The 55,592-nt window shown below is 64.8% G+C and carries 57 protein-coding genes (2 of these 57 only partly in view); 20 read left to right on the forward strand and 37 right to left on the reverse strand.

The features are described from left to right. From BI327_RS18760 to BI327_RS18770, 3 genes are all read right to left on the reverse strand, one after another. A protein-coding gene (locus tag BI327_RS18760; RefSeq protein ID WP_076862297.1) for a heparinase II/III domain-containing protein crosses the window boundary here: on the reverse strand, positions 1 to 105 show its 5' portion. Its footprint begins 1,887 nt before the window's first position; the window shows 105 of its 1,992 coding nt (coding positions 1-105); its start codon is at positions 103 to 105; its stop codon lies beyond the left edge, outside the window. Beyond that, positions 102 to 2,288 (reverse strand): bi-domain-containing oxidoreductase, encoded by a 2,187-nt coding sequence (locus BI327_RS18765; protein ID WP_076862298.1) that lies wholly within the window; start codon positions 2,286 to 2,288, stop codon positions 102 to 104. The genes BI327_RS18760 and BI327_RS18765 overlap by 4 nt, the downstream gene beginning before the upstream one ends. 112 nt (positions 2,289 to 2,400) lie before the next feature. Beyond that, on the reverse strand, positions 2,401 to 3,639 hold the full coding sequence (locus tag BI327_RS18770; RefSeq protein ID WP_245334870.1) for a glycosyl hydrolase: 1,239 nt from the start codon (positions 3,637 to 3,639) through the stop codon (positions 2,401 to 2,403). Between the two features lie 117 nt (positions 3,640 to 3,756). Here BI327_RS18770 and BI327_RS18775 point away from each other — a divergent pair, with 117 nt between their 5' ends. From BI327_RS18775 to BI327_RS18785, 3 genes are all read left to right on the forward strand, one after another. Continuing rightward, positions 3,757 to 5,058 carry a glycosyltransferase family 4 protein gene (locus BI327_RS18775; RefSeq protein WP_076862300.1) on the forward strand — a complete coding sequence of 434 codons (1,302 nt, stop codon included), beginning with the start codon at positions 3,757 to 3,759 and terminating at the stop codon, positions 5,056 to 5,058. A gap of 79 nt (positions 5,059 to 5,137) precedes the next feature. After that, the gene (locus BI327_RS18780) at positions 5,138 to 6,448 is read left to right on the forward strand and encodes a nucleotide sugar dehydrogenase (protein WP_076862301.1); all 1,311 of its coding nucleotides are present in this window, start codon (positions 5,138 to 5,140) and stop codon (positions 6,446 to 6,448) included. 8 nt (positions 6,449 to 6,456) lie between these two features. Then, positions 6,457 to 7,176, forward strand: coding sequence for a class I SAM-dependent methyltransferase (locus tag BI327_RS18785; RefSeq protein WP_076863041.1), 720 nt, complete (start codon positions 6,457 to 6,459; stop codon positions 7,174 to 7,176). A gap of 21 nt (positions 7,177 to 7,197) precedes the next feature. On the opposite strand, the gene BI327_RS18790 is transcribed toward BI327_RS18785, so the two are convergent. From BI327_RS18790 to BI327_RS18840, 11 genes are all read right to left on the reverse strand, one after another. Next, on the reverse strand, positions 7,198 to 7,869 hold the full coding sequence (locus tag BI327_RS18790) for a class I SAM-dependent methyltransferase (protein WP_076862302.1): 672 nt from the start codon (positions 7,867 to 7,869) through the stop codon (positions 7,198 to 7,200). 76 nt (positions 7,870 to 7,945) lie between these two features. After that, on the reverse strand, positions 7,946 to 8,569 hold the full coding sequence (locus BI327_RS18795) for a class I SAM-dependent methyltransferase (protein ID WP_076862303.1): 624 nt from the start codon (positions 8,567 to 8,569) through the stop codon (positions 7,946 to 7,948). After that, complete coding sequence (locus BI327_RS18800; protein ID WP_076862304.1) at positions 8,566 to 9,885, reverse strand: polysaccharide transporter; 1,320 nt, start codon at positions 9,883 to 9,885, stop codon at positions 8,566 to 8,568. The genes BI327_RS18795 and BI327_RS18800 overlap by 4 nt, the downstream gene beginning before the upstream one ends. Beyond that, positions 9,882 to 11,174 (reverse strand): O-antigen ligase family protein, encoded by a 1,293-nt coding sequence (locus BI327_RS18805; protein ID WP_076862305.1) that lies wholly within the window; start codon positions 11,172 to 11,174, stop codon positions 9,882 to 9,884. The genes BI327_RS18800 and BI327_RS18805 overlap by 4 nt, the downstream gene beginning before the upstream one ends. Further along, a complete protein-coding gene (locus BI327_RS18810; protein ID WP_076862306.1) occupies positions 11,171 to 12,286 on the reverse strand; it encodes a glycosyltransferase family 4 protein in 1,116 nt (371 codons plus the stop codon). Before BI327_RS18810 ends, BI327_RS18805 begins: the two co-directional genes overlap by 4 nt. 3 nt (positions 12,287 to 12,289) lie before the next feature. Continuing rightward, positions 12,290 to 13,045 (reverse strand): class I SAM-dependent methyltransferase, encoded by a 756-nt coding sequence (locus BI327_RS18815; protein ID WP_076862307.1) that lies wholly within the window; start codon positions 13,043 to 13,045, stop codon positions 12,290 to 12,292. Then, entirely contained in the window at positions 13,042 to 13,854 is an 813-nt protein-coding gene (locus tag BI327_RS18820) for a hypothetical protein (protein ID WP_076863043.1), read from the reverse strand. Before BI327_RS18820 ends, BI327_RS18815 begins: the two co-directional genes overlap by 4 nt. A gap of 13 nt (positions 13,855 to 13,867) precedes the next feature. Further along, complete coding sequence (locus tag BI327_RS18825) at positions 13,868 to 16,141, reverse strand: polysaccharide biosynthesis tyrosine autokinase (protein ID WP_076862308.1); 2,274 nt, start codon at positions 16,139 to 16,141, stop codon at positions 13,868 to 13,870. A 129-nt stretch (positions 16,142 to 16,270) separates the two neighbouring features. Further along, positions 16,271 to 16,909, reverse strand: coding sequence for a hypothetical protein (locus BI327_RS18830; RefSeq protein ID WP_245334871.1), 639 nt, complete (start codon positions 16,907 to 16,909; stop codon positions 16,271 to 16,273). Positions 16,910 to 17,016: 107 nt separating this feature from the next. Then, complete coding sequence (locus BI327_RS18835) at positions 17,017 to 18,474, reverse strand: O-antigen ligase family protein (protein WP_083742154.1); 1,458 nt, start codon at positions 18,472 to 18,474, stop codon at positions 17,017 to 17,019. 31 nt (positions 18,475 to 18,505) lie between these two features. Then, entirely contained in the window at positions 18,506 to 19,618 is a 1,113-nt protein-coding gene (locus tag BI327_RS18840) for a polysaccharide biosynthesis/export family protein (protein ID WP_083742155.1), read from the reverse strand. A gap of 298 nt (positions 19,619 to 19,916) precedes the next feature. Between BI327_RS18840 and BI327_RS18845 the strand changes: the two genes are divergently transcribed. The 5 genes from BI327_RS18845 (at position 19,917) to BI327_RS18865 (ending at position 23,403) form a co-directional block, all read left to right on the forward strand. Beyond that, on the forward strand, positions 19,917 to 20,225 hold the full coding sequence (locus BI327_RS18845) for a hypothetical protein (RefSeq protein WP_076862311.1): 309 nt from the start codon (positions 19,917 to 19,919) through the stop codon (positions 20,223 to 20,225). A 117-nt stretch (positions 20,226 to 20,342) separates the two neighbouring features. Further along, positions 20,343 to 20,606: a hypothetical protein gene (locus BI327_RS18850; RefSeq protein WP_076862312.1), complete on the forward strand. Its 264-nt coding sequence runs from the start codon at positions 20,343 to 20,345 to the stop codon at positions 20,604 to 20,606. Between the two features lie 140 nt (positions 20,607 to 20,746). Beyond that, positions 20,747 to 22,030, forward strand: a complete 1,284-nt coding sequence (locus BI327_RS18855; RefSeq protein ID WP_076862313.1) for a hypothetical protein — start codon at positions 20,747 to 20,749, stop codon at positions 22,028 to 22,030. 7 nt (positions 22,031 to 22,037) lie between these two features. Beyond that, entirely contained in the window at positions 22,038 to 22,814 is a 777-nt protein-coding gene (locus BI327_RS18860; RefSeq protein WP_083742156.1) for a metallophosphoesterase family protein, read from the forward strand. Next, on the forward strand, positions 22,807 to 23,403 hold the full coding sequence (locus BI327_RS18865) for a hypothetical protein (RefSeq protein ID WP_143271660.1): 597 nt from the start codon (positions 22,807 to 22,809) through the stop codon (positions 23,401 to 23,403). The genes BI327_RS18860 and BI327_RS18865 overlap by 8 nt, the downstream gene beginning before the upstream one ends. Before the next feature lie 39 nt (positions 23,404 to 23,442). On the opposite strand, the gene BI327_RS18870 is transcribed toward BI327_RS18865, so the two are convergent. Then, positions 23,443 to 24,885: an undecaprenyl-phosphate glucose phosphotransferase gene (locus BI327_RS18870; protein WP_076862315.1), complete on the reverse strand. Its 1,443-nt coding sequence runs from the start codon at positions 24,883 to 24,885 to the stop codon at positions 23,443 to 23,445. Between the two features lie 32 nt (positions 24,886 to 24,917). Between BI327_RS18870 and BI327_RS18875 the strand changes: the two genes are divergently transcribed. After that, positions 24,918 to 25,286 carry a hypothetical protein gene (locus BI327_RS18875; protein WP_245334872.1) on the forward strand — a complete coding sequence of 123 codons (369 nt, stop codon included), beginning with the start codon at positions 24,918 to 24,920 and terminating at the stop codon, positions 25,284 to 25,286. A 15-nt stretch (positions 25,287 to 25,301) separates the two neighbouring features. On the opposite strand, the gene BI327_RS18880 is transcribed toward BI327_RS18875, so the two are convergent. Further along, positions 25,302 to 25,676, reverse strand: coding sequence for a helix-turn-helix domain-containing protein (locus tag BI327_RS18880; RefSeq protein ID WP_076862317.1), 375 nt, complete (start codon positions 25,674 to 25,676; stop codon positions 25,302 to 25,304). 667 nt (positions 25,677 to 26,343) lie between these two features. On the opposite strand from BI327_RS18880, the gene BI327_RS18885 reads away from it, so the two are divergent. Next, complete coding sequence (locus tag BI327_RS18885; protein ID WP_076862318.1) at positions 26,344 to 26,532, forward strand: hypothetical protein; 189 nt, start codon at positions 26,344 to 26,346, stop codon at positions 26,530 to 26,532. A 246-nt stretch (positions 26,533 to 26,778) separates the two neighbouring features. Here the strand turns inward: BI327_RS18885 and BI327_RS18890 are convergent, their stop codons facing one another. The 8 genes from BI327_RS18890 to BI327_RS42775 form a co-directional block, all read right to left on the reverse strand. Continuing rightward, positions 26,779 to 26,988: a hypothetical protein gene (locus BI327_RS18890; protein ID WP_076862319.1), complete on the reverse strand. Its 210-nt coding sequence runs from the start codon at positions 26,986 to 26,988 to the stop codon at positions 26,779 to 26,781. An 839-nt stretch (positions 26,989 to 27,827) separates the two neighbouring features. Beyond that, the gene (locus tag BI327_RS18895) at positions 27,828 to 28,085 is read right to left on the reverse strand and encodes a hypothetical protein (protein WP_245334873.1); all 258 of its coding nucleotides are present in this window, start codon (positions 28,083 to 28,085) and stop codon (positions 27,828 to 27,830) included. Between the two features lie 94 nt (positions 28,086 to 28,179). Beyond that, positions 28,180 to 29,205: an NAD-dependent epimerase gene (locus tag BI327_RS18900; protein WP_076862320.1), complete on the reverse strand. Its 1,026-nt coding sequence runs from the start codon at positions 29,203 to 29,205 to the stop codon at positions 28,180 to 28,182. 101 nt (positions 29,206 to 29,306) lie between these two features. After that, positions 29,307 to 29,723: a hypothetical protein gene (locus BI327_RS18905; protein ID WP_076862321.1), complete on the reverse strand. Its 417-nt coding sequence runs from the start codon at positions 29,721 to 29,723 to the stop codon at positions 29,307 to 29,309. Positions 29,724 to 29,779: 56 nt separating this feature from the next. Further along, positions 29,780 to 30,049: a hypothetical protein gene (locus BI327_RS18910; RefSeq protein WP_076862322.1), complete on the reverse strand. Its 270-nt coding sequence runs from the start codon at positions 30,047 to 30,049 to the stop codon at positions 29,780 to 29,782. Positions 30,050 to 30,215: 166 nt separating this feature from the next. Further along, entirely contained in the window at positions 30,216 to 30,413 is a 198-nt protein-coding gene (locus BI327_RS18915) for a hypothetical protein (protein WP_076862323.1), read from the reverse strand. A gap of 160 nt (positions 30,414 to 30,573) precedes the next feature. Further along, complete coding sequence (locus BI327_RS42770; protein ID WP_167386897.1) at positions 30,574 to 30,732, reverse strand: hypothetical protein; 159 nt, start codon at positions 30,730 to 30,732, stop codon at positions 30,574 to 30,576. A gap of 545 nt (positions 30,733 to 31,277) precedes the next feature. Beyond that, on the reverse strand, positions 31,278 to 31,430 hold the full coding sequence (locus tag BI327_RS42775; protein ID WP_167386898.1) for a hypothetical protein: 153 nt from the start codon (positions 31,428 to 31,430) through the stop codon (positions 31,278 to 31,280). Between the two features lie 246 nt (positions 31,431 to 31,676). Here BI327_RS42775 and ku point away from each other — a divergent pair, with 246 nt between their 5' ends. Then, a complete protein-coding gene (gene ku / locus BI327_RS18920; RefSeq protein ID WP_076862324.1) occupies positions 31,677 to 32,654 on the forward strand; it encodes a non-homologous end joining protein Ku in 978 nt (325 codons plus the stop codon). A gap of 39 nt (positions 32,655 to 32,693) precedes the next feature. Next, complete coding sequence (locus BI327_RS18925) at positions 32,694 to 32,921, forward strand: hypothetical protein (RefSeq protein WP_076862325.1); 228 nt, start codon at positions 32,694 to 32,696, stop codon at positions 32,919 to 32,921. A 37-nt stretch (positions 32,922 to 32,958) separates the two neighbouring features. On the opposite strand, the gene BI327_RS18930 is transcribed toward BI327_RS18925, so the two are convergent. Next, the gene (locus tag BI327_RS18930; protein ID WP_076863050.1) at positions 32,959 to 33,123 is read right to left on the reverse strand and encodes a Flp family type IVb pilin; all 165 of its coding nucleotides are present in this window, start codon (positions 33,121 to 33,123) and stop codon (positions 32,959 to 32,961) included. A gap of 323 nt (positions 33,124 to 33,446) precedes the next feature. Here BI327_RS18930 and BI327_RS18935 point away from each other — a divergent pair, with 323 nt between their 5' ends. Both BI327_RS18935 and BI327_RS18940 read left to right on the forward strand, forming a co-directional pair. Next, positions 33,447 to 35,081, forward strand: coding sequence for a thiamine pyrophosphate-requiring protein (locus BI327_RS18935; RefSeq protein WP_076862326.1), 1,635 nt, complete (start codon positions 33,447 to 33,449; stop codon positions 35,079 to 35,081). 82 nt (positions 35,082 to 35,163) lie between these two features. After that, positions 35,164 to 36,378, forward strand: coding sequence for an NAD(P)/FAD-dependent oxidoreductase (locus BI327_RS18940; protein WP_076862327.1), 1,215 nt, complete (start codon positions 35,164 to 35,166; stop codon positions 36,376 to 36,378). 126 nt (positions 36,379 to 36,504) lie between these two features. On the opposite strand, the gene BI327_RS18945 is transcribed toward BI327_RS18940, so the two are convergent. The 7 genes from BI327_RS18945 to BI327_RS18975 all read right to left on the reverse strand — a co-directional run bounded on the left by BI327_RS18945 (position 36,505) and on the right by BI327_RS18975 (position 45,202). Further along, positions 36,505 to 37,746, reverse strand: coding sequence for an ABC transporter substrate-binding protein (locus tag BI327_RS18945; RefSeq protein ID WP_076862328.1), 1,242 nt, complete (start codon positions 37,744 to 37,746; stop codon positions 36,505 to 36,507). 38 nt (positions 37,747 to 37,784) lie between these two features. After that, positions 37,785 to 39,263: an ATP-binding cassette domain-containing protein gene (locus BI327_RS18950; protein ID WP_076862329.1), complete on the reverse strand. Its 1,479-nt coding sequence runs from the start codon at positions 39,261 to 39,263 to the stop codon at positions 37,785 to 37,787. After that, a complete protein-coding gene (locus tag BI327_RS18955; RefSeq protein WP_076862330.1) occupies positions 39,264 to 40,190 on the reverse strand; it encodes a branched-chain amino acid ABC transporter permease in 927 nt (308 codons plus the stop codon). A 1-nt stretch (position 40,191) separates the two neighbouring features. Continuing rightward, positions 40,192 to 41,067, reverse strand: coding sequence for a branched-chain amino acid ABC transporter permease (locus BI327_RS18960; protein WP_076862331.1), 876 nt, complete (start codon positions 41,065 to 41,067; stop codon positions 40,192 to 40,194). 94 nt (positions 41,068 to 41,161) lie between these two features. After that, complete coding sequence (locus tag BI327_RS18965) at positions 41,162 to 42,385, reverse strand: ABC transporter substrate-binding protein (RefSeq protein WP_076862332.1); 1,224 nt, start codon at positions 42,383 to 42,385, stop codon at positions 41,162 to 41,164. Positions 42,386 to 42,869: 484 nt separating this feature from the next. Then, positions 42,870 to 44,465, reverse strand: a complete 1,596-nt coding sequence (locus tag BI327_RS18970; RefSeq protein ID WP_076862333.1) for an MDR family MFS transporter — start codon at positions 44,463 to 44,465, stop codon at positions 42,870 to 42,872. A 212-nt stretch (positions 44,466 to 44,677) separates the two neighbouring features. Then, entirely contained in the window at positions 44,678 to 45,202 is a 525-nt protein-coding gene (locus BI327_RS18975) for a YcgN family cysteine cluster protein (RefSeq protein WP_076862334.1), read from the reverse strand. Positions 45,203 to 45,489: 287 nt separating this feature from the next. On the opposite strand from BI327_RS18975, the gene BI327_RS18980 reads away from it, so the two are divergent. From BI327_RS18980 to BI327_RS18990, 3 genes are read left to right on the forward strand one after another with little or no spacing between them, the layout of a single operon-like run. After that, positions 45,490 to 47,763 (forward strand): transglycosylase domain-containing protein, encoded by a 2,274-nt coding sequence (locus tag BI327_RS18980; protein ID WP_076863052.1) that lies wholly within the window; start codon positions 45,490 to 45,492, stop codon positions 47,761 to 47,763. Between the two features lies 1 nt (position 47,764). Further along, the gene (locus BI327_RS18985; protein ID WP_076862335.1) at positions 47,765 to 48,343 is read left to right on the forward strand and encodes a DUF1214 domain-containing protein; all 579 of its coding nucleotides are present in this window, start codon (positions 47,765 to 47,767) and stop codon (positions 48,341 to 48,343) included. Continuing rightward, the gene (locus BI327_RS18990; protein WP_076862336.1) at positions 48,340 to 48,963 is read left to right on the forward strand and encodes a DUF1254 domain-containing protein; all 624 of its coding nucleotides are present in this window, start codon (positions 48,340 to 48,342) and stop codon (positions 48,961 to 48,963) included. The genes BI327_RS18985 and BI327_RS18990 overlap by 4 nt, the downstream gene beginning before the upstream one ends. On the opposite strand, the gene BI327_RS18995 is transcribed toward BI327_RS18990, so the two are convergent. After that, positions 48,960 to 49,802 (reverse strand): MBL fold metallo-hydrolase, encoded by an 843-nt coding sequence (locus BI327_RS18995; protein WP_076862337.1) that lies wholly within the window; start codon positions 49,800 to 49,802, stop codon positions 48,960 to 48,962. The two genes, BI327_RS18990 and BI327_RS18995, sit on opposite strands and share 4 nt — an antisense overlap. A gap of 91 nt (positions 49,803 to 49,893) precedes the next feature. Between BI327_RS18995 and BI327_RS19000 the strand changes: the two genes are divergently transcribed. Then, the gene (locus tag BI327_RS19000) at positions 49,894 to 50,754 is read left to right on the forward strand and encodes a LysR family transcriptional regulator (RefSeq protein WP_076862338.1); all 861 of its coding nucleotides are present in this window, start codon (positions 49,894 to 49,896) and stop codon (positions 50,752 to 50,754) included. Here the strand turns inward: BI327_RS19000 and BI327_RS19005 are convergent. Beyond that, positions 50,751 to 51,518, reverse strand: coding sequence for a hypothetical protein (locus tag BI327_RS19005; protein ID WP_076862339.1), 768 nt, complete (start codon positions 51,516 to 51,518; stop codon positions 50,751 to 50,753). The two genes, BI327_RS19000 and BI327_RS19005, sit on opposite strands and share 4 nt — an antisense overlap. A gap of 16 nt (positions 51,519 to 51,534) precedes the next feature. Next, complete coding sequence (locus BI327_RS43245; protein WP_076863054.1) at positions 51,535 to 51,732, reverse strand: hypothetical protein; 198 nt, start codon at positions 51,730 to 51,732, stop codon at positions 51,535 to 51,537. 295 nt (positions 51,733 to 52,027) lie between these two features. Here BI327_RS43245 and BI327_RS19015 point away from each other — a divergent pair, with 295 nt between their 5' ends. Beyond that, positions 52,028 to 52,960 (forward strand): DUF2336 domain-containing protein, encoded by a 933-nt coding sequence (locus BI327_RS19015; protein ID WP_089025532.1) that lies wholly within the window; start codon positions 52,028 to 52,030, stop codon positions 52,958 to 52,960. Positions 52,961 to 52,976: 16 nt separating this feature from the next. Here the strand turns inward: BI327_RS19015 and BI327_RS19020 are convergent, their stop codons facing one another. Next, positions 52,977 to 54,083 carry an NADH:flavin oxidoreductase gene (locus tag BI327_RS19020; RefSeq protein WP_076862341.1) on the reverse strand — a complete coding sequence of 369 codons (1,107 nt, stop codon included), beginning with the start codon at positions 54,081 to 54,083 and terminating at the stop codon, positions 52,977 to 52,979. A gap of 375 nt (positions 54,084 to 54,458) precedes the next feature. Then, positions 54,459 to 54,803, reverse strand: coding sequence for a DUF1491 family protein (locus tag BI327_RS19025; RefSeq protein WP_076862342.1), 345 nt, complete (start codon positions 54,801 to 54,803; stop codon positions 54,459 to 54,461). Positions 54,804 to 55,028: 225 nt separating this feature from the next. Here BI327_RS19025 and BI327_RS19030 point away from each other — a divergent pair, with 225 nt between their 5' ends. Continuing rightward, positions 55,029 to 55,592: the beginning of an ankyrin repeat domain-containing protein gene (locus BI327_RS19030; RefSeq protein ID WP_076862343.1), read on the forward strand. Its footprint extends 1,080 nt past the window's final position; only the first 564 of its 1,644 coding nucleotides appear in the window; it begins with the start codon at positions 55,029 to 55,031; its stop codon lies beyond the right edge, outside the window.

Genomic DNA, 55,592 nt, shown 5'->3' on the forward strand with positions numbered 1-55,592 from the left:
CGGAGTGGCGCGCCAAAGCAGGCGCAGCAGCTGGTCGTTCACCCGTCCGGCAAGCTCGGACGGCTCCATGCGCTGCAGCCGGCGCAGATACCAGGCCGGATTCATCTCAAGGCAGTCGAGGCGCGCGCGACGCCCTGCTCTGCTGCACCCGGCGTCAGATCGACCGGCATACCGGCGGCCGCACTCTCCTGCACGGCGAGCGTTGCGCGGGTGGTCGCAAGCAGCGAATCCAGCGCGATCGGCATCGCGCCCCCCGCTGCGACCGCCGCAACGAAGACATCCAGCATCGGCCGCTGGCCCTTGTCGAGCCGCCCTGCCTTCGCCGTGCGCCGTCCGGCGTGCCAGACCTCGAAGCCGGAAAAATTGTCGAACGCGGCAAAGCCTGTGCTTGCGGATATTTCGAGCGCTTCCTTCGGCACCCGCGGATCGCCGCCGGTGAGATAGCTGAGGCTCGCGACCGAACCGTCGGCGAAGTCGAAGGTGGCGAGGAGATTGTCGACATCCTTGCCTGCGGTGCTCGCGGAGACGCGCACCGGCGCGGCGCCGAGCCACCAGGCCAACACGTCGATGAAATGGCCGCCTTCACCGGCGAAGCGGCTGCCTTCGCTCTCGGCCTGCAGATACCAGGACGACTTCTCCAGCGGGCCGGCGATGACGCGATATTGCAGCGTCTGCGGCCCTGCCGGTGCGAACGCCGCGCGCATGCCCTGCAGTAGCGGCGAGAAGCGGCGGTTGAAGCCGACCATCAGCCGGTTGTTGCCGGTGTCCCGGATCACCTGCGCCACTTGATCGAGCGAGCCTGTATCGATCGCCAGCGGCTTTTCGACAAACACCGCCTTGCCGGCACGCAGCGCTCGCGCCGCGAGGTCGGCATGGGAGGCGTGGCGCGTCGCGATCAGCACGGCATCGATGTCGTCGGCCTCGATCACCGAGGCCGCATCCGTCGAGGCGCGCGCGAAGCCGAACTTGCGCACCGCGGTGGCGCCGCTCAGGCCGGTATTGGTGGCGACCTCGACGAGATCGACGCGTTCGTGATTTGCAAGCTGCGGCAGCAACATGCTGGAGGCATAATTGCCGGCGCCGATGACGCCGAGCCGCACCCGGCCGCTGCGCATGGCTACGGCCGGACGGTAGGTCATCTGCATCGTGCGAGGCGCCGCCTCAGGGTAGGCGAACACCATGCCGAGGCCGACCTCGCCCCGGCTCATGCGCTCGAATGCCGACGTTGCCTGCTCCAGCGGCACCGTCTCGGAAATCAGCGAGGAGAAATCGAGCCGCCCGTCGGCGAGCAGCGCGACGATGGCTTCCATGTTGCGCTTCTCGGTCCAGCGCACATGGCCTATCGGATAGTCGATGCCGCCCTCCTCGTAGAGCGGGTCGTAGCGGCCGGGGCCGTAGGAGCGTGAGAAGCGGACGTCGAGCTCCTTGTCGTAGAACTCGTTCCACGGCAGGTTCAGCGTGCATTTGCCGATATCGACAATGCGGCCGCGGTCGCGCAGCAACGCGGCCGAACGCGATGCCAGATCAGGATCGTCGCTGCCCGCCGTGATGAACACGCAATCGACACCGTTTCCTGCCGTCAACTGATCGATCCGCGCGCGAAACCCGGCCGCGGCATCATCAGATGCGACGGCGCAGACCGCGGCGCCCGCGGCCTCCGCTTGACGACAGCGCGTCTCCAGCCTGTCGAGCCCCACAACCACGACACCGGCGCTGCGCAGCAGGCGCACCATGATCTGCCCGATCAGGCCGAGGCCGATCACACAAGCCGTCTCACCGAAACGGATCTCCGACTGACGCATCGCCTGCAAAGCGATCGAGGCGATCGTGGTGAATGCGGCCTGGTCGAGCGCCGCGCTGTCCGGCAGCGGCACGCAGAGGTTCACCGGCACCCAATTGTATTCAGCGTGGGTTGCATATTGATTGCCGCCGCAGCAGACCCGCTGTCCGACCGAGAAGCCGCCGACGCCCTCACCCACCTCCACGACGGTGCCCGACAGCGAGTAGCCGAGCGGCGTGTAGGAATCGAGCCGGTTCATCACCTTCTGGTAGGTCGCGAGCAATCCCTGCTGGCGGACCGAACGCGCCACCTTGGCGACCTGGTCGGGCCGCGCACGCGCCTTGCCGATCAGCGACAGGCGACCTTCGGTGAACTTCATCATCTCGGTGCCGGTCGAAACCGCCGAGAACGCCGTGCGCACAAGGACGCCGCCGGGGCGGCAGCGCGGCGCCGGCACATCGATCAGCTTGAGCTCGCCGCTCTTATAGTTTTGCGCGATCTGCTTCACGTTAGGTCAATCGCCTCAAGTTAACAGCGCCCCTTGTATCGCGCCCGCCGCCCGCGATGAAGACCGGAACATCGTCATAGTTATCGCATCGCCCCGGGATTTAACATCGTTATCATTCGAGCAACAGAACCGGCTTCGGCGAGATCTCGACCTCACCATTGGCGATGGCTCCTTCGCCGCCGTCGAGGCCCTGGTAGCGGCTGAAATGCGGGTCGACCCGGTCAACAGCGCGGCCCTTGGTGGTCCACAGGATCAAGCCGTTGCGGCCATCCGGCATGCGAAGCTCGACGCGCCAGGTCGACGGCGACGTCCTGCCGGCAGCGACGACGCTCGCGCCGACCAGCCATGACTGGACCGTGCGATACGCAATTCCGCTCGGAAGCAGTCCGCGCGCGGGATCCCATAGTTTTCCAAAGTCGCTGCCGCCGCCGGCGAACTCGTACCAGTAGAACCGGTCGACGCCGCTGATCCATTTCAGGATGTAGGCGCGCGCCAGGCACCCATCCGGGTTGTCCTCGTAGGACGACCAGCCGGCCTCGGTGTCCCAGATCGGCCGTGCGGAAAGACCGCGCGCGGCAAGGATCCGCTTGAAGCGCGCAATGATGCCGATCACCGCTTCGGGTTCGCTCGTGTAGCCATGGAAGGCGAACACGTCGGCATATTGTCCGCCGCCTTGCGCCATGAAGGCCTGTTGCCAGCGATACCCATCCGGCGTGCCGTTGGACGGCGGCGTCAGCACGGTCAGCGCGGGATCGCTGGCCTTGATGATCTCGTAKGCCSGCTTCTGCWTCTGGACCATGGTCGCGATATCGCCCGAGTAATATTTGGGATCCTCGGGTTCGTTCCAGATTTCCCAGTATTTGATGCGGCCGGCAGCGCGCGCAACCGCCGCGCGCACCCATTCATCCCATGACGCCAGATCGGCCGGCGGCGAGCTCGCGCCGGGCGTGAACGCCGGTGGCGCATCCTTCACCGACGCGGCCCATCTCGGCGTGTAGGCGAGATTGAGAACGATCTCGACGTGCTCACGCTCCGCCGCCGCTAGGATGGCGTCGAACCGCGCCCAGTTGTAGATGCCCGGCGCGGGGTTGATCTGCGCCCAGTAGATCGCGCCCCACAGCCGAACGCCGTCGAATTTGAGCTCTGGCCAGGGTTGTGACTGCCCGATCGCGTTGATCGTCATGCCGAACAGCGTCGGCGGGATCACCGCGTTCACGCGGCTCGCATTGAGCGCATCGTTTGACGTCGCACCAGCCCACTGCAGCGGCCATTTGTAGGCCAGCGGCACGAACGCGCTCAAAACCAGCGCAATCAAGACCCTTTGGCCCCAATCCCTCACTCTGCCTGCCATGTCCCTGTCTCGTCGCCGTCACATCGGTGCCGGGATTGCATAATGGAAGCCGCGCATGTTAATGCCGATGTTAGTCGGATTGTGATGTTGTTAGGTCAATGGTATAGATCATCGCAGATGTCGAGAGCTGAACCATCACCGCGGCGGATCCTGATCATCGTCGAGAACCTTCCGGTTCCTTTCGATCGCAGGGTGTGGTGCGAAGCAACGTCGCTGCGCAAGGCGGGCTACGAAGTTTCCGTGATCTGTCCGAAGGGACGCGGTCATAACGAATCCTACGAATGCCTCGAGGGCATTCACATTTATCGCCATCCGATGCCGGTGGAGGCGCGCGGGATCGCCGCCTATCTGATCGAATATCCGGTCGCGCTGTTCTGGGAAACGTGGCTTGCGATGAAAGTCGCGTGGAAGCACGGCTTCGACGTGATCCAGGGCTGCAATCCGCCCGACCTGATCTTCCTGATCGGTCTCCTGTTCAAGCTCGGCGGCAAGCGCTTCGTGTTCGATCATCACGACGTCAATCCCGAGCTCTATGAAGCCAAATTCGGCCGCAAGGACATTTTCTGGCATCTGCTGCGGCTGGTCGAGTATCTCACCTTCAAGACCGCAAGCATCTCGATCGCGACCAACGAGTCCTATCGCGAGATCGCGATCGCGCGCGGCCGCATGCCGACCAATCGCGTCTTCGTGGTGCGCTCCGGCCCCAATCTCGACCGCGTGCGCTCGCGTCCGGCCGATCCGGCCTGGCGCCGTGGCCGGCGCTACAGCGTCGGCTATGTCGGCGTGATCGGCCAGTCGGAGGGCATCGATCTCCTGCTGCAGTCGATCGGCCACATCGTCCACGATCTCGGACGCACCGACATCCAGTTCAACATCGCCGGCACCGGCCCGGAATGGAATGCCGTCGTCAAGCTGTGCGAGGAGATGCGGCTCTCCGACTATGTGAACTTCACCGGCGCTGTCGCCGATGACGCCCTGTTCACGATGCTCTCGACCGCCGATGTTTGTGTCAATCCGGACCGCGTCACGCCGATGAACGACATCTCCACCATGAACAAGATCATGGAGTACATGGCGCTCGGACGGCCGATCGTGCAGTTCGACGTGCGCGAAGGCCGGCGCTCCGCGCTCGACGCCTCGCTCTATGCGGCGAAGAACGACCCGAAGGATTTCGCCAGCAAGATCATTACGTTGATCGATGATCCGGCGCTGCGTCAGACGATGGGCGCCTTTGGCCGCAGCCGCGTCGAGCGCGCATTGTCCTGGACCCATGAGGAGCCGAAGCTGCTCGCCGCGTATGAGGCGCTGTTCGCGAGAAAGCTCCCCTCGCAGAGCCGCGTGAACGCCACCGCCGAGCGGCCAGCCTCGCAGTCCTCCGGCATCAACGCCAATGCGGCCGCCGGGCGGGCATCGCGTTGAACACCCTGCCGCCTCACTCTCGTCAAGCGCGACGCGGCTGCGGCCGCGCGCACGTTCCTGGATTGTTGAAGGTCGAAGCATGAACGTCAGCATTTTCGGCCTCGGCTACGTCGGAACGGTGTGCGCGGCCTGCTTCACCGAGCTCGGCCACCAGATCATCGGCGTCGACAAGAGCGTCGCGAAGGTCGACCTGATCCGCGAAGGCCGATCGCCGGTCATCGAGCCCGGCATCTCGGACAAGGTGGCGCGCGCGGTGGCAACGGGCCAGCTGACCGCGACCACCGACGCCACCGAGGCGATCGTCAACAGCGACATATCGATGGTCTGCGTCGGCACGCCGTCATCAGGTAATGGCAACCTCGACCTGACCGCGATCCGGCAGGTCGCGATCGAGATCGGCCGCGGGCTGCGCGCGAAGAACGCGCCGCATACCGTGACGATCCGCTCCACCGTGCTGCCCGGCACCACCCGCGGCACCGTCGGGCCGCTGATCGAGGAAGCCTCCGGCAACAGGATCGGACGCGATTTCGACCTCGCCTTCAATCCCGAATTCCTGCGCGAAGGCTCAGCGATTGCGGACTTCAACGCGCCGTCCAAGACCGTGGTCGGCGCCTTCAACCAGGAAACCGCCGACCGCGTCATGGCGCTCTACAAGGATCTGCCCGGCGCCAAGATCACCCCGCCGGTCGAGACCGCGGAACTCGCCAAGTATGTCGACAACAGCTGGCATGCGCTGAAGGTCTCCTTCGCCAACGAGATCGGCACCATCGCGAAGACGCTCGGCATCGACGGCCGCGACGTCATGAACATCTTCATGCAGGATACGCGGCTCAACATCTCGCCGGCCTATTTGCGGCCCGGTTTTGCCTTCGGCGGCTCGTGCCTGCCGAAGGACGTCAAGGCGCTCAAGCACCTCGCGCATAGCCGTGGACTGTCGACGCCGGTGCTGGAAAGCATCCTGCCGAGCAACGACATGATCATGTCGCGCGGCGCCGACTGGATCCTGTCGCATGACGGCCGCCGCATCGCCTTCCTCGGCATCAGCTTCAAGGCCGGCACCGACGATGTCCGCGAAAGCCCGTTCGTTGAGCTGGTCAAGAGCTTGCGCGGCGAGCAGCGCGAGATCCGGATCTACGACCCCAATGTGCAGCTGTCGCAACTGATCGGCGCCAACCGGGACTTCATGATGCGCAACCCGGAGCTGGTCGGCCTGCTGCATGACGATGTGACGGCGACGATCGAATGGGCCGACATCATCGTGCTGACGACGGCCGATCCGCGTTTCGTTACGGCGCTGACGGCAACCCGCCCCGACCAGATCGTGCTCGAACTGTCGGATATCGGACTGCCCGATGAAGTCAGCGCCAGAGTGAGCGGCTTCCACTGGTAGGGATGACCATGGCCGTCATGGCCGAGACCCGCGACCGACCCGAAATCCGCTTCCACGACGAGATTTCGTCGGAGTGGGAGACGCTGCATCGGAGCCGCACCTTCAAGGCGCGCACGGCCGCGATGTTCGGCCTGCTCGGCAACGCGGACCTCAGCGGGCAGCGCTGGCTGGATGCAGGTTGCGGCACCGGAACGCTCTCCCGCCTGCTCGCCGCACGCGGCTGCGACGTGACCGGCGTCGACGCCTCGTCGGAGATGATCGTGACTGCACGCAGCGGCCTTGCCGACAGTCTGCTGGCCGAACGGCTCACATTCCAGCAGATCCCGACCATCGCAAACCTGCCATTTGCCGATCGATCCTTCGACGGCGTGCTGTGCGCCAGCGTGCTGGAATATGTCCCCGACGTGGCGCAATGCCTCGCCCAGATCCATCGCGTGCTCAGCCCCGGCGGCCTGTTGCTGGTCTCGATCCCCAACCGCGGATCACTGCTGCGCCAGGGTTACAAGCTCGCCCATGCGGCCTCTTCGCGCCTGTCGGCGCGGCCGCTGTTCCGCTACCTCGCCTTCTCCAAATTCGACGCCTCGCCGGCCACGATGCAGGGCCTGCTGCGGCAACATGGCTTCACGATGCTGGGCACGAGCTTCGCCGGCTCTCCGCTGCCGCCGGCGCTCGATCGCCGGCCTGCGCTGGGCACGCTGATCAATATCCTCGCGCGGCGCGGCGATTGACGCGGCAGGCCAATGCCGGCCTCAGGCCTTGATCGCCATCAGCGATTTGGTCATGCCGAGATAGCGTTCGCGATAGATTTTCGCGTCCGGAAACGTCTCCGTCATCTCGCCCCAGTCGAACAGATGCCAGTCGGGCGCAGTCCGCTTGAACCAGAAGCGGTTGAAGACCTCGATCAGTGAGATTTGCAGCCGCCTCGGCAACAGCACGATGATGCCGGGCAGCCAGGTATGGCTCTCGATCGGGAAGTAGCGGTACGGCGTCTGCACGTAGAAGGACTTCGCGACCCGCGCGATCTCGCTTGCAAAGCGGTTCTGGTGCTCGCGCGCGATACTGTGGAACGCCGCGTCGCTGTCGATCGTCACGACGTCCTGCTTCGGCCCGGTGACATGCTCGATCACCGATGAGCAGAAGCAGAAGTCGAACGCCTGATCGTCGAACGGCAGACGCTCGGTTTCCTGCAGCAGCACCGTCTTGAACCCGAAGCGCTCGCGCGCGGCCTTCAGATCGTCGGCCGAGATGTCGCAGACCGTGATGTCGGCATGGCGCGGCAGGATCGCGCGGATGTGCCGGCCGGTGCCGCCGCCCAGATCGAGGATTTTTGCATTCAGCGGCAGGTTCACGGTGCGGACGAGGAACTCGCCGCGCCGCTGGCGTGCCGCACTGGAAAATCGGGCCTGGATGGCGCCCAGCACTGTCAGTCTCCTGCTACCGGTCCGTTCGACCTAGCACGGCGCGCACAATCCTTCACGCAACCTTGCATCGATTTACTCACTTGATCGCCTCGAAGAAGATCGACTCGTCCGGCCGGTTGTCGAGCCGGTCGATGTCGGGACAGACGCCCTCGCGAAAGGCCCGTGTATGGGTCTCTGAACACCCCGCGTCGCGGAACAACGTTGCGAGCGAGGCACGGGTGAAGCCCCAATGATGCGCGAAGGCGGCCTCCTTGCGGCGCTCGATCTCGAACACGCCCCTGAGGAAGGCGTGCGGCGCGGCGGGATCATAGAGCGCGACGATCCGCTCCATGTCGGGGACGGCGATGCGGCACACCCCACCGGGCGCCAGCACCCGCGCGATCTCGCGCGCCAGCCGCTCGACCTCGTCGGGAAACAGATGCTCGAACACATGCGCACTGAACACCGCCGAAAGGCTGCCATCCGCGAACGGCAGCGGCCTGGTCAGGTCCATGTGGCGGAGCCCGGCAAACCTGCCCTGGCGATGCTCGGCATAGCGGGCATCGCTCAAGAGGCCGGCGAGATGCAACGCCTTTGCCGCGAACGGCACCCGCGCAATCCACAAATGCATCGTGATGTCGGTATTGATCCAGCCTTCGATGCCGCAATTGAAGGCCCCGATATGCAGCCGCTGGAGCTGAGAGCCGCGCGCGTCGGTCATGTCCGCTCCCGCACCGAATTGGTCAGCACAACTGTGATCACCGACGCCGCGCTGGAGGCGACCATCGCCGCGACCGCGCCGGTCACCTGCCAGGCCGGCGCCGCGAACGGCAGGACGCAGCACAGCGCAACGAGGCCGGCGATCCGGCTCAGCATGAACCGCTGCGGCTTGCCGGTCGCAAACAGCGGCAGCGCGAGGCCGAGCCACACCGCGTCGAGCGCCATCGCAGCGCCCATCAGAGCGGGGCTGCCGCTGCCGATCTCATAGGTCCGACCGTGGATGACAAGCGCGAGAATGCGCTGGCCGAGCAGCACGACCGCAGCACCATAGGCTGCCGCGATCGAGCCGAGCAGCAGGGCGTTTTCGCGCGCGGCGGCGGCGACTGCGTCGCGCCGGCCGGCGCGCAGCTCGGCGGCGATTTCCGGCAGGCGGACCGAGAACATCGTCGCGCAGAATTGGCTCAGCGGTGCAAACACCAGCAGCAGGATCCGCAGCGAGGCGCTCGCGTCCAGCCCGATCAGCAGCCCGCACACCGGGATCAGCCCGATGCTGCCGATCCAGTAGGTGAGCGAGGTGGCGACGAACCAGCGGCCGTTCCGGAACAGCCGCCGCAGCGAGCCGCGGAAGATCCTGGCTTGCGGCCACGCCAGCTCGCGCGTGTGGGCCAGCAGCAGGCTCGCGGCTATCGCCGCCGAGATCGCGATGCAGGCCATCGCCGCCGCGGCGCCCGCGAGCTTGAGGGCGATCATCAGTCCGGCCGAGGCGACAAGCGCCACGCAATAAGTCAGCGAGGACGCCACCGCGCGCGGCAGCCGCCCGTCGAGATAGCAGATGCGGCGGAACATGCTCTGCAGCCGAACCGCCGGGATCGCGAGCCCGGTTGCGATCACGAGCCCACCGGCGTCCCCGCCGACGGCCGCGATCACAAGGCCCGCGATCACCAGCAGCAGGCCAAGCGCGGCCGAAATGAGCAGCGACGACAGATAGAGACCAAGCCGCAATTGCGGCCACAGCGATCTCGGGATGCGATGCGCGGTCGCCGGCAGGCCGTCGTCGAACAGGCCGCGCAGGAACACCGCCTCGATCAGGATCGAGAACGACCAGGCGACGCTGAACCGGCCGAACGAATTGATGTCGAGCACATTGGCGAGCACGATCGTCAGCACGAAGGCGGAGCCGCTGAGCAGCGCCTGGTCGATCAGGCCGAGCGCGACATTGCCCCCGGCGCGCCGCAGCCGGCGGAGCATTCCGCTCACGGCCCCGGCGAGCCCCGTCTGGGCCGCCACACGATCCAACCTGTCGGTCAACGCACTCACGCCTCACTCACACGCAGTCTGGTGAACGCCCGCCGCGGCGCCGCTTGCAGCCTGGCCTCCGGGCCGAAATAGCACCAGAACACCAGCACGCAGCCGAAATAATTGTGCAGCAGCTGGCTCGAGTCGTTGGCGGACGCGATCGCCACGAACAGCAACATCGCAAACGGCGCCAGCCAGTACATCCCTCGCCGCTCGAACGTGAAGACGATGGTGTTCCACAGCGCGCGCGCCAGCAGCAGGATATAGAGCGCGCCGCCGAGCAGACCGAACTGGAGAAAGGCGTCGAGATAGGAATTCTCGAACGAGCCGAACTCGGTATTCCAGGGCGCCATGCTGGTCAGCTCATTCGCAGGCGAGTTCGGCAGCTCGTTGAAGAACCCCGAGAAACCGTAGCCGAGCCAGGGATGTTGCCAGAAGAAGTACGGCCAGACCGACCACAGGAACGAGCGCCCGGTCAGGTTTCCGCTGCGGCCGACCAATCCATACAACTCGTCGCTCGGCACGGCGAACACCACGAGCGCGACAAAGGCGAGGCCGAGCCAGTAGATCGCGGCAGCGCCCCTGTGCCCGAGCACCACCAGCAGCAGCCCGAAGGTCACGGCAAGCGCCGTCAGCATGCTGATCAGCGGTCCCGCTGCGCCGGCCGCCGCGAGCGCAAACAGATGACATCCCATCAGCAGCACAGACCAGCCGACTTGCTTGCGCGGCCCCGCCAGCATGCGAACAAAGCAGATCAGCACCATCAGCCCGAAGAAGGCACCCGCCAGGTTCTTGTGGCCGAACACGCCGGCATAGGCCTGGGTGCCGAGCACCGTCGGCCGGTGCAGCGGGTCGTAGTCCCATTGCGAGCCGATCACCGGAAACAGCAGGACGTGAACGATCAGCACCACGATTCCAATCCGGAACAGGGTGTCGATGAGACGATCAACGGGACAGCTGATCACGACCCACGCCGAGAACATCGTGGTCAGCAGATACATCGCGAACTTGATCGAGGAGCCGGCGGGGTCGGCACTCAATGCCAGCGACACGCCCGCGAAGGCGATGAACGTCAGATAGAGATGCGATTGCAGCATCAGCAGGCCGAAGCGCTTCCGATCGACCGCAATGTGCAGCATCAGCAGGATGTAGAGCAGCAGCCACGCGGCGCGGAACAGCGTGGACTCGCCGGCCCGTTCGGCGAACGAGATCCCCTCGATGAAATTGAACAGGAAATAGATGCAGCCGAGCACCATCACCAGATAGGCGTGCAGGAAGACATCAGTGCGCAGCCACCATTTGCCGATCATGGCACCGCTTCCTGCCGGGCCGGCGCCGACATGAGATGATCGACCGCAGCCGTGAAGCGTGCCGCGGCGTCGTCAAGCGCATCGCTTGGTACACTGTGCCGGGCCTGCAGCGACATCGCCTGCCAGCGCGCGGGATCCTCGAGCAGGCCGCGCGCCGCGTCGACCCAGATCTGTTCATCGAGCGCGCAAACATGGCCATTCTCATGGTCGCGCACCAACTCGCCGCCTGCCCCGACATGGGGCGACACCAGGCAGGGCACTCCGCATTGCAGGGCCTCGTTGCACACCAGCCCCCACGGCTCCAGCAGCGAGGGCAATAGCAGCAGCCGCGATTGCAGGTAGACCTGCGAGATCGCCTGCCACGGCACATAGCTGTCGTGGCTGACCTCGATGCCGGCCTCTCCAAGCCGCGCCAGCATGCGCTGCTCGGCGGCACCCGCCCCGACCACGCGCACCTTCAGGCCAGGCACGATCCGGCCAAGCGCGATGGCCGCGTTCTCGAAGAAGATCGCGTTCTTGGCGTCATCGTTGATGCGGGCGCACCAGAGCAGGTGAAACGGACGATCGTGGAATGCAGGCATCGACGGCGGCGGATCCCATGCCGGCACCAGCGGCACCACGAACAGGTCGTCGTCGCGAACGCCCTGATCTCGGAAGTAGTCCCTGCCCTTGTCGCTACAGCACACGACCGCGTCGCACTGGCGCAGCAGCCATGGCCGCGCCAGCCGATGGTAGGCGGTATCGGGCATCGTCTCGCGCCAGCCGTCGATCGTCAGCGCAAGCGCCTTGCCGTTGGCGCGCGCCCATGCCGCGCCGGCCAGCATCGAGGGGTAAAGCCCGTTGACGAACAGCAGATCAGGCGCGAGCGCGTTCAAGGCGCGGCCGATCCCGATATTGAGATGGGTGTGACGCGACCGCGACAGCGGGATCGAGACGCCCGGCACCGTGCGCGTCGTGTAGCGCGGCGCGAACGAGCCGGCCCAGAAGCGATCGGCCTCCTGCGCCGTGCAGGACAGCACGGCGAGATCCAGCCCACGGTCAACCAGCTCATTGTAGAGCCGGTTGGTGTAGGGTGTGATCATGTTGTTGAAGACGACCACGCGCGGCGCCATGGCTCATCGGTCCCGCGGCGGCGGCGCCTCGTCGCGCCGGCAGAGCGCCCCGCAATGATAGGTCGCAAGCCGGGTCGCGAACGCCGGGCCGACCGACAGCAGCGACTTCCGCACGATGCTCTTCGCGAGCCCCTTCAGATGCGAAGAATGGAATGCGTGCACCGGCAGGCTGTGGTCCCAGGTGCCGAAGCCCGCGACCTGGAGCCCCGCGGTCTCCAGCACCAGGCGGAAGGTATCGGGCGTGTAGAAATTGATGTGGCCGATGTCGAGCGTCGATTGCAACGCCCGGCGATTGGTTCGCGCGTGCAGCTCGCACGGCACCTCGACATAGATGAAGCTTCGCGCCACCCGGGCGAGCTCGCGCAGGAATGCGCGCGGTTCGGGCACGTGCTCAAGCACGTGGCTGGCATAGACGAGGTCGAACGATCCGTCGGCGAACGGGATCGTCGCACCATCATAGCTGGACCAGTGGAACGGAGCCGTCGCGGCGCCGTCGGTCTCCAGATTGGTCGCGGGATCGATGACGTCGATGCCGGTGAAGTCGCGGCCGATCCCGATCGCCGACAGCCGTGCCAGCACCGCGCCGGTGCCGCAGCCGACCTCGAGCACATTGCCGATCCCGGCGGCGGAGGCACCGAGCAGGCCGGCGATATGGTCGGCCTTGTCGACCGCGCAGACGCGGCGCCAGCCGCGCTCCTGCGCCGAATAGACGCCCTCGTAATGCGCGTTGTGCTGTCCGACGCTGAATTCCATCGTCATGGCCTGGCCCTCGCCTCGGGCGGCATTCGGGGAAACTCGTCGAAGCGGTCGTTCGATTTGCGCTCCAGATTGCGTCGCTCAGCCGGCGAGCGGCGATCGAGGTCGTATCCGATGTCGGCCATGGTCCGGGTCAGGATGTCGACGTTCCGCTGCGGAACGGCAGCAAGGCCGGCCAGCAGCCTGTCCCGGTGCGCCCAGCCCGGTCCCTTCAGGAGATCGATCGCCTCGGTGTACAGCTCGGTCTTTATGAGACGCGCGAACTCGGCAACGACCTCGGCGGAAAGGTCGGGCGGCAGGGCATCGAACATTGCGAGCGCCATGGCGCTGCGCTTGACGACAATCCAGCCCTCATTCGGTCCGAGCCGGTACGACATCCGCAGCAGGTCGAAATTGCCGTCGCTCAGGCCCTGCCTGGTGTTGCGAAGCCAGAACAGCACGAGCCAGAGGTAGGGATCGGACGGCGCGCAGCCGAGCGACTTGCGGACAGAAGCGTCGAGCTCGCCCATCCGGGCGTCGACCTGATCGCCGGATGCGAGCGCATTTTCGGCAAGGCGCAGCCGGATCACCGCCGCGCTGCGATCGATCGCCGGCATGCAATCCGATCGCGCCGCGGCGCGCGCCAGCAGCGGCGCGAGGTCGCCGAGCTCGGCGTCGCTGACCGGGACGTTGCGCAGGATCAGGTCGCTGGCGCCACCGAGCCGGGTCTGGTCGACAAAGTCAGGCAAGCTGGTCGCACCCCATGCGACCGACGAGCCCGCGACCGCGGCCAGGAAGCCGCGCGCAAGCCAGGCGGCGGCGCGCCGGGGCATTCCACCGCGCATCTCACTCGGTGTAGCCATATCGCCCATAATGCGAGTTGTAATAGTAGTTCTTGCCGCCATAGCCGCTATAGCGGCTCATCGCGGCAATATCGGCCTTGTTGAGCACGACGCCGAGCAGGTTCTCGTTGACCGCACGCGCGCTGCGCAGCGCGCGCTCGACCACCTGCACCTGGGTCTTGCCCCACTCCACGATGAAGACGAAGGAATCGACGAAGTGCGCGGTGATGCGCACATCGACCACCGGCGTCAGCGGCGGGAAATCGACGATCACATAATCATACTGGCTGCGGGCGCCATCGATGAAATCCTTCATCTGGTCGGAGGCCAGCACATCGTGTGAATGCGCGATGCGCGAGCGCGTGGCGCCGGGCAGGAAGGCAAGGCCGGTCTCGGGATCGCGCCACAGCGTGTCCTGCAAGGTCGCATTGTTCGACAACACGTCGAGAATGCCGCGCTCCGCATTCGCTGCGACCTTGCGGCTCAGCGAGGGATTGCGCAGGTCGCAATCGACCAGCAGCACCCGCGCCCCGCTTTGGGCGACCAGTTGCGCGAACACGAAAGCCAGCGTCGACTTGCCCTCGTTGGGCAGCGCCGAGGTCAGGCCGAGGATCTTCGACGGCTTGGTGACGTTGAGGTCGGCATTGACCTTGATCGAGCGGATCGCTTCCGAGAACCGCGAGAACGGCGAATCGATCGCCGCCCACAGCACCGGCTCGTCGCCGCGCCGGATGGTGCGCGGGCCGACCGGCAGATTGGGACGACCGGCGACCGGCGCCTTGAGCTGGCTCGGCGAGACCCGCGGGACGATCGCGACGCAATCGGCGTCGAGGATGGTCTCGACCATCTCAGCCGTGCGGAACACCCGGTCATAGAGGTCGCGCAACACGCCGAGCCCAAGCCCCGCGATCAATCCGCCGAGCGCCGAGAGCGCGAGCACGACGAAGGTCTGCGGGTGGCTCTTGCCGAGCGGACGCGAGGCACGGGTGATCACCCGCGCCTCGCTGACCGGGAAGGACTGCTGCTGCACGTTTTCCATGTAGCGCTGCAGGAAGTTGTCATAGAGCGAGCGATAGGTCTGAGCCGAGCTCTCGAGCTCGCGCAGCGTGACCTGCGCCTGGTTGGTCGACTGCGACTGCGACACCGAGTCGTTGACGGCGCGCTCGATCTCGGTCTGGCGCTGCAGGGCGATCGCATAGTCGCTCTTGTAGCTTTCGGCGAGCCGCTTCAGCTCATCCATGATCGACGACTGGATCTCGCGCATCTGGTTGCGCAGATTGACGGCGGCCAGGTGGTTGTAGCCGTAGCGCGACGACCAGTCGGCCTCGCGGTTGGCGAGCTCGAGATATTGCGAGCGCAGCTTGGTGATGACCTGGTTATTCAGGGAATCGGCGACCGCCGCATCGGGGACGCCGCCTTTCACCACCGCGTCGATGCGGTCGAGCTTGGCCTTGGCGTCGGTGACCTGCGACTTCACATGGACGAGCTGCGTGTTGAGCTCGCCGAGCTGCTGCTCGTTGAGCAGCTTGCCGCTCGAGGTGACGATGTTGTTGGTCTTCTTGTAGTCGAGCACGGCGCGCTCGGCATTGGATGCCTGCGTGCGCAGCTCCTGGATGCGGTCCTGCAGCCAGACGCTGGCGCGGCGCGTCGCCTGATACTTGGAATCGAGCTGGTCGACGATGTAGGCGTCGGCGACGGCGTTGGCGATCTGCGCCGCGCGCTCCGGATCGAGCGAGCGGAAGCTGACCTCGATCACATAGGTCATGCCGCGGCGGCGGACGTCGAGCTGCTTCTGGAAGGTGCGGACCGCGCGCCGTGTCCGGTCGAACTCATTGGGCGGCGCGCTGCCGGCAAACAGGCCGGTCACGAAATCAAGCACCGCTCCCGCCGCGCCGGCCTTGGAGCCGATGAATTCCGGATCCTCGTTGAGCTTGAGCTCGCGAATCACCGCGAGCGCCACATTCTCCGACTTCAGGATTTCGACCTGACTCTCGACCGCGGCGGAATCGACCGGCGCCTCGCTCGCCGGCGATTGCTGCTGGAAGGCCTGGAATTTGCGGGTGTCGATGATCATCGTGGCGAGCGCAGTATAGCTCGGCGCCGCCGTCGCGAGGTAGCAGATGCCGCCGAACAGGCAGAGCCCGGCGGTGCCGAGGATGACCCAATACTGCCGGAGCAGATAGGTGACGAAGGCGTCGAAGGTTTCCGCCAGCGACGGCAATTCGGCCGGACGATTTCTCAGATCGACAGACGGCGAAATCTGGTTGCGCTGAAGCATCTCGTCCTATCGCCGCGCCGGCAGGATCGATCCTGCCCTCGCGCCCTCCAATGATCCTCGGATGCGTCCCGCCGCCGACACCGAAGCGCGTTGCTGCAGAGAGTTCTCCATCGGCGATCGGACGCCCGCTCAGGGAGTAACTGTTGTGAGAAGCGTGGTGGTGCCGTTGCCGGATCCAGTGACCGATGAGGTGAAGCTGAAAATGCCAGTGTTCACGCTGTTGCCGTTGATGGCTTCGAGCGCGCCGCCGCCTGCGCCATTGGCGCCGAGCGCGCTGGTCTGGCCGCCGGATGCGCCGGCACTGCCCGCGCCGCCGGCGCCGGTCGCGGCGGTGCCGGTATCACCCGACGCGGCGGCAAACGCCATCACGGTGTCGAGATCCTTGGTGTCGGCAATCGCCTGCTGGATGCGCGTCGCGTAAGCTTGATTGCTGCGCACCACGATGCGCGCGGCCTGGGCGAGACCGGCGGCGATCGCGGTCTTCTGGTCCTTGCTTGCCTTGGCAAGCAGCGCAATGAGCGGATCGAGTGCGGTCGGATCGTTGAGCGCGAAGTCGCGCGCCCGCGAGGTCAATTCCACGCCCGCATTCGGATACTGGCTCAGCAACTGCTCCGGGTTGGCCTTGAAATTGGTCACCGCCTGCGAGAGCTGGATCAGCCCGCCAGACGTTTGCGCCAACGCCGCGCCGCCGGGCGCAGCGAGTGCCAACACCGCCAACACCGCCAGACGCGGAGCGGAAAAACCGCCGGAACGCTCAAATGTGAACACAGCTATCTCCCTAACGAATACTAACAGTTCGTTAGCATAGTCAGAGTTATCGCGCCAATTAAAACCCCTGCCCGGCGGCGCCCCGGGCGCGGCGCGCAAAATCAACGTTAACCGGCGGGTCCGGCCGTAACACTGGCGTCACTCCCGGTGCCGGCGGCTCCGCCGGAGCGGAAGGATTGTGACAGCCCCGTCCCGAGCAAGGCCGCGATAACAACGGCGTAGCCGGTGATCTGGAGCGAGAAATCGATCATCGAATGCAGGGCGCCGGCGACCGATGCGCACAGCGCCGCGAGCGGCACGATGACGTCGCGGCGGCGGGTCCGCACGCCATGCGCGAGCACGCCGAAGGCTGCGAGCAGCGCGATCATGACGGCGCCGGCCATTAACATTCCGCCGTCGGACGCCAGTTCGAGCCAGCTGTTGTGCGCCCGGTTCCAGGTCCCGCGCAGCGAGATGTCGTCGGTCCGATACGCCGGATAAACCCACTCGAAGGTCCCAAAACCGTCGCCGAGCCAGGGGTGATCCCAGATCATCCGCAACGTCGCGCGATAGGTCGAGAACCGGCCTTCGTCCGACAGCCCCATCGCGCTGAAACGCGCGCCGACGCCCCCGCCGAGGAGTTGCAGCAGCGCCAGCGCGACCAGGCTGCCGACACCGAGCGCCACGATCAAGCCGTAGCGGCGCGGCATCCGCTTGCGGAAGAAGATCGCACCAGCTGCGACCGCGGCGAGCAGCGAGATTCCAACGCCGCCGCGCGATCCGGTCAGAAACATCGCCAGCAGGCAAGTGAGCCAGCCGAATGCATGACCGGCAAGCCGGCGCCGTGCCGGCATGTCGAGGCGCGCCAGCAGGCGTGGCAGGCTGACACGGCGCGACGGCCAACGCCACTCGATCAGTTCGCAGCCGAACAACAGCCAGATCAGGGCACAGCAGCCATAATAGATGCCCGCCGTGTTGCGATTGACGAAGGGAGACGTCAGCCACTCCAGATGCGCCTGCTTCTCGTGAAGCAGATAGATCCGGGCGGGATCGATCGCGAAGGTGACGATGCCAGAGATCGCATAGACAAGGCCGGCCACGGCCACCACCCACAACAGCCCGCGCGCCAATGCGCGGTTGGCACCGAGCACGACGCCGATGGCAAAGCTGAGCAGGCAGGCGATCGCGACACCCGCGGAATAGAACGGCTGACTGCGTGCGATCGTCACGGCCGGTGGCAGTTCGGCGGGCAGCAATTTGCCGGCCTCGGCCCACAGTGCGTTCGGCGCCCCACCCAACCAGGGTCGCACCGCCGATTGCTCGTGCAGCACCAGCATGGCGAGCACGGTCAAGAGCGCCGTCACCGCGAGGATCGCGAGCTGGCTGCCGCGCAGGCGCATCGGCAACACCCCGAGCAGCGCGATCCCGAGCAGGATCGACCAGATCGCGGGTGCGATGACGCCGACCGAGCCGAGCGGCAGCGGCGCCAGCGCAACCACGGCGCAGAACAGCCACGACGACCAGCGCACCGGCAACGGCAATGCCGTCGCCTCACTGGAGCCGGAAGGTAATCGCAGAGGTGTCATGAAGCCGGCCGTGCCGGCTCACGCCCCAATATCAGGGCGCAAGCTTGATCGAATTACGAAGTAAGGTTGCGTTGTAGGCAGCCACGATCGGATCGTTCACCGTTGCGGTCACGAGGCGGATCTGCTGCATGAGCTTGGCGTCCTCGACGGATGCCGCGTTCGATGCATAGAGCACGTCCTTGTTGCGCAGCTGGAAACGCGTGGCCAGGAAATAGCCGGCCGGATCGCGGAAATTGATGTTGTAGACGACCGGGATGATCGGCCCTGCAAATTTGCTGACGTCGATGCCGAGCTTGGCGGCCACTTCCGGCAGCTCGCCGCGATAGACGAACACCGAGGCCGGATCGGCCGAGGAGTCGTTCAGGCCGCCGGCCTTGGCGACGGCTTCGGCGAGCGAGATGCGCCAGGCCTCGAAATTGAACTGGCCCTGCGCGCCGGACGCGCCAAACGCAACGAAGGTCTGCGGCTCGCGGTAGACATAGATGGTGTCGCCCGGATGCGCGTAGATGTTGCTCTTGGGCTCGTAGACCAGCTGGCCGAACGGCACGGTGGTGCGCTTGCCGTCACGCTCCAGCATCACCCAGGTGTCAAAACCCTGGCCTTTCGGGCCGCCGGCACGCGTGATCGAGTCGAGCACTCGCTCGCCCGCGGCATTGGCGGGGAAGCGGTTCGGCGTATTGACCTCGCCGAGCACGGAAATCAACGAGGTGCGCTGCTCGATCAGCGCGACCACGGCCTGCGGCTCGATCGCGCGGTTCTTCAGCGCATCGACGATCGAGCGCTGCACCTCGGTCGGCGTGCGGTTCTTGGCGCGGATCGCGCCGGCGTAGGGCACAGAGATGTTGCCGTCGGTATCGACGTTCTGGTTCGGCAACGTGATGTAGTTGCCGGGACGCACGCCGGCCTCGACCGGAATGAACAGACCACCGGCGGCGGCTTCGAAGATGGTGACGCTGACGACGTCGCCGATGCCGAAATGGATGTCCTTGGGCGGCGGGCCTTGAATGCCGCCGGCGAGCTGCGGCGCGAATGACGCCAGCACGTTCTCGACCTGCGGCGTGATCTTGACCATCGCGTAGGGAAGGCTTTCGGGATCCTTCTGGCCGGCCACGACATCCGAACTGGTCGGGCCGTTGGTCGGCATGTAATGGCAACCGCCGACCCAACAGGCGGCCGCAAGCAATAACATTACCCGAATGAAATTCGCACGCGACATTCAAATACTCCGGCCGTGCCGTAACACGTCGATTATCACAATCACAAGGTTCCACGATATATTGCAGCGCAATTGATAGAGAATGTTAGCAAGGTGAGGCAATTCGGCGACACCGGCGCGTCGCCGTGAGATAAAGGCCCTGCCCCGACGTCACTCCGGCTTTGATTTCGTGTGATGTTCCGATTATCTGTGAATGAGATGTTTGAGTTAACCGATTGAGGGTTCGATGGCCCGGATCAAGTCACTGGCGATCGCGTTTGGAGCGGTTGCGCTCCTGCTTGCAGTTTCCCTCGGCAACTCCGGCGCTTTTGCCGCGGAATTGGGCATTTCCCCCGCTCCGCGCGCCGTGCAGCGCGTCGGCGGCAACTGCCAGCGGCTGCAATATTGTCATGGCGACGTCTGCCAGTGGAAACGGGTCTGCTGGCACGGTTGCCCGGATCGCTATTCCTGCGCGCCGCTCTACGGTGCCTACGGGCCGTATGGCGGCCGCGACTATTGGGCCGCCTATAGTTACGGCGACCTGCGCCCGTTCTGAATGTTAAGCGATTAACAAAACCACGAGCCGTTCGAACGTCACCCGACGGGTTTGCGACGATCACCTTAACCCCGGCTTAGGACCCGGCCCGCTATGATACGGGCACAGGGTTTGGTTATGTTATTTGTTTTCCTCGGCAATTTGATCGGCGGCGCCGCGCTCGGGCTGCGCCAGCACTGTCTGGTGCTGGTGCCGGTCGCGTTTGCGGAACTCGTGCTGCTCGCCGCCATCGGAATTGCGTGCCTCTCGTGGTCGGAGACGGCGCTGCTGATGATCACCGCCACCATGTCGCTGCAGGGCGGATACCTCGCGAGCACCTTCACACCGCTGTTCTGGTCGCGCACCGCGACGCCACGGCTCGCCCTGCGCCGTCCGCATTAGCGCAGCCCCATTCGGCGCGCCCGATTTCCATTGACCTCGCCGCACACCCGGGGCATCCCGCTGCCTTGCGTTCTCATCCTCCGCAGGAGCACCTTGCTCAGGACTTTGCCTCAGGACTTGCCTCAGGACTTGCCCCTCTCGTGTGGAACGTCACGGCTTTCATCTGCATCTTGATCGGGGCGTCGATTCCGCTGGGTCTGATCGATGCATCGTTCGCGACCGGCCTCGTCGGCGCCGCAACCTCGCTCGGGCTGCTGGCAAGCCTGGCGGCGATCCGCCCAGGTGAGCTGTCGTTCCTGAAATCGGTTGCCGGCCCCGCGGTTGCGGTGGCGCTGGTGCCGATGGTCTGGATCATCCTGCAGATGCTTCCGTTGCCGGGCCTGGCGCATCCGGTGTGGAAGTTCGCCGGCGAAACGCTGGGTGCGCCGCTCGGCGGCAGCATCACGATCGACACCGGCGCAAGCCTGGGCGCGCTGCTGCTCTGGCTGGCGTTGCTATCGCTCGTGATCACGGCCGCCGCGATCGCAATCGATGCCCGCCGCGCCGACATGGTGGCCCGCAGCATTGCAGCAACGGCCGCCGCCGCGGCACTGATTCTGCTGCTGCTCAGCGATCCGATCAAAGCCTGGCTCGGCGCTGCGCTCGATGAGAAAGCAAACGGCTTCGTGATCGTCGTTCTCGTTGGCGTTCCGCTCAGCCTGGCGCGCGCGCTCGACAGCGGCGGGCATGCCGATCGCCGCACGGCGGCCCGGTTGGCGCAGTTGCGCTGGCTGCTCGCCGCCGGCGCGCTGTTTTGTGCCGCCAGCGCCTGCTGGTATGGCCGTCGCGGCGCCGCGATCGCACTCGCCGCGGGTATCGCGCTCGTCCTGATGACGTTCGCCGCGCGAAAGCTTCATCTGCATCGCTGGAGCAGCGCCGGGGCCGCCGCTGCGATTGCGCTGATCGCGCTGGCGACGGCGATCGCCAACCGTCATCCCGATGTCGCGCTTGCCACGGCCTTCGTCCAAGCGCCTGATGACCTCGTGCAGTCGACCCACAATTTGCTCGCCGACCTGCCCGCGCTCGGCAGCGGCGCCGGCACCACGGCGAGGCTGGCATCGACCTATATGGACTGGCAAGGCATCACCACGCGGCCGGTGGTTGCGACCAGCGCCGCCGCCTTGATCGCTCAGTTCGGTTCCGCCATGTTCTGGACTCTAGTCGCGGTTACGGTGGTGGGCATCGCCGCGTTCACAGCCGGTGCACGCAATCGCGGCCGTGACTGGTGCTATCCCGCGGCTACAGCAGCCGCATTGCTGACGCTGCTGCTTGCCGCCTTCACCTTGCCGGAATTGCCGGCACTGCCCGGAGTGATCGTGTTGGGAGCCGTGATCGGAACAGGACTGGCCCAGCGGATCAGCCGTTCACGGTTGCGTGCGGGCTAGGCGAGAGATGCGCAGCCTCCTCCGGCGTATTGTCGGCCAGACCGGCGACCTCGAACACGAGGGCGACGAGAGCTGCATCTACGCCGTTGGTGACATCCACGGCCACGCCGACCTGCTGCACGAGATCTGCGCGCGCATCGACGCCGATATCCGCAAGTTCCGGCCGGCGCGGCCGATGCAGGTGTTCCTCGGCGATTACATCGATCGCGGGCCGGATTCGAACGAGGTGATCGCGATGCTCGATCAGCGCCGCCGGACCCGCAGCATGGTCTGCCTGCTCGGCAATCACGAGGCCTGCCTGCTGGAGTTTCTGGTCAATCCCGACATGCTCGCGCAATGGCGGCAGTTCGGCGGCCTGCAAACGCTGATGTCGTATGGATTGACGCCCTCGCCCAATCCTGACGCCGCAGAACGGCGGGCGCTGGCCCGGCAGCTGGTGCGCGAGATGCCGCCGGCCCATCTCGCCTTCCTGCGTTCGCTGCCGATCTGTTACGTGCACAGCCGCTACTTCTTCGTGCATGCCGGCGTCCGGCCCGGCGTCGCGCTCAACCAGCAGCGCAAGGAAGACCTGCTCTGGATCCGCGACGACTTCCTGATGTCGGAAGATGATTTCGGCAAGGTCGTGGTGCACGGCCACACGCCGGTGCACGAGGCCGAGCTGCTGCGCAACCGCATCAATGTCGACACCGGCGCCTATGCGACCGGCCGCCTGACCTGCGTCAAGCTGGAGGGCGCACGGCGAAGCCTGCTGATGACCGGCAACCGGGCGGCGCGCCATGGCTAGCACGATGGCTGGCGCGATCAAGCGGCATGCGCGGCAGCTGTCGCTAGCCTTCGTGCCGGCCGTGGCCACGATCGGTGCCGTGACGCTGACGTTGTCGACCTGGTGGCTCGGCGCGGATGCATTGCGCGGCAAGCCTTCGCTTGCGGCCGGCGCCGGCGTGATCAGGAGCGAGCTGTGGCTCGGCTATGGCTGGACCGAATTGCAGACCTCGCCCGAGGCGGCCGAAGCCGCCTTCACGCGCGCGCTTCGGCTCTCGCCGATGGACGCCGGTGCCTGGTTCGGCCTCGCCTCGGCGACCGGGCGGTTCGACTGGCTGAACCCGACCGCGTCGAAGGCGCTGAAGATGTCCTATTACACCGGCTTCAACCGCAGCGACCTGATCGCGCCGCGCCTGATCCTGCTGGCGCAGGTCGACACCACGCGCGATGTGGAGCTGGTCGACCTGCTGCAGCGGCAGATCCGCCTGATCCTCACCCGCGCGCCGGAGCTGAAGGGCGCGATCGGCCAGGCCTATCGCGTGGCGACCGATGCCAACCGGCGCATCATCGAGGCCGAATTCAAGGACGCCAACCAGAGCATTCCGGAGTAGCGCGCGCCGGCACGCAGGCGGCCGTCCGATGCCCGGCCGTCAGATCCCCTTATGCCGCAGCACCGCGCCGACCGTGCGCAGCAGGATGCGCAGGTCGAGCACGAAGCTCCAGCTCTTGATGTAGATGAGATCGTGCGCGACGCGCAGCTGCATGTCCTCGATCGCAGGCGTCGCGCCGCGCAATCCCTGCACCTGCGCGAGACCCGTGATGCCCGGCTTGACGTGCTGGCGCTGCGCATAGCTTGCGATCAGCTTGGAATATTTGTCGTCATGCGCCAGCGCGTGCGGCCGCGGCCCGACCAGCGACATGTCGCCGCGCAACACGTTCACCAGCTGCGGCAGCTCGTCGATGCTGCGCCGGCGCAGCGTCGCACCGATCCCGGTCAGCCGCGAATCGTTCGGGCGGGCCTGGGTGATGACGTCGCCATCCTCCAGCACATGCATCGAGCGGAATTTGAGGATCACGAACGGCTTGCCGTCGAACCCGTTACGGCGCTGCCGGAACAGGATCGGCCCCTTGGAGTCGAGCCTGATCGCAATCGCCGTCCCGATCAGGAGCGGCGCGAACAGCACCAGCAGGCCGCTGGATGCCACGATGTCGAACAGGCGCTTGCCGGCGCGCTCGAGCGAGGTCAGCGGCGAGCGCTGCATCTCCACCGTCGGTATCGGCCCACTCGCCACCATCCGCAGCGCCAGGAATCGTTCCGCCGTCCGGTCCGGCAGCAGCCGCACCGGCAGCGGCGACGCCCGCAGCTGATCGCAGACGAACTGGATGCGCGGCTCCTGCTGCCAGGGCATCGCCAGGATGATCTCGTCGGCGCCGCACTCACGCGCCGCGTGAATGGCCGACGCGACCGCCGCGCGGTCGCCCTCGTCGTCGGACAATCCGGAGAGTTGGATCCGCCACACCTCGCTGAGGCCGAAATCGCGCAGCAGGCTCGCGTGCCGGACCCGGGACAATTCGTCCGCCATCCCGACCACGACGGCGCGGCGTGTCGCCAGCATGCCGCGGTCGATCGCGCGCTGTAGCGGCGACTGCAGCAACATCCGTCCGGTTACGAGCCCGAGGCCACCGATCAGCCCAAACGACAGCACCGATCCGCGCGAGACGCCGGAGCCAACCTTGAGGAGGAAGATGATCAGGGTCATCAGCAGGACGACCAGCAGCCACCCGCCGAGCAGGCTGCTCCAGCGCCGGTCGAGCCCGGCCAGCACCTGGGCATTATAGAGGCCCTGCGACTTCGCCACGAACATGTGAAGGATCGCGGCGAGGACCCCGATGCCTAGAAAACCCTCGAAGCTGTTGCTATAAACCGTGTGGTAGTAAAACAGATGATAGGCCGCGCCGCCGATGATGCTGGACAGCACCACGATCATCATCTCGAAGGCGACAGCAAACGCTTCGAGAGAGGCAAAAGCGAACGAGAAGGCGCCGAAGTTAACCGGTACCTTCGCTAATCGAGCGTCCGAAAGGTCGGTCATCGGGAATTAACATTCGTGTTAACAATTCATATGTGTATTATCAGGCAGGTCGTGAGCTCGCAAGGCCTGCCGGCAATATCGAACAGAGAGCGTCTATGACTTCATCGGCTGGCGAAACCGAGGCCGCGCTGGTGGCCCTCCTTCACTTGATCCGCCTGATGGGCGCCGAGCTCGTCGCAGGCCAGCACCGCGACGACGTCGAGATGCTGGTCAAGGCGGTCGAAACAAAGCTGCGATCGGCCCGCTTTCCAGCCGAAATGCCGAATCAGGACATTGTCGCAGGCTTGGACCTCGCAGAGGCCAAGCTACGTCCAATCCTGGAGGAGTTGCGCGCGCGTTCGGAGAAGGCACATCTGAGCGACCTGCTGCTGCTTGCGCCCAGGCCCTCACGTATCCATTAACGGATCAGCTTATCGTCAGCTCTGGACTTCACCACGGCGGGGCAAACCGTTCCCGCCGCTGGATCTGAGCGCGAGCTTTTCCTCGATCTTCATTTTCTCGAGCAGCAGATCCGTTACGATCCGGCGCAGCCGTTCATTTTCCAGCCGCAATTCGTCAATACGGTTGCGGACAGGGGGGATTCCATCTCGATCTTCGGTGTGAGCGGCGAGCTCGGTAACAGTACCATTCGCCTGATGGCCGCGCGCGGCCTCCTGCTTGCGCCAGCGATGAAAGGTCATCACGCTAACGCCCAGCACCTTGCACGCTTGGGCTTGTGACTGCCCTCGCGCCATGAGTTCCTCGGCCTGTTTGACCTTGGAAGTGATCTCGTCAGTTGAATGACGCCTCATTGGTCATCTCATTGCCCCCTAGATTAGCAATAATCGCATGGCCTATAAGCTATGTAAATGCAACAGGAAATTCAAATTGAGGATTTCCCGGGGGTCTTTCGGGAGCCTCGAACTTGCCATCGGCAGCGCCACATTGTGCGAAGAAATGCCGAAGCTGCAAGGTATTTACCGAAATATATGAGCAATATTCCCGCGCCGAAACCACCCGACAGAAAAAGTTATACGACTTTCTGCGTATGAGAATTTGATCGCGATAACTGGCGCACCGTTTGCATCCCCAAACGAGAAGCAAATGAGAATATCCAATCGGTCCGTCGACAGATTGTGAGTGCACCATGCCTCCCTGTGATATCCGCACCGCCAGTCAAGCGGGAGTTTCACAAAATTCTAACAAATTAAACCCGCGGCCTTCGCGTCCGACAGCTTGCGGGCGCTCACGCGCAGCGGTAGTTACTAAGACGTTAGGTGTCATGAGAGTTTCAACATATTCGAGGATTATTTTCACGAAACCTAACGTTCATAGCTCGATCCACGAATTATCAATTAAGCGCTTTCTCACCCGAGGCCATCAGGCGGAACCACAACCGCCCGACAATCCGTGAACTATTCTGCGCTGACGCTTGTCAGAGCCAGTCTCTGATCAACTTATTTGCTGAGGATCGACACTATGGCGCGTCTCAAGGTCTTCGAGGGGAACCAATCCGTGTCCAGTGAGGCGGACGGCGCCCTGGAACGCCTTGTCGCGGAGAACTTCGAACTCCGGCACACCGCCGTCGAGCTGGTGTTGCAGACCTGGATCCTGCGCGAGCGTCTGTCCGATGTCGGGGCCCACAAGTCGGTGCCCCAGGAACACTGACGGCAGCACTGACCGCCCTCGCCTTGCGCTCAAGCGAAGACTCGTCGGAGAGGCCACCGAGCGGGCCAACCGAGCGCCCGTGCCCGAAGCGATCTCGGGCCGCGGCAACCCGGGCGCGCAATCGATTGGGCCGATCTGAATCTCAATTTTAGATTGAATTTTCCGCGGCCATAGGCAAGCCACCATCCTCGCCGAGCCGGCGCGGACGTGGTTGCGATTGCGCGGTGAGGAATTCGCGGACGAAGGTCAGCGATGAACCCGGCGCAGCGCTGCGCGCGGGGTGGTCTGCTCACGCGATACACCGAACGAACGAGACGCAATCGGGCGCTCGTGAATTTCACGCAGCTCAGCGATATCCAGCATCAGCGCGACGACTTCGTTGCGCAGCGATTGATTGGTCGCGAGCAACGCCTCTTCGATCGGCTGATGCAAATGTTGAATCTTGTGCTGCTTCATGGCGCGCCCTCGCTCTGCGGTTAAGGGTATGAGCGATGTGATTGAAGTTTCGATGACAGAGTTATTCCGCCCACATGGAAAGAAATTAATGGGGCAGGTTTGCGACCAACATCACATGGACAGAAATTTTTCCAATCTGGTTCCACAACCTGATCGCGAAAGGTTTAATCGATGGCCGTATTATGTCGTTGCGATGGGATGTCGGCGGCAGCGATGCGACGCGCGACCAAAGCGCGCGGCTGGCACGCACCATGAGACGCGACCAAGCGCATGAAATCATTTGACGATCGTTGATCGCCGCAATCGCCGTTGAAACCGTCGGTGCGTCTGCGGGCGATCACAATATCGCCGCGTCAAAGGCTCGCGGCGCGAAGCCGTGTTCCAGCCTCGAACCAGATATTCCACCAATGACGGCGCACACACACTAAATCTGCTGCTGTCGCGGAATCGGATTCGCGCTGCGCATAACAGGTTGGACCGAGCAGCATGGATGCAGTGACGAACGGGCCGTCGGTTGCACCGATCGCAGAATGTTTCGGACCGTTACCGACAGCGAGGACGCCGTCCGATGCAAGCAGATTCCGACCAGCTTTGATCATGCGACGGATGGATTCAACGCTTCAGGTCCGCTCATGCAGGATACTCGCCTCGATCGAGGTCGAACGCGACAATACCATTCTAATTCAAGACAAGAGGCGCTGACGCACGCGGCTTCAACGGAACGGACGAACGCCGTTGCGTTTTCACACGCGTCTTGCGCGATCGTCGCGACGAAGCGCCATCGGTGCCAGCAACCGCCATAAGCATCGCTAATTCGCGACGCGCGTCGCATTGCCGCGCTATTTCGATTTCGGAGCGGCGTCGTCATCCATCTTGCCGCCATTGGCGACGCACTTGTTGAAATAGTCCCGCTGGACCTTCGCATTGCCGTTCGCGCTGCTGGAAGCCGGATTGCCCGGCTGTCGCGGCGGAAATGCCTTCGCGACCAATGCATCGCAGGCGCGCGCGACCTGGACGTCGATCGCGTGTGCCGGGACGATTGCGCCGGAGATGATGATCGCGGCCAAAGCTAGCGCAAAACCCCTGATAACTCTCATTGCCACGCTCCGTTCCAACTCGATCCAGTTTTTTTCGAGCCCGGATTCGCAACGAGCGCACCAAAGCACGATCCGGAAAGGTGCGAAGCGCGCTTCAGGTCCGATCGACGTCGTGATAGGCCCGATACCAGGCGACAAATTTGGCAATGCCGTCCTCGATCCGCGTCCGCGGCCGAAAGCCGATGTCGCGCTCCAGGTCGGAAACATCGGCCGACGTCTCCAGGACATCCCCAGGTTGCATCGGTAGCAACTGCTTTTCGGCTTGCCGGCCGAAGCCCTGCTCGAGCAGCGCCACCACATGCATCAGTTCTTCCGGCCGGCTGTTGCCGATATTGTAGATTCGCCAGGGCGCCCTGCTCGACCCCGGATCGGGATGCGCTCCCGACCAGTTGACGTCGCCCTCGGGCGGACGCCCGATCAAACGCGCCATCGCCTCGACCACGTCGTCGACATAGGTGAAGTCGCGCCGCATGTTGCCGTTGTTGAACAGCTGGATCGGCGTGCCCCGGGTAATCGCGTCGGCGAACGCATAGAGCGCCATGTCCGGCCGATACCACGTCCCATACACCGTGAAGAATCGCAGCCCGGTCGTCGGAATGCGATAGAGGTGGCTATAGGAATGGGCGAGCAGCTCGTTGGCCTTCTTGGTCGCGGCGTACAGGCTGACCGGATGATCGACATTGTCGTGGATCGAGAACGGCAGCTTGGTATTGGCGCCATAGACCGACGATGACGACGCAAACAGCAGATGCTTGCACGCGGTATGCCGGCAGCCCTCGAGGATGTTGAGGAAGCCCTCCAGATTGGAATCCACATAGGCATGCGGGTTCTGCAGGGAATAGCGCACGCCGGCCTGCGCGGCGAGATGCACCACGACCTCGAAGCGATAGCGCTCGAACAGCGCTTTCATTCCGGCGCGGTCGGCGAGGTCGAGCTCCAGGAAGGTGAAGCCGCGGTGCTGCTTGAGCAGATCGAGGCGCGCGCGCTTGAGCGCCGGGTCGTAATAGCTGTTCAGATTGTCGATGCCGATGACCGGCTGCCCTGACCGCAGCAGATGCTCCGCCAGATGGAAGCCGATAAAGCCGGCGCAGCCCGTGACGAGTAGATTGCCTGCGATCATCACGTCTTGCCTGTGCCTTTCGCCTTGCGCCGGACCAGGCCGAACACGCCGTCAAATGCCGCCGCAGCGGCCGCATTCGCGTTCCGGCCGCAAGGCGCGCGTCAGTTGCTGGCGGCCGGAGGCTTGTAGTCCGGAAAGCGGCTCAGGACCGCGGCCTTCATGAACTTGAAGTGCGCGATCTCGGTCGCCAATTCCTTCAGCCGGCGCTGGCCGTTGGAGATTTCGGCGTCAAACAGGTCTTGATGATAGTTGTCAAGCGCCTCGCGTTCCAGATATTCGTCGGTGCCGTTGCCCAACGTGACGGCGGCGCGGGCCAGAACGTCGTCGACCCGGCGGCCAAGTCCGGATTGCTCGCTTTCGGCGGCCTGCAACGCGGCGTCGATTGCGGCCATGATCGATCCGATCCGGGCGCGATCGGTCTCGGCATCGCGCTCGGCCGAGCGTGCCTTGAAACCTTCCTCGCCACGCCGCGACCTGATCAGGTCATGCGCGCGAGCCCGCAAAAACAGCTGAAACATCTGTCGGTATCCGGTTCGGGCCCATTCAGGCAGGATAGGACAAAAATCGCCCGGTCTTAGTTAAAAAAGGGTGAATTGCCGGGGTACCCGTCCCTCAGATCGGCCTTCCACTTGATCCAGGCCTTGTCGTGCTTGTCATAGAGTTCGAGCCAGCGTCCCTCGCCGGCTGACGGCACCAGGTCCGCGCCCTGATCGTCCCGGTCCGCCAGCGAGGAATCCAGCCCCTCGAACTCCGACGTCTCCTCAAGCGTGAGACCGACCAGAACGCGCCGGCCGCTGACGTCAGCGACATACCGCCTTGGCGAATGCCCCCTGAGATCACTCATGCTGTGCAAGTTCCCTCACGATCCGCGGCGCCGGTGACAAGATCCGGCCGGCGCTGGTACGCGAACCCAGACCGCCGCAACGAAACCGAGACAGGATGACCGATTGCATTCCGCCCGCCAACCCCAACGCACCACAACATCGCGCTACCTCGATCGAACTAGCCCGCTAGAACGCGCGGCGCATGTGGCCGAACGCGCTGACCGGCTGGTCTCGTCGCGACGATCTGGCGGCTGACGGCGCCACATAGGGCGCATAGATCCGATATTGCGCGCGGCGCCTGTGCGAGCGCCACGAGCGCGCGGCGAAGCCGGAGAAGAAGCCAGCGACGAATGCCGCCGCGAGAATGAGAACAGGAGAAAGCATCACAGTCGTCCACGTTCGCCCCGATGTTATTAACATTCGGAGTTGTGACGACATCATGATTGGGCGCGCCGAAAGATTGTTCAGCCGCTGGAATTTTTGTGCAATCGAACGGCGCAACAATGATCAGGCGCCAACTATGGTTGTTCTCGCGCGAGAAACCTCACGAGAACCACCAGAGCATGAATTTCAGGAACATCGAACTGAGAAGATAAATCCATCCCGCCATCGCCAGAACCGTCAGTCCGACGAAGACGCCTGATGCACTTTTCTCCTTGAGGCGCATCAACAACGAGTTTTTTTCTTCTTGCCGATACAACATCTCAAGCTCAGGACGAATCTGATTGAAACCAGCTAGCAGTCAATTTCGATGATCTCGTGACGCACGACGTCAGCAATTCGCTCCGCGCATCACGGATCATCATTGCAAAATCTCGTGAAGCCGCGCGAAGTCGCTCAAAGAAATCGTGGCTCGAGAAAATTTCTTGCCGAGGACAATTGTCCAGAGAATTCCCAGCTTAAAATTCTTGGCTCAAAATTCTTGGCCAAAATTCTTGGCCAAAATTCTCGGCTCAAGAAAAATTCTACTCGACGCGATCCGCGAGTTGACTTCAGCGATTGTCGCGGTCACGCGCCGGAATTTTCACCTGCATGATGTTCCTGCATGATGTTCCGCCCGACGCTGCAGTGAGCAACGTCCATCAGGACGATCGCGCAACAGGGCCGTGCGGTACGCGATCGGCCGCGGCCGGAAGCAGGCGTGATCGACCGCACCCATCCTCGCCAAGCGAGTCGGCCGTTCTCTCCCCTGCTTCTCAATTTAACAATGAGCACCGCGCACGCCGGAAACCAAACGGCCGCGGCGCGCTAGACGCGGAAGAACGCGAACCAGATGATGCCGAGGATCAGGACCGCAAGCCCTGTCGAGGCGGTGAGCAGCGCGAGAACCGAAGGTCCGGGCTCCGCCTGGCGCGCCTCGGTCGGGCTTTCGATGATTTGACCGTGTCGTTCTGTTGCCATGGCGACCTCTTTGCTTAAGTGCCTGTAATTCCGGCGATTGCCGCTCCCCCTTCGAAAGGCCAACGCGGGATCCGGAGCGATGTTCCGAGCCGTTTGACGGCCGCCCGACGGCGCCGCGTCAAACGGGCGCAGGGCTGGGGCCACGGTTAACGCCGTTACGAGATTCACCGGGCCGTGTTGTTTCAAACCGGGGTTCCCGGTGTTATCCTTGACCGTTCCGTCGGTTGCGTAATCGGAGTTTTCCCTATGGCCCCCCGCGCCAACTGGAAGGGCTTTTTGCGCCTTTCGCTCGTGACCTGCCCGGTTGCCCTGTACCCGGCGACTTCGGATACCGAAAAGGTCTCCTTCAACCAGATCAACCGCAAGACCGGCCACCGGATCAAATACGCCAAGGTCGATGCGGAGACCGGCGAGGAAGTCTCCACCGAAGACATCATGAAGGGCTACAAGGTCGACACCGACACCTACATCGAAGTCACCAAGGAAGAGCTCGACGACATCGCGCTGGATTCGACCCGGACCATCGAGATCGACGAATTCGTGCCGCGCAGCGAGATCGACAGCCGCTATCTGATTCGCCCCTATTATCTCGTTCCCGACGGCAAGGTCGGCCACGATGCTTTCGCGGTGATCCGCGAGACCATCCGCAGCCTGAACAAGGTCGCGATCGGCCGCGTTGTGCTGACCAACCGCGAGCACATCATCGCGCTCGAGCCGCTCGACAACGGGCTCATGGGCACGCTGTTGCGCTATCCCTATGAGGTGCGCAGCGAGAAGGAATATTTCGACGACATCCAGGATGTGAAGATCACCAAGGATATGCTCGATCTCGCCAAGCACATCGTCGAGCAGAAGTCCGCTGACTTCGATCCGGAAGAGTTCGAGGACCGCTACGAGCAGGCGCTGATCGACCTGATCAACCAGAAGCGCAACGGCATCAAGATCGCGAAGCCCGCGGCGAAGACCAGCGGCAACGTCATCAACCTGATGGACGCGCTGAAGAAGAGCCTCGCCAACGAGAAGCAGGCTGCTCCCGCCAAAGCCGAGGCCAAGGCCGCGAAGGGCAAGAAGCCGAAGAAGCGCATCGAGGGCCAGCGCGAGATGCTGCTGCCGATCTCGGGCAGCGGCAAGCGCGAGCCGAAGGAAGCCGTCAAGCCGGAGCCGAAAAAGGCCGAGAAGGCAACGCGCGCCCAGGGCACCGCGGCGCGCAAGAAGGCGGGCTGAGGACGCAGCGCGGCGATGGTCGGATGACTCCGAGCCGAGATGCCCTGGTCGACGCCGTTTGACGAGCCGATCGCGCTGCATCGCGGCGGCACGCTGGTGACGCTGCAGCAGGCCGCCGACTACATCATGAAGCTATCGGATGACGCCCAGCAGGAGGCGCGCTGGCAGATCGCGGTCGAGCATCTGATCAACGCGGCGGAAACCGGCGGCGGCTGGCTGATGTTCGCGCGCATCGCGATGCTGCGCGCGCTGAACGGAGACGGCTGAATCCGGAAAGAGAGGTGTGCAGCGTTTCGGCCAGCGCCTACTTGAACGCCGAACTGACGGCATTGAACTGGCCGCTCACGCTGGTGCCGATGCCCTTGACGGCCGCGACGATCACGATGCTGATGCCGCCGGCGATGATGGCGTATTCGATCGCCGTCGCGCCGACCTCATCACGCAGAAATCTTGCAAACAACGCGCGCATGAAAAGCTCCTGTCCGACGCCCGCGGCTTTTTCTCCCGCGCCGTAGCAATATGCCAGCAAAACTAGGCCACATTGGTTGACGGCCCATTGAGGGACAGGATGAACGATCGCTTAAGGGTTGCAGAGAAACTCCCTGCTAGTTTTGCCTGCATCCTGACCTCGCGCTGCGAGGCGGCCTGCCACGAACGGGCGTAAACGCATATCAGGACTACCTGATCCGGCCCGCAGCTCGGCTTTACCGGCCAGCGGAATCCTGTTCCTTTATCGGACAGGACGACAACGAGGCCGGAGCGAACCGGCCGCATCCAAAGGGAGTGACCGTCATGAAGCTCGGCACCGCGATCGCGGAAATCATGAAGCGCGAGGGGATCGAAATCCTCACGGGCTACCCGGTCAACCACCTGATCGAATACGCCGCCGCCGCCGATATCCGCCCCGTGATGGTGCGCCAGGAGCGCATCGGCGTGCACATGGCGGACGCCATCTCCCGCGTCACCTCGGGCGAGAAGATCGGCGCGTTCTGCATGCAGCACGGCCCGGGCGCCGAGAACGCGATGGGCGGCGTCGCACAATGCTACGGCGAATCCGTCCCCGTGCTGGTGCTGCCGATGGGTTATGCGCGGCGGCTCGCCAACGTCGATCCGAACTTCAATTCCAGCCAGGCGATGAAGGCGTTCTCCAAATCCTCGGAGCCGATCAACATCGCAGCCGAAGTCTGCAACATCTTCCGCCGAGCCTTCACCAAGTTGAAGAACGGCCGCGGCGGCCCTGTGATCGTCGAGATCCCCGCCGACATGTGGAACGAGGAGGTGCCGGAGCCGCTCAACTACACGCCGGTGCTGCGCACCCGCTACGGCGCCGACCCCGTTCACATCAAGGAGACCGCCGCCCTGCTCGTCAACGCCAAGCGTCCGGTGATCTATGCCGGCCAGGGCGTGCACTATGCGAAAGCCTGGCCGCAGCTGAAGCGGCTCGCCGAGCGGCTCGCGATCCCCGTCACCACGAGCCTCGGCGGCAAGTCGTCCTTCCCGGAGACGCATCCGCTGTCGCTCGGCTCCGGCGGCCTCGCGGTGCCCCGCGCGGTGCCGAAATTCCTCGCTGAGGCCGACGTGATCTTCGGCATCGGCTGCTCGTTCACCGAGACCTCGTTCGGAATCGCGATGCCGAAGGGCAAGACCATCATCCATTCGACGCTCGATCCGAACCACATCAACAAGGACGTCGAGGCCAAGGTCGGCCTCGTCGGCGACGCCGGCCTCGTGCTCGACGCGCTGCTGGAGGAGATCGGCAAGACCGTGACCTCGGACCGCAACGCGAGCGCAGTCGCGGAGGAGATTGCAGCCTCCCATAAGGAATGGCTCGCCAAGTGGATGCCGAAGCTGACGCACAACGAGGCGCCGCTCAATCCCTACCGCGTGCTATGGGATCTGCAGCACACCGTCGACATCCACAACACCATCATCACCCACGACGCCGGCAGCCCGCGCGACCAACTGTCGCCATTCTGGAAGTCGGTCGAGCCGCTGTCCTATATCGGCTGGGGCAAGACCACGCAGCTCGGCTATGGTCTCGGCCTTGCGATGGGCGCCAAACTGGCAAAACCCGACAAGCTCTGCATCAACGTCTGGGGCGACGCCGCGATCGGCTTCACGGGGATGGATTTCGAGACCGCGGTGCGCGAGCGGATTCCGATCATGTCGATCCTGCTCAACAATTTCTCGATGGCGATCGAATTGAAGGTGATGCCGATCTCGACCGAGAAGTACCGTTCGACCGACATCTCCGGCGATTACGCCGCGATGGCCCGCGCCTTCGGCGGCTACGGCGAGCGGGTGACGAAACCCGAAGACATCATCCCCGCGATCAAGCGCGGCATCCAGAAGACCAGGGAAGGCATCCCGGTGCTGCTGGAATTCATCACCAGCAAGGAGACCGAGGTGTCGCGGCCGGGGACGTGATGGCACCTCACACGCCCTCACCCACTTGATTTGACCTCGCCTGCGCGGGCAAGCTCCCTCCGGTGCAACATCGGAGGGAGAGATGGCGCGCATCCTGGTGCTGGGGGCCGGCTTTGCCGGACTGTGGGCCGCGCTCGGCGCCGCCCGCAAGCGCGACGAGATCGGCGCGCGGGCGGCTGATGTCGAGATCATGGTGGTCGATCGCAACGCCTATCACAACATCCGGGTGCGCAATTACGAGGTCGATCTCGGCAACGTCGCGTTACCGCTCAAGGAAATGCTTGATCCGGTCGGTGTCAGGCACATGGTGGCTGAGGTCGCGGCGATTGATCCCGCGAAGCGCGAGGTCGTGGTCAGGACAGGCGCAGGTTCGGAGACGCTGATCTACGACCGGCTTGTGCTGACCACCGGCAGCGCGCTGGTGCGGCCCGCCATCCCGGGCCTTGCCGACCATGGCTTCGACGTCGACACTTACCAGTCGGCGATGCGGCTCGACACACATCTGGCGGCGCTCGGCAAAGCGCCGCCATCGGACGCGCGTTCGACGGTGGCGGTGGTCGGCGCGGGGTTCACCGGGATCGAGGTCGCGGCCGAGATGCCGGCCAAGCTCGCGCATGCCGGCATCACCGGCGATCACCGCGTCATCCTGATCGACCCCAATCCCGTGGTCGGCGCGACGTTTGGAGCGCATGGCCGCCCCGTCATCAACGAGGCGCTGGCCGCGCTCGGCGTCGAGACCCGGCTCAACGTCAGGGTCAGCGCCGTCGGCGCCGACAGCATCACGTTAAGCTCGGGCGAGATCATTCCGGCGGCGACCGTGGTGTGGTGCGGCGGCATGCACGCGAGCCCCCTCGCCGCCATGCTGCCGGCCGAGCGCGACGGACTCGGCCGCCTCGCGGTGGATCATTTCATGCGCGTTGAAGGTCTCCCCGGCGTGTTTGCCGCCGGCGATGTCGCCGCCTGCCTGATCGACGGCGAGCATCCGACCGTGATGTCCTGCCAGTTCGCGCGGCCGATGGGCCGCTTTGCCGGGCACAATGTGGTCGCGGAGCTCTACGGCGAAAATCTGCTGCCGCTCAATATCGACTGGTATGTGACGGTGCTCGATCTCGGCGCCTGGGGCGCGCTCTATACCACCGGCTGGGATCGCGAGGTGCACACCACGGGCGCCGCAGCCAAAGTCACGAAGCAGACCATCAACCAGCAGCGCATCTATCCGCCACGCAATGGTGACCGCGCCGCGTTGCTGGCGGCGGCAGCACCGACGATCCAGGCGGCGCCGCCGACGCGCAAGTGACGAAAAGCGGCAGTCTTCACGCCGTCATTGCGAGGAGCGAAGCGACGAAGCAATCCATCTATCCCCGTGTGGAGAAATGGATTGCTTCGCTTCGCTCGCAATGACGGTGCTGTTCGGACGCTACTGTTACTGCGACAGCTTCACGAAGTCCGGAAACTTCAGCTTCCCTTCCGCGATCGCCTTCGGCCAGACCGTGATCTGCTTGCCGCCCTGCCACTGGAACACGAGGCCGGTGACGGCGCCCGGGCCGGACTTGATGCCGTGGGTGAACTCGTCGTTCTTGCCGTAGAACTGGATCTTGCCGATCGTGCCCTCGAAGTCGGTCTTCTCGAGCTCGGCGACCATCTTGTCCGGATCGGTCGAGCCGGCGCGCTGGATCGCTTCCGCGATGATGTAGACCTCGTCATAGGCGGTATAGCCGGTATAGGCCGGCGGCGTGCCGTACTTGGCCTTGAACGCGGCGGCAAACGGTTTTGTCTTTGGCGTGACGGCAACATCGGGTGTTGCGACGGCAAGCGACGGCACGCCTTCGGCAGCACCATTGGTGTCGCCCCAGAAGGTCGGGCTCAGCGCCTGCGCGCTGATGCCGAACATCGGGATCGGCACCTGCTGGTTCTTCCACTGCACCGTCGGCTGCACGCCGACATGGGAGATGCCGGTCACGATCACGTCGGGCTTGGCGGCCTCCATCTTGTTGAAGATCGGCGTGAAGTCGGTGGTGTCGGGCGAGAAGCGGATGTGCTCGACCACCTTCAGGCCGGCCTTCGGCAGGCAGGCCTCGTAGCCGACGTCGAGCGGCTTGGTCCAGGCCGCGTCCTCGCTCATGATCGCCGCCGACTTGAACTTGAGCTGGTCGACCAAGAGCTCCTTGGCGGCATCACAGACCAACTGCGCCTGCGCGGCCGAAGTCAGGTAGCCGTGGAAGGTGTACTTGTTCTTCTCATAGTCGTTGTGAATGGCCTTGGTGATCTCGTTCGACGCGGCGCCCGGCGTGATCAGCGGCATCTTCAGCCGCGCCGCCCACGGCTCGAGCGCCAGCACGACCTCACTGATGTAGCTCGCGATCACGGCGGAAACCTTGTCCTCGCTCACCGCGCGCTGGAAGGCGCGCACTGAATCGGCCGACGAACTCTTGTTGTCGTAGGTGACGATCTCGATCTTGCGGCCCATCACGCCGCCCTTGGCGTTGATCTCGTCGGCCGCGATCTGCGCGCCGCCCGGGGTTGCCGCGCCGGCGATCGATTGCACCTCGGCGATGATGCCGATCTTGATCGGATCCTTGGACTGCGCATAGGCCGGCGCCGCGAGGCACAGCGCGAGCGCCGAGGCCAGCAGGCTCACGCGGGTGGTTGAAAATCCTGACATCATGATCTCCCTTTGCTTTGTTATTTTTCAGTCTTCGTACGTCAGAGAAAGTCTTTGCCCGCCTCAGCGGCGAACCGGCCCGGATCGCCCTCCCAGACGATCCGCGCGTGCTCCAGCACATAGACGCGGTCGGCATGCGGCAGCGCGAACGTCACGTTCTGCTCGCCGAGCAGCACCGTGATCTTGGTGGTCTGGCGCAGCTTCTCCAGCGCCTTCGACAGCAGTTCGAGGATAACCGGCGCCAATCCGAGCGTCGGCTCGTCCAGGATCAGGATCTGCGGCTGCATCATCAGCGCACGCCCGATCGCCAGCATCTGCTGCTCGCCGCCGGACAGCGTCTGCGCCATCTGGCCCTGACGCTCCTTCAGGATCGGGAACAGCTCGAACAGCCAGGCGAGTTGCTTGGCCCGCGCCGCATCGTCGAGATGCTGGCCGCCGAGGTCGAGGTTTTCCCGCACCGACATCTCGCCGAACAATTCGCGCGATTCCGGGCACTGCACGAGGCCAGAGCGGGCGATCTTGGCCGGCCCGGTGCCGCGCAGTTTCTCACCGCCGCGCAGGATCTCGCCAGTGTATGGCAGGAAGCCCGAGATGGTGTTGAACAGCGTGGTCTTGCCGGCGCCGTTCAGGCCTACGATGGAGACGAACTCGCCCTCATGGACGTGGATCGAGACGTTCTCCAGCGCCTGCGCCTTGCCGTAATGCACGCTGACGTTCTCGACCTGCAAGAGCGGCACCTTGTCCTTGAACGAGGTCTCTGGCCGCGCATGGGTCTCGATCGCGCCGCCGAGATAGACCCGCCGCACGGTCTCGTTCTTCATCACGTCCTCGGCGCGGCCGGTCGTGATCTCCTCGCCGAGATACATCGCGAGCACGCGGTCGACCAGCGCGGCGACGCTCTTGACGTTGTGGTCGACCAGCATCACCGCACGTCCCTCGTCACGGAAGCTGCGGATCAACGCCGAGAAGGTGCCGACCTCGGCGCTGGTCAGGCCCGCGAAGGGCTCGTCGACCAGCACGACCTTCGGGTCACGCGCGATCGCTTTCGCCAGCTCCAGCCGGCGCAGGTCGGCGAACGGCAGCGTCGGCGGACGGCGATCCATCACCGCCCCGAGGCCGACGCGCTCGGCGATCCACCTGGCGCGCTCGGTCAGAGCCTTGTCGGGAAACAGCATGAACAGGCTGTCCGGCAACAGCGCGACCATGATGTTCTCCAGCACGGTCTGCCGGTTCAGCGGCCGCGAGTGCTGGAACACCATGCCAAAACCCTTGCGCGCGATCTTGTGCGCCGGCAGGCCCGCAACATTCTCGCCCTCGAACAGCACCTCGCCCGCGGTCGGGCGCTCGATGCCCATCACGCTCTTCATCGCGGTCGATTTGCCCGAGCCGTTCGGCCCGATCAGGCCGAGGATCTCGCCGGGATGCAGGTCGAACGAGAGGTTCTTCACGGCGGTCAGGCCGCCGAATCTCTTGGTCAATCCACGAACGGTGAGCGTTGCTGTGGTCACGGTCTGATCCATTTAAGAGCGCGCCTCGCGTGACAGGGCCGCTCCGAGGAAACCGCCGGGGAAGAACAGGACGACGAGCAGCGCCACCGCCGAGACGATGAAGGTGGCAAGCTCGCCGGTCGGACGCAGGAACTCGCCGGCCACGATCAGGAAGATCGCGCCAAGCGCCGCACCCAGCACCGTGCGCCGGCCGCCGAGCACGGCGGAGACGATCACGTTCACGCCGACCGCGACGTCGACCACGGTGCCGACCGAGGCGGTGCCGAAGTAGAACACCAGCAGCGCGCCCGACAATCCGGAGAAGAAGGCGCTGACGATGAAGGCCGCGAGCTTGTGCTTGACGATGTTGAAGCCGAGCGCGCCGGCCTGCACCGGGTCTTGCCCGCTCGCCTGCAGCACGAGACCGACGGGCGATTGCGACAGTCCGTAAAGGATCGCGGCGCTCACGGTCATGAAGCCGAGCGCGATCCAGTAATTGGCGCCGGCATTGATGGTGATGACGTCAGGGATCGTCAGCCCGATCTCGCCGCCGGTGAGATCAGCGAACACCACGACGAAGTTCTGCAGCATCAAGACCGCCACCAGTGTGGTGAGGCCGAAATACGGTCCCCTCACCCGCAGCGCCGGCAGCGCCAGCACGAAGCCCGCGACGACGGAGGCCAGCGCGCCGAGCAGGATGCAGACATAGACCGACCAGCCGAACTGGTTGTTGAGGATGCCGGCCGTATAGGCGCCGGTGCCGATCAGGAAGGTCGGCCCGAAATTGACCTCGCCGGCGAAGCCGAACAGGAGGTCCCAGGCCATCGCGAACACACCGAAATAGAACGCGACGGTGAGCAGCCCGAGGATGTAGCCCGACACGTAGAACGGCAGCGTCGCGGCAAGCACCACGCAGACCAGCGAAATGAAGAACAGGCGCGAGGAGAAGAAGTTGGCCATCTCAGCGCCTCCCCAAGAGGCCCTGGGGCCGGATATACATCACGAAGACCAGCAGCAGCAGCGCCGGGATGGTGCGGTAGGCCGGCGAGATCATGTAGGCCGTGATGGTCTCGAGATAGCCGACCACGAAGGCCGCGATCAGCGAGCCGGAGACGCTGCCGAGGCCGCCGAGCACCACGATCGAGAACGCGCTCGCGGTCAGCGGCCCGACGCTGTAGGAGCTGACGCCGAGGAACATGCCGAGCAGCACGCCGGCGATGCCGGCCAGGATGCCGTAGATGCCCCACACCACGATGTAGATCTGGGTGAGCTCGAGCCCGAGCAGCGTGACGCCGCGCGGGTTCATCGAGGCCGCCAGCACTGCCTTGCCGGTCCGGGTGCGGTTCACCAGCAGCCACAGCAGGCCGATCACGAGGCAGCAGACCAGCGCGGTGAAGATGTTGTTGCGCGGCGTGCGGTTGCCGAAGATATCGACCACGCCCTCGACGATCGGCAGCACCGTCTTGGCGTTGTTGGTGAAGAAATAGGCGATCAGCTCCTGGATCATGATGCCCCACAGCAGGGTGCCGGTGAGGACGAAGATTTCCTTCTCCTCATTGGGGATCCGCGTCGAATTCTGGATCGGCTTCACGACCGCGAAATAGGTCGCGAAGGAAACGATCAGCGCGACGCCGACACCGAACAGCGCACCGCTGTAGATGTCGAGGTGCAGCACGCTGGCCGCGGCCCAGGCCGCGACCGCTGCGGCCACCATGATGGCACCGTGGGAGAGGTTGAGAACGCCGGAGACACCGAAGATCAGGGTGAAGCCGGTGGCGCCGAGCGCATAGAGCGCACTGATGGCAAAGCCATCGATCAGGATTTGTAAGAAAAGCATCTCATATCGGCCGCGGCAGCGTAGCTGCCTGTTGTGGAGGACACGGAACCGAAGACCGATGCTCCCGGGAGGGGCCCGGGAGCATGGTCGTCAGTCAGTTCGTGGTGACCTTGATGAAGCTCGGGAACTTGAGGTCGCTCTTGGCGACCTCCTTCGGCCACACCGCGACCTGCTTGCCGCCCTGCCACTGCAGCATCAGTCCGGTGATCAGGCCCTTGCCGTATTTGATCGAATGGGTGAACGGATCGTCCTTGCCATAGAACTGGACGCGCCCGATGGTGCCTTCCCAATCGGTCTTCTCCAGCGCATCGACCATCTTGTCGGCCTCGACCGAGCCGGCGCGCTTCACCGCATCGGCGATGTAGTAGACCTCGTCATAGGCGGTGTAGCCCGCGTAGGACGGATAGTTGCCGTAGCGCTTCTTGAAGCCTTCCGCGAACGGCACCGACTTCGGCGTCACCGCGACATTCGGGCCCGACACGCCCTGGTACAGCACGCCTTCCGCCGCATCGTTGGTGTCCTTGCCGAAGGTCTCGTTGGTCGCCTGCGAGGAAATGCCGAACATCGGGATCGGCACCTGCTGGTTCTTCCACTGCACCGTCGGCTGCACGCCGACATGGGAGATGCCGGTGATGATCACGTCGGGCTTGGAGCCCTCGATCTTGTTGAAGATGGGCGTGAAGTCGGTGGTGTCGGGCGAGAAGCGGATATGGTCGACGACCTTGAGACCGATCTTCGGCAGGCACTCCTCGTAGCCGACGTCGAGCGGCTTGGTCCAGGCCGCGTCCTCGCTCATGATGACCGCGGTCTTCATGTGCTTCTGATCGACCAGGAGCTCCTTGGCGGCGTCGCAGACCGACAGCGCCAGCGCCGCCGAGGTCAGATAGCCGTGGAAGGTGTACTTGTTCTTCTCGTAATCGGCGTGGACGCTCTTGCTGATCTCGTTGGAGGCTGCTCCAGGCGTGACGAACGGCGTTTTCAGGCGCGAGGCCCAGGGCTCGAGCGCCAGCACCACTTCGCTGATGTAGCTCGAGATGACGACGTTGACCTTGTCCTCGTTGACCGCGCGCTGGAATGCGCGCACCGAATCCGCCGAGGATGAGTGATTGTCGTAAGAGACGATTTCGATCTTGCGGCCATCGATGCCGCCCTTGGCGTTGATTTCGTCGGCCGCCAGCTGTGCCGCCTGCGGGATCGACGCCCCGGCAATCGCCTGCGCTTCGGCGATCACGCCGATCTTGAGGGTGTCGGCGGCCTGCGCGCCGCTGGGGCTAGCTGCCAGCAAGCCCAACACGGCCGCCCCGGCAAGTTGCTGCATCGCATGAACAGGCAGTCGCGATGTTCTTTTCACCCTGTTTCTCTCCTCTTTTTGTTCGGCTGCTTCGAGCTCTTGGGGCGGGACTATAGCTGCGACAAAATGTGCAGCAAGTGAAACCGCACGCAGATCGCCATGCATGGACGACGACTAAAGTAGTGGGTGGGCACGCACCGACTGAATAAATATGAGGCAGATGGGAATAAGAGCGCGGGGCGCCAATCACTCCTCACGCCATTCCCCGTTGCGAAATTGCGCACTGGGGAATAACAGCGGCGGCCCCCTGCCACTCATCGTCGTCCCTGCGAAAGCAGGGACCCATAACCACGGATGGTTATTGTTACGCGAGGATGGAACGACGCGTCCCGTTCACGACATCGGCCGCGGCGCATGGGTCCCTGCTTTCGCAGGGACGACAGTGGTGACCCTGGCGAGATCGCGGAAACATCTGGCGCCCGCGGACAATAGTTGCTGGGCGAACCCGCCCCTACTCCGCCATCTCCGCCGGCGGGCGCGCGGCGGGACCGGCGAGCGGGCGCTCTTCCATCGTGATCATGCAGATGGAAGCCGTGGTCAGCAGCACGGCGGCGGCGCCGAACACGTAGCGGAACGCGTGGATCATGTCGGCCATCGGGATCGCACTGACCGTGCTGGCGGCTGCGGCATGATGCTCGCCGGCAAGCGAGATGTCGGTGCCGAGCGTCATCAAAAGGATCGTGGTGAAGGCCGCGACCGTGAAGGACGCCATCATCGCGCGGAAGAAGTTCATCGCGCCGGTCACGGTGCCGACCTGCGGCCGCGCCACCGCGTTCTGCAGCGACACCACGCTGATCGGGAATGTGGTGCCGAGCCCGAGCGCGAACACGCTCATCAGCGTCAGCAATCCCCACAGCGGCAGCGTGGTCACGGCCATGCCGACGGCACAGATCGCGGCCACCGAGGTGCCGACGATCGCGACGCGCTTGTAGTGCTTGGCCTTCGCCATGGTGCGGCCGGCGATCGCCGCACCAAAGGTCGAGATCGCAGCGAGCGGGATCAGCGCGAGGCCGGCCTCGCTGGCGGTCAGGTGGTAGACCACCTCGTAATAGAGCGGCAGGTGCACGGTGAGGCCGACCATGGCGCCGAGCGCACAGCCGCCCGCCCCCATCGCGAACGGCACCACCGAGCCGCCGAGCAGCGACAGCGGCAGGAACGGCTCGTCGGCGCGGCGGGCATGCCAGACGAAGCCACCGGCGAGCGCGATCGAGGCGCCGATCATTGCCGTAATCGTCGGCGACAGCCAGGACAGCCGGGTGCCGCCCCAGGTCAAGACCAGCATCAGCACCACGGCCGAGGCCATCAGCAAGACGCCGCCGAGCCAGTCGACCTTGCGCTTGCGGTGGAACACCGGGATCTTGCTCATCTTCGGCAGCAGCAGCGCCAGTGCGGCCGCCGCCAGCGGCAGGTTGATCCAGAAGATCATCGACCAGTGCAGGTGCTCGGCGAACACGCCGCCGACCACCGGGCCGAGAATGCCGCCGGCCATCCAGACGCTGGAGAAATAGGCCTGGTAACGGCCACGCTCGCGCGGGGTGACCACATCGGAGATCACGGTCTGGACCACCGGCATGATGCCGCCGCCGCCGAGCCCCTGGAGGCCGCGGGCGATGATCAGCATGGTCATGCTGGGCGCGATCGCGCACAGCACCGAGCCGACCACGAACAGGCTGAGCGAGGTGATGATCATGACGCGGCGGCCATAGATGTCGCTCAGCGTGCCGAACACCGGCGCCACCGCGGTGGAGGCGAGCAGATAGGCCGTGATCACCCAGGAGAGATTGGTGACGTCGTGAAACTGGCGCCCGATGGTCGGCAGCGCGGTCGCGACGATGGTCTGATCGAGCGCGGCCAGGAACATCGTCAGCATCAGGCTGATGACGATGGTGCGAACTTCATCGGGATTGAGCGGAGCCGGCGGCGCCAGTGGCGGCGCATCGCTGAGTTCGATCACCTCGCTCGGGAGATGAGACAGCTCTTCGGCAATGTCTTCAGGCAATGTGGATTGGTCGGCAGGAAAACGGTTCTGCCGTTCATACTTGTTCATTTGGGGCGTAATGCTGCTGCGCGGGCGCGTCCCGCGATGGAATCATTCTCTGCTTCGCAATTTATGCAGCAATTCAGTGCTGAGGCAGGCACCTCAGCGCATGGGTGCATCCCGCAGCGATGTTCTCGCGATGACGTGATCGCGCGCGAGCCGGCAATGGCTCGCTCAAGTTCATCATTACGGCTCGGATTAAGCCTTGGATAAGCCTTGGATTAGGTCTTGGAGACCTTCGGCCGCTTCTTCAACTGCGCCCGTTTCGGCAGCAGAGCGGGCCAGCGCACGATGTGATCCTCGAGATCGGCGTCGTTGACATCGAGCTCGGTGCCCTCCACCCGCCCGCGCACCGAGACCCCGGCTTCATGAACGGTGTTGGGATCGCCCGAGATCAGCGGATGCCACCAATAGAGGTCGCGCCCCTCGGCCACGAGCCGGTAGCCGCAGCTCGGCGGCAGCCAGTTCAGGGTCCGAACGTTTTCCGGCGTCAGGCGGACGCAATCCGGAACCTGGTCGGAGCGGTTCGCATAATCCTTGCAGGTGCACAGGCCGGAATCGAGCAGCTTGCAGGAGATATGGGTGAAAAAGATCTTGCCGGTGTCCTCGTCCTCGAGCTTCTCCAGGCAGCACCGTGCGCAGCCGTCACACAGGCTTTCCCATTCGGCGTTGGACATCTCTTCCAACGTCTTGGTTTTCCAGAAGAATCCTTCCTGGTCCGACGGGCGCTTGGGCGGTGCGGTCATGCTATCCCTGAAATGGCGGTGCACCTCTTCTTGGGACGCCGGCGCTCCCTCCGCAAGGGGGTGGTATTGCGGGGTCGCAAAAGGCGGTGGGCAGCGTTAGGCCTTTCATTAAATTCACCAGCCGCGCCATTGGTTTATGGCAGCCGCTCGGATAGAACGTGGAACGAGTCCCCAACGACGCAAAAGCGCCTTGGGATTGCCGCAACATCGAAGCAAGACGCTGCCCCGTGCCCGTTTTGGGCACATCCAGCGCTATCGAACTGATCAAGGGCCCGGTCCGCCAGATCATGCCATCGCAATGGAAACAGAAGGTCCGGAACTTCTTCCTGGACCTCGATGCGCGCATCGACTCGACGCTGTTTTCGTCGGGCAAGGGCCTGCGCGAGCTCTACGAGCGCTATTCCACCTTCATGGACCGCTTCTATGTCGGCCGCTGGAAGCGCTGGGTGTTCATCGAGCCGCTGTCGGAAGCCGCGACCCTCGGGCTCGGCGGCATGGTCCTGATGCTGACGCTCGCGATCCCCGCCTTCCGCGAGACCGCCGACGAGGACTGGCTGAAGAAGTCCGACCTCGCGGTGACCTTCCTCGACCGCTACGGCAACCCGATCGGCAGCCGCGGCATCAAGCACAATGACTCGATTCCGCTGGAAGATTTTCCGGACAATCTGATCAAGGCGACGCTCGCGACCGAAGACCGCCGCTTCTACGACCATTTCGGCATCGACGTGCCGGGCCTCGCCCGCGCGCTCGTCACCAACGCGCAGGCCGGCGGCGTCCGCCAGGGCGGTTCGTCGATCACCCAACAGCTCGCCAAGAACCTGTTCCTGAACAACGAGCGCACCATCGAGCGCAAGGTGAAGGAGGCCTTCCTTGCGATCTGGCTCGAGACGCGGCTGACCAAGAACGAGATCCTGAAGCTCTATCTCGACCGCGCCTATATGGGCGGCGGCACTTTCGGCGTCGACGGCGCGGCGCATTTCTACTTCAACAAGTCGGTGCGCGACGTGAACCTTGCGGAAGCCGCGATGCTCGCCGGCCTGTTCAAGGCGCCGACCAAATATGCCCCGCACATCAACCTGCCCGCGGCGCGCGCCCGCGCCAACGTCGTGCTCGACAACCTCGTCGATGCCGGCTTCATGACCGAGGGCCAGGTGTTCGGTGCCCGCCGCAATCCGGCGGTCGCGGTCGACCGGCGCGACGAGAACTCGCCGAACTACTATCTCGACTACGCCTTCGACGAGATGCGCAAGCTGGTCGACACCTTCCCGAAATCCTACACCGAGCGCGTCTTCGTGGTCCGCACCGCGATCGACATGAACGTGCAGAAGGCGGCCGAGGAAGCGATCGAGAACCAGCTCCGCCAGTTCGGGCGCGACTATCACGCGACGCAGGCCGCGACCGTGGTGTCCGATCTCGACGGCGGCATCCGCGCCATGGTCGGCGGACGCGACTATGGTGCGAGCCAGTTCAACCGCGCCACCGACGCCTATCGCCAGCCCGGTTCGTCGTTCAAGCCCTATGTCTACACGACGGCGCTGCTGAACGGCTTCACGCCGAACTCGAAGATCGTCGACGGCCCGGTCTGCATCGGCAATTGGTGCCCGCAGAACTATGGCCACTCCTATTCGGGTCAGGTCACGCTGACCCAGGCGATCACCCGCTCGATCAACGTGGTGCCGGTCAAGCTCTCGATCATGCTGGGCGGCAAGGAAGGCCCGAAGGCCGGCCGCGCCAAGATCGTCGAGGTCGCACGCCGCTTCGGCCTCAAGGCGCCGTTGCCCGATACGCCGTCGCTGCCGATCGGCTCCGACGAAGTCACGGTGCTGGAGCACGCGGTGGCGTATGCGACCTTCCCGAACCGCGGCAAGGCGGTGACGCCGCATTCGGTGCTCGAGGTGCGCACCGGCGCCGGCGATCTGGTGTGGCGCTGGGACCGCGACGGTCCGAAGCCGCGCCAGGCCATTCCGCCGAACATCGCCGCCGATATGGCCGGCATGATGAGCCACGTGGTGAGCGAAGGCACCGCGCGCCGCGCCGCGCTCGACGGCATTCCGACCGCGGGCAAGACCGGCACCACGAATGCCTATCGCGATGCCTGGTTCGTCGGCTACACCGGCAACTTCACCTGCGCGGTCTGGTACGGCAATGACGACTACTCGCCGACCAACCGCATGACCGGCGGCTCGCTGCCGGCGCAGACCTGGCACGACATCATGGTCGCCGCGCATCAGGGCGTGGAAGTGAAGGAACTGGTCGGCGTCGGCATGGGCCAGAAGCTGCCGCCGCAGCCGGCGCAGGCCAATGCCCAGGCCAACGCGGCGCCGCGCGTGCTGGAAACCAAGCCGGGTCCGCCGCCGGTCTTGACCAAGCGCGGTGCTGATATCCTGGTGCGGGTCGAGAAGCTGCTCGACGATGCCGCCAGGACGACCGGCAAGACCACGCTCAACGAGCCCTCGAAGACCGGCAAGACCGAGTCGTCGAGCGCGCTGGCGTTCCCCGAAAACTACGTCGCCGCGGCCGGGCCGGACGGCGCGACACCACCAGTGCCACGCAAGAACTGACGTGCGGCTCCTCCTCACCACCCTGCTGGCACTCGTCATCGCCACGGCCGTTGGCCTCGGCCTGACCTACGCGACGGCGACCCGCGGCACCGATCTCGGCACGCTGAAGATCGGCGCGTGGACCGCGCGGCCGAAGAACGGCACCTCCGACGTCGATCCCTATTCGCGCGCCACCATCGCGCGCAGCGGCGAGCTGCCGATCGGCACCGGCGACGGCATCGCGTTCTCGGCGACATCGGACGACAAGAACAAGCCGCTCGACGGCCGCTGTGACATCGTCGTCAGCGGTGTGACGCCGGCGGCGCGGTTCTGGACGCTGACGCTGTTCGACCGCAAGGGCCACCTCGTCGCCAACACGCTGCAACGTTACGGCTTCACCAGCCAGGAGATCATGCGCGCCTCCGACGGCACGTTCGAGATCCACATCGCCTCGCGCTCGCGCGCCGGCAACTGGCTGCCGACCGGCGGCATCGAGCGCTATGCGCTGATGCTGCGGCTCTACGACACGCCGGTCGGGGTCGCGACCCGCACCCAGCGCGACGCGCCGATGCCCTCGATCACGACGACGGGCTGCCCATGATCCGCGTGCTGCTCACCATCCTCGCAGGCGTGCTGCTCGGCGGCGTGGTGCATCTCGTCAGCGTGCTGGCGCTGCCGCGCATCGCCTCGCAGGACGCCTATTCGCGGCTGACGCCGATGACCAAGCTGAACGAGGTGACGCAGCTGCCGCTGGCCGACCCGAGCCATTCGCCGATGCCGCTGATGGATCCGGCCTTCGCGGTGGCGATCTGCCGCTACGATCTCTCGACCGGCCCGCTCAAGCTCACCGTGCCGGTCAGCCAGGCCTATACCTCGGTGTCGTTCTACACCCGCAACGAGGTCGCCTATTACGCGATCAACGACCGCTCCGCCGGCAAGAAGGTGATCGAGCTCGATCTGATGACCGAAGCGCAGCACAACGAGCTGCCCGAGGACGAGGAGGTCACCGCGGCCGACCGGCTGATCATCGACTCGCCGACGTCTACCGGCCTGATCCTCCTGAAGGCGCTGGCGCCGGAACCCGGCCTGATGCCGCAGGCACAGGCCTCGCTCGCGGCCTCCTCGTGCAAGGTGCAGAGCGAGCCGGTCGCGGCCAAGCAGGAGGCGCCGCCGCCGCTCCCCGCCCCGGCCCCGCCGCCCGCGGCACGCAACAAGCGCTAGCCCGCTGCGAGCGCGTGCCGGCCGCAGCGGCAGGTCTCGTAGTCGACGGGATCGTGGCTGTTGACGATCGTGATGCTGTTGCGGTGCGCCGCCTTCAATTGCCGCAGCCGCTCCTGGTTCTGGATCCGCGTCGCGCGATCCATGTCGGCGCGGCGCTGGAACAGGCCGAGCACCAGGGGAATGCGTGGCCGGGCGTCGAGCTGCGCGTGATGGAAATAGGCATCGCCGGCGTGCAGCAGCCATTTGTCCTTGTCGCGCACCGCGATCCCGCAATGGCCGAGCGTGTGGCCCGGCAGCGGGATCATCAGGATGTCCGGCTCGCGGTCGCCGAGCGCACGCACGCCCCTGAAGCCGAACCAGTCCTCGCCGCCGGCGCCATAGAACGCCCAGTCCGGCCCGTGCTTCCACTGCGCCGTGATGTAGCGTCCCTCCGGCGGCGCGATCTGATGCGTCACCGCCATGTCGTATTCCTTGCGATGGACGTGCACCTTGGCCTTCGGAAAGTCCGGCACTCCGCCGGCATGGTCGCGATCGAGATGCGTCAGCAGCAAATGGCGCACATCGTCGGGCGAGAAACCGAGCGCCTTGACCTGCCGCACGGCGGTCTCGGCCGGATCTAGCCGCGGCGTCGTCTGCCGCACCCATTTGCGCCCAAGACGCGGCGGGTCGCCGATGTCGTCGAGCCCGATGCCGGTGTCGACCAGCACGAGGCCGTCATTGCTCTCGACCAGCAGGCAGTGACAGACCATCCGCGCGCGCTGGAAGATGCTGCCGCTGCCGTTCACGAGCCGCTTGCCGATCGGGCACATCGTGCCGGTGTTGAGATGATGGATGCGCATGACAAATCCTCCGCTGAAGCCGGTCGTGACTTGCCACTGGCGTTTCCATAGGTAAAATATTGTCTTTCTATCCCTACGATAGGATATGCCTATGGATATCCGCGAACTCCGCTACTTCGCCGCGGTCTACCGCGAGCGCAATCTCACCGCCGCGGCGAAGCGCTGCTTCATCTCGCAGCCGTCGATCTCGGCGGCGATCACCAATCTCGAGGCCGAGCTCGGCACCACGCTGTTCATCCGGCACAAGAAGGGTATGGCGCCGACGGAGTCCGCCGCGCAGTTTCACGGCATCGCCCGCAGGATCATCGACGAGGCAGATGCCGCGCGAAACCTGTTCCGCAAACCGGCGACACGGCAGGCACTGACGCTCGGCCTGTTGCGGACGCTCGATCAGGCACGAACCATCGCGCTGTTGAAGCCGCTGACCGGCAATGCCGATCTCGCGCTTCGGCTGGTCGGCGCCAACGAGAAAGCCGACGCGCGGATCGTCGCCAAGACCATGATCAACGCCGGCGAGCACTTCATCCCGCTCTGGAGCGAGCGCTACGTCGCGGCGTTACCGCCGTCGCATCCGCTGACGCTGAAAGAGACGCTGCGGACCAGCGACTTCGCCGGCGTGCCGATGATCGATCGCTGCCATTGCGAGCAGCAGGAATTCTTCAAGCGCACCTCACCGCCACGCAAGCCGGTGGCGATCGCGGAGTCCGAGGAATGGGCGATGGCGCTGGTCGCGGCCGGAGTCGGCGTCGCCATCGTCCCCGAAGGCGTGGCACGCGGCAATCCAGATGTCGCGATGCGGGCGATCGATGTCGACGTCACGCGTCAGGTCGGCCTCGCCTATCCGTCGGCCCAACCGCCCTCCGATGCGCTGAAGGAGTTCATCGCGAGCCTGCCGCGGCAACAAAACAGTCGCCGTGTCAAATCAACAACGAAGAAAATGAAGCGGGCCTAGCCCTTCGTCACCACGGCCTGGCCAGCGACCGGTGCGGAGATGAGCGGTGAATTGGCCGTGAGACGGGCAAGCTCGTTGATCTGGCGTTCGGCGTCGGCGGCCATGCCGTCGGGGGCCTGGATCACCAGCCGCTCCAGCGCCCAGCGATAGGACGCGATCCGCCGCTCCAAGGCCTGCTGGACCCATTGCACGATCAGCGTGTTCTCTTCCATCCGCGCGATCGCATCGGCCCGCTCCTTCGGCGACACGTCGGCGATCAGCTTGAGGCTGGCGCTGCGCTTGCGGTCGAGCTCGATCACCTGAGCCGCGGTGGCGAAGAACGGTTCGAACCGCGTGATGTCGTCGCGCACCTCGTCGATCAGCAGCGAATAGCGCGAAGCGAACGAGCGATGCGGCTCGTCGATCAGATTGCGGCCATAGGCGGTGCGATCGAATACGACGTTCTGCCGCCAGGGCGCAGGCAGCGGCTGGTAGTCGCCGAACACGCTCTTCCACGCCGGCCGCGACAGCGGCGGCTCGATGAACTGATAGGCGAGATCGCGCAGCTGGCGCTCGTGCTCGGTGAGCTGGAATTGCGAGGCGTTCTTGCCGATGCTGCCGGTCGCCTCGGCGCCGAGCCAGCGATGCATGTCGTCGTTGCGGAAGTCGGCGCGGGTGCGGCCGAAATCACCGCCGCTGCAGCCCGCGAGCGCTGAGCCCGCCAGCAGCAGGATCAGCGCCGGGAGTGACCGCCGAGCGGCGGTCCGCTGCGCAAGCTCCGGCATCGCACGATATCCGCGATCAGGAGCGGCGACGGCGACGGCGACCGCCTTGTGCAGTCCCCTGCTCCGGTCCTCGACCACCGCCGGTTTCCTCGGCGGTTCGCTCGATCCGGACGACGGGAAGAATCAGCACGGTCCCCATGCCTTCGCCGGCAGCACCGGCCGTGCTCGGCCGCCGTGCGGCCGCATCCGCCGGAAACTCAACGATGGTGCCCATGTTCCGTTCTCTCTGGCCCCGCACGGACATGATTTGCCCCGCGCACGCCGAGTTAAGAACGGGCATGGTTAACGACATCTTAAACTGCCGATACGGACGGTTACGGATATGGCGCTGTGCCTTAATGGACACGCGCGAATTCGAGCGTTCGTCTTCACGGCTCGTTTTCCTTAACTGCGTCTTAAAACAGCCTGCGTAGGCTCGCGGCCACAGGGTTTTCAAACCTAGTCTTATTGGCAAGTCGCGTACGCCCGAGATGAGCGCAGCTCCGTTATTTCCTGGTTTCGATGGGCTGATGACGCTCTCCCGTCGCGAGGGCGTCGACATCCGCCCGACGCTGCTGCGCGTGCTGACCGATCTCTATGTGCAGGCCAGCGCGCACTCCGCCGATGAAGAGCGCCAGTTCGTCGAGCTGACGTCGCGGCTGATCGACGAGGTCGACGACGCGACCCGCGCCGCCGTACGCGCGCGGCTTGCGATCTATCCGGCGACGCCCGCCCGGATCATGGACAAGCTCGGGCTGCGGCGGGTCGGTCCGGATCGGCCGATGCCGGCGGCCGCCCAAATCCCTGCGCCCGCGCCGTCCGCGCTGCCGGCGAAGATCCCGACCGAGGCAGAGCTGCGGATGGCCGCGAGCCTCGCGATGCGACCGAACGATGCCGCCGAAATCTCCGACATGTTCTTTGCCGCCAGCGCCAGGGAGCGCGCGCAAATCCTGCACAATCTGCAGGAAACGCCGCTGAAGGCCGCGGCGCGGATACCGGCCGCACGCGCCGCGCGCGCGATCCATATCCTGGAGATGGCGGCGTTTGCCGAGGACCTCGCCAACTTCACGCTCGAACTCGGCGAAGCGTTGATCCTGCCGTCGCGGATCGCCGCCGACGTCGTCAACGATCCCGGCGGCGAGCCGCTCGCCTGCGCGATGCGGGCGCTCGACGTCTCGAGCGCTGCGTTCCAGCGCATCCTGATGTTCCTCAATCCAGAAGCCGGCTCGTCGGTCAACTATGTCTATCGCCTGTCGCGGCTCTACGATCGCCTCAGCGAGCGCTCGGCGCTGGTGATGCTGGCGGCATGGCGCGGCTCGACCATGGCCGTGGCCCGCGCCAAATATCGCTCGTCGCTCTATGACGACGAGCGCCATCGCGTGCGTGCGGCATCACCGCAGACGCGATCGTCGGTGCAGCCCGGCAGCGTGCCGGCGATCCGTAACCAGAAATCCGGAAGCTAAGGCACGCCCCCGCCGATTAACTCAGGGTGGCGAACGCAGCCGGCGTGAACTCGGCGATCTCGCGACCTTGCCGTATTTTCTCAAGCCAGGCGGCATCCTGCAGCAACGCGCGTCCGACCGCGACCAGGTCGAACTCGCCGCGTTCCAGCCGCATGAGCAGTCCATCCAGCGGCGTGGATTGGGCGCTCTCGCCCGCCAAGGATGCGTAGACGTCGCCGGACAGGCTGACGGCGCCAACGGTTATCGCGGTGACCCCGGTGAGCTTCTTGGCCCAGCCGGCAAGGTTCAGCTCCCGATCGATCTCGGGGAAGGCGGGCTGCCAGAACTTCGGCTGCGAGAGGTGGAAGGCATCCGCTCCAGCGTCGACAAGGACGGAAAGCCATTGTTCCAGCGCCTTCGGCGTCGCGGCCAACCGTGCACTGAAGTCTTTCGGCTTCCATTGCGAGAGGCGGAGAATCACCGGGAAGCCCGAGGTCACCACCGACCGGATTGCGTTCAGAATCTCGATCACGAAGCGAGAACGCTCGACGAGCGTCGAGCCACCGTATTCGTCGTCGCGCAAGTTGAGATGGTCGTAGAAGAACTGATTGATGAGATAGCCGTGCGCCCCCATCAGCTCTATGCCGTCGAAGCCGAGCCGCTCGGCATCCATTGCTGCCTTCGCGAACGCGTCGATGATGTCGGCCACGTCGGCCTCGCTCATCGGCTGATTGACGCGCTCGCCTGTCACTGAAAGGCCCGAGGGACTTTCATAGGGCGCCGGCGGTGTCCAGTCCGGTGCCGCGTTCGAGGGCTTATGCCCCACATGAACCAGCTGCGGCGCGATGCGTCCACCTGCCGCGTGCACTTCGTCCACCACCTTCTTCCAGCCGGCGAGCGCCGTCTCACCATGGAAGCGGGGCATATCCGGCTCGTTGAGCGCAGCCGGACGACCGACCCCTGTTGCCTCCGTGATGATGAGACCGACGCCGCTCTCTGCGCGGCGGCGATAATAGGCGGCGACCTCGGCGGTGGGCACGCCGCCCGGAGACTTGGACCGCGTCATCGGAGCCATCACGACGCGGTTCGGCAGGTCGAGGGCGTTCAGGCGGTAGGATCTGAACAGGACGTCAAGGCTGGACATGGGATGTTCCGGGGCGCGAGAGACAGTCGAGTGCATTGATGCAGGCCGTCGTCAGGCGCTTCGCTGGTTTGGTTATCTCGTGCGTCGAGGCTGGCGGCATTACGCGGATGCGCTCACCGCCTCGGCCCTTGGCAGGGTACCTAGCGTCGCGGACTGCCGAACGGGATTGCGCAATGCTCGACAACGGCTGTGCATCGGCGCACCACTCCGATCGACCGCAGCTTGCGCTTAGCCACGTCGCGCGGTCCCGAGGGGCTTGGCGGTCGTGTCCGGATCTGGTCCGAGCGCGAAGTCGCTGGATGTCGGGATTTGCGCCGCCGCTGTGGAGCAAGCGGCCATCAAATGCGCCGGCTTCCCCGGCAGCCGAGGCTGCGCCTAAGCCTTCGCCAGATCGAGAAAATGCCGCCCGGCGCGGTCCTCGGTCTCGACGATCCAGGCATCGGGATCGAAGCGCAGCTCCTTGGTCAACCGCTCCTCGACCGACGGCTCGGACACCGGCTGCGGCGCGGTCGGCACGAACAGCCGCTCGACCGGACGGCTGTCGTCATAGACCGTCTGTGGCGCGGGCGCATACAGCATCGCATTGCCGTCCATCAGCGCCACCTTGACGAACACCGCACCGGCTTCTTCGGCGCCCTTCTTGCGGACTGCGCCGAACACGCCTTCGGTCTGGCAGCGGCGCAGATACGCCGCGACCCATATGCTTGTTTTCAATCGCATGCGCCGACCTATAGGCCAGCGGCGCGGCCACGTCCAATTGTCACAGATGTCGTCACGCGGCGGCGGGTTGACCGGCACAACTGTCGCCCATATCCTTGCATCTGCGGTGCAAGCCGCGCCCGGGTCCACGGGAAGGGTTGAACCCACTTGCACCGAATACGCGGCCAACCAAGCCTTTGTGCAGCCGGTTTTGTGGACCATCGGCGATGATGCACGGAGGTTGCCATGAACCGATCGCCCGCGCGATTGAATCTCGAACATCTGAAGAAGCAGGCCAAGGAGCTCATTCGCCTTTACCGGCGACAGGCGCCTGAGGCCTACGCCCGTTTCCGGCAGGCGCTGCCGGCTGCGGCCGGGCGCAGCGACGCTCAAATCGCCGCACTTGAACTGAAGCTGCACGATGCGCAGTCCTGCGTGGCGCGCGATCTCGGCTTCGCCTCGTGGCCCGACCTGCGGCGCTATGTCGAGGCGCAACTGCCTCCCGGCAAAAGCAAGGCCGATCGCGTGCAACGATGGCTGCAGCTGGTCTACGCCGCTGACGTCGCCGGCACCACCGATCGCGCCCATCCGCGCGTAGCGGTGCGGATGCTCACCGAGGATCCCGGCCTTGTCGCCGATGATCCCTATCTCGCCTGCGCCGTTGGCGATGAGGAGACGATACGTCGCACGGCAGCCAATGATTCCACATGGGTAAACCGTTCCGGCGGTCCGTTAAAGTTGCCGCCGCTGGTGGCGGTGACGCATTCCAGCCTGCTGGAGATTCCGGAATTCCAGACGCGGCTGCACCGC

Origin of the sequence: Bradyrhizobium mercantei (genome assembly GCF_001982635.1) — a bacterium.
Classification (GTDB): Bacteria; Pseudomonadota; Alphaproteobacteria; order Rhizobiales; family Xanthobacteraceae; genus Bradyrhizobium; species Bradyrhizobium mercantei.

What these genes read in the sequence shown, in the direction of transcription:
- BI327_RS18775 (WP_076862300.1), top strand. Translation starts at nt 3,757, where the DNA reads ATGTCGAGAGCTGAACCATCACCGCGGCGGATCCTGATCATCGTCGAG.
- BI327_RS18780 (WP_076862301.1), top strand. Translation starts at nt 5,138, where the DNA reads ATGAACGTCAGCATTTTCGGCCTCGGCTACGTCGGAACGGTGTGCGCG.
- BI327_RS18785 (WP_076863041.1), top strand. Translation starts at nt 6,457, where the DNA reads ATGGCCGTCATGGCCGAGACCCGCGACCGACCCGAAATCCGCTTCCAC.
- BI327_RS18795 (WP_076862303.1), bottom strand. Translation starts at nt 8,569, where the DNA reads ATGACCGACGCGCGCGGCTCTCAGCTCCAGCGGCTGCATATCGGGGCC.
- BI327_RS18805 (WP_076862305.1), bottom strand. Translation starts at nt 11,174, where the DNA reads ATGATCGGCAAATGGTGGCTGCGCACTGATGTCTTCCTGCACGCCTAT.
- BI327_RS18810 (WP_076862306.1), bottom strand. Translation starts at nt 12,286, where the DNA reads ATGGCGCCGCGCGTGGTCGTCTTCAACAACATGATCACACCCTACACC.
- BI327_RS18815 (WP_076862307.1), bottom strand. Translation starts at nt 13,045, where the DNA reads ATGACGATGGAATTCAGCGTCGGACAGCACAACGCGCATTACGAGGGC.
- BI327_RS18820 (WP_076863043.1), bottom strand. Translation starts at nt 13,854, where the DNA reads ATGCCCCGGCGCGCCGCCGCCTGGCTTGCGCGCGGCTTCCTGGCCGCG.
- BI327_RS18825 (WP_076862308.1), bottom strand. Translation starts at nt 16,141, where the DNA reads ATGCTTCAGCGCAACCAGATTTCGCCGTCTGTCGATCTGAGAAATCGT.
- BI327_RS18835 (WP_083742154.1), bottom strand. Translation starts at nt 18,474, where the DNA reads ATGACACCTCTGCGATTACCTTCCGGCTCCAGTGAGGCGACGGCATTG.
- BI327_RS18840 (WP_083742155.1), bottom strand. Translation starts at nt 19,618, where the DNA reads ATGCCGACCAACGGCCCGACCAGTTCGGATGTCGTGGCCGGCCAGAAG.
- BI327_RS18845 (WP_076862311.1), top strand. Translation starts at nt 19,917, where the DNA reads ATGGCCCGGATCAAGTCACTGGCGATCGCGTTTGGAGCGGTTGCGCTC.
- BI327_RS18850 (WP_076862312.1), top strand. Translation starts at nt 20,343, where the DNA reads ATGTTATTTGTTTTCCTCGGCAATTTGATCGGCGGCGCCGCGCTCGGG.
- BI327_RS18860 (WP_083742156.1), top strand. Translation starts at nt 22,038, where the DNA reads ATGCGCAGCCTCCTCCGGCGTATTGTCGGCCAGACCGGCGACCTCGAA.
- BI327_RS18865 (WP_143271660.1), top strand. Translation starts at nt 22,807, where the DNA reads ATGGCTAGCACGATGGCTGGCGCGATCAAGCGGCATGCGCGGCAGCTG.
- BI327_RS18870 (WP_076862315.1), bottom strand. Translation starts at nt 24,885, where the DNA reads ATGACCGACCTTTCGGACGCTCGATTAGCGAAGGTACCGGTTAACTTC.
- BI327_RS18880 (WP_076862317.1), bottom strand. Translation starts at nt 25,676, where the DNA reads ATGAGGCGTCATTCAACTGACGAGATCACTTCCAAGGTCAAACAGGCC.
- BI327_RS18885 (WP_076862318.1), top strand. Translation starts at nt 26,344, where the DNA reads ATGGCGCGTCTCAAGGTCTTCGAGGGGAACCAATCCGTGTCCAGTGAG.
- BI327_RS18890 (WP_076862319.1), bottom strand. Translation starts at nt 26,988, where the DNA reads ATGAAGCAGCACAAGATTCAACATTTGCATCAGCCGATCGAAGAGGCG.
- BI327_RS18895 (WP_245334873.1), bottom strand. Translation starts at nt 28,085, where the DNA reads ATGAGAGTTATCAGGGGTTTTGCGCTAGCTTTGGCCGCGATCATCATC.
- BI327_RS18900 (WP_076862320.1), bottom strand. Translation starts at nt 29,205, where the DNA reads ATGATCGCAGGCAATCTACTCGTCACGGGCTGCGCCGGCTTTATCGGC.
- BI327_RS18905 (WP_076862321.1), bottom strand. Translation starts at nt 29,723, where the DNA reads ATGTTTCAGCTGTTTTTGCGGGCTCGCGCGCATGACCTGATCAGGTCG.
- BI327_RS18910 (WP_076862322.1), bottom strand. Translation starts at nt 30,049, where the DNA reads ATGAGTGATCTCAGGGGGCATTCGCCAAGGCGGTATGTCGCTGACGTC.
- BI327_RS18915 (WP_076862323.1), bottom strand. Translation starts at nt 30,413, where the DNA reads ATGCTTTCTCCTGTTCTCATTCTCGCGGCGGCATTCGTCGCTGGCTTC.
- BI327_RS42770 (WP_167386897.1), bottom strand. Translation starts at nt 30,732, where the DNA reads ATGTTGTATCGGCAAGAAGAAAAAAACTCGTTGTTGATGCGCCTCAAG.
- BI327_RS42775 (WP_167386898.1), bottom strand. Translation starts at nt 31,430, where the DNA reads ATGGCAACAGAACGACACGGTCAAATCATCGAAAGCCCGACCGAGGCG.
- ku (WP_076862324.1), top strand. Translation starts at nt 31,677, where the DNA reads ATGGCCCCCCGCGCCAACTGGAAGGGCTTTTTGCGCCTTTCGCTCGTG.
- BI327_RS18925 (WP_076862325.1), top strand. Translation starts at nt 32,694, where the DNA reads ATGCCCTGGTCGACGCCGTTTGACGAGCCGATCGCGCTGCATCGCGGC.
- BI327_RS18930 (WP_076863050.1), bottom strand. Translation starts at nt 33,123, where the DNA reads ATGCGCGCGTTGTTTGCAAGATTTCTGCGTGATGAGGTCGGCGCGACG.
- BI327_RS18935 (WP_076862326.1), top strand. Translation starts at nt 33,447, where the DNA reads ATGAAGCTCGGCACCGCGATCGCGGAAATCATGAAGCGCGAGGGGATC.
- BI327_RS18940 (WP_076862327.1), top strand. Translation starts at nt 35,164, where the DNA reads ATGGCGCGCATCCTGGTGCTGGGGGCCGGCTTTGCCGGACTGTGGGCC.
- BI327_RS18945 (WP_076862328.1), bottom strand. Translation starts at nt 37,746, where the DNA reads ATGATGTCAGGATTTTCAACCACCCGCGTGAGCCTGCTGGCCTCGGCG.
- BI327_RS18950 (WP_076862329.1), bottom strand. Translation starts at nt 39,263, where the DNA reads ATGGATCAGACCGTGACCACAGCAACGCTCACCGTTCGTGGATTGACC.
- BI327_RS18955 (WP_076862330.1), bottom strand. Translation starts at nt 40,190, where the DNA reads ATGGCCAACTTCTTCTCCTCGCGCCTGTTCTTCATTTCGCTGGTCTGC.
- BI327_RS18960 (WP_076862331.1), bottom strand. Translation starts at nt 41,067, where the DNA reads ATGCTTTTCTTACAAATCCTGATCGATGGCTTTGCCATCAGTGCGCTC.
- BI327_RS18965 (WP_076862332.1), bottom strand. Translation starts at nt 42,385, where the DNA reads ATGCAGCAACTTGCCGGGGCGGCCGTGTTGGGCTTGCTGGCAGCTAGC.
- BI327_RS18970 (WP_076862333.1), bottom strand. Translation starts at nt 44,465, where the DNA reads ATGAACAAGTATGAACGGCAGAACCGTTTTCCTGCCGACCAATCCACA.
- BI327_RS18975 (WP_076862334.1), bottom strand. Translation starts at nt 45,202, where the DNA reads ATGACCGCACCGCCCAAGCGCCCGTCGGACCAGGAAGGATTCTTCTGG.
- BI327_RS18980 (WP_076863052.1), top strand. Translation starts at nt 45,490, where the DNA reads ATGCCATCGCAATGGAAACAGAAGGTCCGGAACTTCTTCCTGGACCTC.
- BI327_RS18990 (WP_076862336.1), top strand. Translation starts at nt 48,340, where the DNA reads ATGATCCGCGTGCTGCTCACCATCCTCGCAGGCGTGCTGCTCGGCGGC.
- BI327_RS18995 (WP_076862337.1), bottom strand. Translation starts at nt 49,802, where the DNA reads ATGCGCATCCATCATCTCAACACCGGCACGATGTGCCCGATCGGCAAG.
- BI327_RS19000 (WP_076862338.1), top strand. Translation starts at nt 49,894, where the DNA reads ATGGATATCCGCGAACTCCGCTACTTCGCCGCGGTCTACCGCGAGCGC.
- BI327_RS19005 (WP_076862339.1), bottom strand. Translation starts at nt 51,518, where the DNA reads ATGCCGGAGCTTGCGCAGCGGACCGCCGCTCGGCGGTCACTCCCGGCG.
- BI327_RS43245 (WP_076863054.1), bottom strand. Translation starts at nt 51,732, where the DNA reads ATGGGCACCATCGTTGAGTTTCCGGCGGATGCGGCCGCACGGCGGCCG.
- BI327_RS19015 (WP_089025532.1), top strand. Translation starts at nt 52,028, where the DNA reads ATGACGCTCTCCCGTCGCGAGGGCGTCGACATCCGCCCGACGCTGCTG.
- BI327_RS19020 (WP_076862341.1), bottom strand. Translation starts at nt 54,083, where the DNA reads ATGTCCAGCCTTGACGTCCTGTTCAGATCCTACCGCCTGAACGCCCTC.
- BI327_RS19025 (WP_076862342.1), bottom strand. Translation starts at nt 54,803, where the DNA reads ATGCGATTGAAAACAAGCATATGGGTCGCGGCGTATCTGCGCCGCTGC.